Raw genomic sequence first — 57,671 nt, 5'->3', positions numbered from 1 at the left:
TATTATTCCCCATATAACTTTATCCCTTGCAAAAAAATGCACGCATGGCTTTTGACGGTAAAGGAAAGTATTTACAGGAGGACACACATGAAAAAATTATTTATTTTTGCGTTTATTGGCTTTTTAGCCCAATTAATTGATGGTTCTTTGGGAATGGCTTATGGTGTCACCTCGTCATCTCTCTTATTAACCTTTGGAATGGCTCCTGCAATAGCTTCAGCTTCTATACACATATCAGAAGTAGTTACCACCGCAGCTTCAGGAATTTCCCATATGAAATTTGGAAACGTGGATCGCCAAGCCGTTTTTAAATTAATAATTCCAGGTTCTATAGGGGCCTTTATAGGAGCTTGTTTTTTAAGTAATATGCCAGGAGATGTAGTTAAGCCATATATTTCTTTATTTTTATTAATGCTAGGTTTTTATGTTGTCATCCGTTTTTTATTTAAGCATAAAAAACGTAGTGAACAGAAAAACCTTAATTTATCTATAAAACAAGCTATACCGTTAGGATTAATAGCAGGCTTTGCTGATGCCACTGGTGGAGGTGGATGGGGACCTCTCACAACTCCTATATTATTGTCGAAGGATGGTAATTCAGCTAGAAAAGTAGTAGGTACAGTTGATACAAGTGAATTTGCTATTGCTATCTCTGCTACTCTAGGCTTTTTAGTTTCATTAGGATGGCAAGACGTTAATTGGTTTTGGGTAATAGCTCTTATGTTAGGAGGAATTATAGCAGCTCCCATCGCGGCATGGTTAGTAAGAGTAATGCCTTCGCACTTTTTAGGTGTTTTAGTAGGTGGTTTTATTATTTTGACTAATATTTGGACATTACTCAAAGTCTGGTCTATAAATAATATGGCGGAATTATTTATTTACGTAACTATTGTTATATTTTGGATATCATCTATTGTTTTTACGATGCGGAAGAACCAAAAAAATAATTAAAAAATAATTTTTTAATTATTTTAAGTTGTATTTAGACTAGTACAGGTAAATTTCTTAATAACAAAGCCAATTAAGAAATTTACCTGTACTATATTTCAATATAAAAAGGAAAGGTTTTGTTTATTTTTATTTGAGATATAAATTGATTTGTTATGTTTTATCTTTCAAAAATAAAATTTAATATCCGTACATATAGAACTTAGTTACCAAAAATCTTACTCCAAAAACTTTTTGGTTTTGACTCTAGATTTTCCTGGGCGGCCGCTATCAGCTTTTTTGTATCACTGATTTCTCGTATAGCACTCGTTAATTTCTCGTCTCTTTTCTCTAAATTGTTTTCAATGTATTGATCCTGATAATCCAGTTTCTCTGTAAGGTGCTTTATTAGCTTGCCTTGTTCATCTAAACGTTGGATAAGTGCAAATTGAAATTGCTCATCTTTTTCAGATCGATCAAGTAATTCTTGGACTTTATTTTCAAGAGAGTCTACTTTTTTTTCAAGGTTTGATTGTACGTCTACAGCTTCCGTTATAACTTCTCCCTGTAGCCATTGGTTGACCATCTTATAACTCCAGTTTTGTTCTTGAATTCGTTTTTTTATTTCAATTAATAAATCGATGTTTCTTTTGTTATATCTGCGATGGCCCCCTTCCGTTCGTTGAATCTGGAGGTTAAATTCCTTTTCATATAAGCGAATTAAATCAATGCTTAAACCAGTTAGTTTCACGGTATCTTTTAGAGTATAAACAATTTCTTCATCTGGGTTTTTAGACATTTTTCTAGAGTGCTCCTTTCTTTATAAAAAAATCTAGAGTGATTAAACCCTTATTGTAAAAGGTTTTTGAGGATTCTAGAATGCACTTTCACTAGGTTTTTTTCGAGAGTTGTATAGTTGATTAATTTCTAGAAAATTTCAAGATACTCCTCTTTTTTTTAGAAGACCATTAATTATTTTAAATCATCTTAACAATCCTTGCTTGGTTTTTATTCTAGAGAAAATTGCTGAGTTTTCAAGGGGAATTTTTTATCTAAGGTACATTTCACTTTGATAAACATGTAGATTCGTAACGATAAGTTGTTTTCGGTTCAGTAGAAGAGCCAAATTAGCAACTGATTAGTTCACTTTAATAAAGAAGTTTCAATTCTAGATGTTTGTTGCTGTGAACTAAATTCTAGTATGCTTAAACGCTTTGATATAAGAGGGTTAGAAGTGATTCTAGAAAGTAGTTATACCAGTTTTAGTTTAAGATTTAAATTTGTTTCCAATTCTCGAATTTATTCTTGTTTTAGAAAATTAACTTTTACTTAGGCTCCTTTTTCCTCTTATTTTCAATACTTATTATACTTTAAAAGTATTGCAAACCTAAACAATAAAACTTAAGGATTTTTCGAGAAAGCAATAGGGTTGTTTCTTTGCAATAAAATTAATTTGGTGAGGTGGGGTAGCTGAAAAACTGATTTAGATTACGATAAGTAAATTACTGGATTTCAAACTCCTATTATTTTTTAATATTGTTCTAGCCTGTCTTTCTTTTTTATGAAAAATTAGAATGGATAAAAGTATTGACACTAAAGGGATTTAACTAATTCTAGAACGTACTTTCACAAGAATTTATTCAAGATTACGATATTCGTTTTATTTCTAGAATAAGTATGAATTTCTCTTGAGTTGTGTTCTAGTTTTCATACTTAAAAAAGCCTTTATATCAACTAGCTACATTAAAATAATTCTATAACCATCTATTGTTTATAGAATAGTATGGCCAGTAGATTTAAACGGCGACCATTTTCTTTATACTTTAGTCTAACTCAAGTTTAACTAAAATATAAGTTCTAGAAAATGCATAATTACACGAGGTTATTAAGTTCAACTTACCGTCAAAAAAATCCTTCATAATGCAATTTATAAATCCTAATAAGTTGAACTTGTTGTTTGAAATTGCAGATGATTTTTAGATTGGAGCGCAAAGAATTTTAACCTTATAGAATTTTTTATTTGCAAATCAATTTAATGGATTCAAGTATTTATAGTAAGGGTTACTCCAATAGATTAGTAGAGAAACCTTAATTAGTAAGAAGTCATTTAAAAAACAACAGTATTGCTGCTTTTTAAATGATAAAGGAAAAAATATACGCTTTATATTGATTTTAAATATCTTTTGTATCGATACAAAGCATGGCGGCTGGATAAACCAAAGTAATAAATAGTCTGCTCATTAGAATAGCCTTCAAGAAGCTTTTTTAGTATACAGCTGTTTCGAAATTGCGTAGATCTTACTTTAGCTTGTATACCTGAGCGTTGAACTTCTTTTTCAATCATACGCTTTACACCAATTAGACTTATCCTTCTAGGTTTATTTAAGTTGTAATCGTACCAATAAACCATCTTTTGAGGGTGAAAAGAAAGAAATAAAGGATCGTCTGTATAATCTTTCGGCTTAAATAGTGAGGGGATAGCTGAAAAATAATTGTATATTATTTTTTTATCATCTCTAGAAATATCCAAGACACGTTTTCCTTTGTTAGTTGTAATAGTTAATGCATTTTGACTAAAGTTAATATCCTTTATATTTAAAGATACTATTTCATTGATTGTAAGACCGTAATGAAGCATTAGAATCAATATTGATTGATTACGAGGGGCTATATGCTCATGTATTTTTAATTGTGTATCTGTTAGATTTTTATGACGTATTACAGAATCTAAAAGTAGACGTGTATCGTTTTCACTTATAAAATCATTGTCAGTTAGCTCTCTCTGTTTTTTTGTTGTAGCTTTGAGCGATCCAATTTGGTCTATTAGGTCGTAAAACCTTAATAAGCCATTTAGGTGTGAAGCTACACGCCTTAAATTGGCTTCTGACAAGTTTTTTTCTTTTAAGTAGGTAAAGTATTCTTCGTAGCGTTCCATTCCTTCTGGCAAAGTTTCTGGCGTCATATGGGGATGCTGTTGATTTAACCAACGAAAAAATGCATTTAAATCATGTTTGTACATAGAGATTGTAGAATGTTTTTTTCCTGATTCGTGCAAATGAACGAGAAAACGTTGAACAATCAGAGGAATATCCATACAAAACACCTCCTATTTAGGTAAATTTAATATACTATTAGTGTAAGTAAAAATAAAACACAGCCGTTAAGATAAATCCTACACAGATTATTGTATATTAAATTTACCTTCTTTTCAAAAAAAATATCTTACGCTTAAAAATATAAAAACACGCCATTGAAGACGTGTTTTTATATTTAACTCTCATTTGAAACTTGATTGCTCAAGAAGGTTTGGTAAATCTCTCTTAATTGTTTATTTTTGAAGTCATTTATTAATCTTGGCTTAAGTCCTGCTTCTTCACGCTTTTCTAAGTCTTCTTGCATATTTCGGAGTACTTCTTGTACTGCCGCTTCTTCTGCTTTTTTGAATTCTTCCTGGTTTGGTTCCTTAGAATTTAAAACTAACATTTTTCTTAATTCTTGAAATTGTAAAAGCCTTGCTTCAAATTCTAGTTGAGTTCCATTTTCCTTAAAAAATAATTTCTGCCTTTCCTTTAATGTTGGATTTTCTAAAACTCGATCTTTATCTTCAGTTTCTCTTATGAAATCTGGAACCAATTCTTTTCTGATAGGCTTTTTAGGCTTTGCTACCTTCGATTCTTGTGATGCTTTCGCATAGTCTTTTTGAATGGACTTTATTACGTAAGAATGCGGATGAGTGATATCTCCCATAATCAAACGATCTTGCGTGTATTTGATATTTCGTTCTACCTGCTCTTTCGTAAATTCAGATAAAACCCACTCAATTTTTTCAGGCTTAACTCCTAAGCTCACCAAGTCATACTGTAACCTATTTTCTTTTTCGTTGTCTGTTAACTCTAATGGTGGCTGATTTAATTCGGGCTCTTTCTCTTTAACAGAGCTAACACCATTCAATGCAGGCGAACTAGTAATAATAAATTCTATGGATGTTACTTTTCTACCTGTTTTTATTTCGACGAATTCAAAGTGAATATCTGTTTTATTATTAATTTCCTTTTGAGCCACTGCTAATACTTTGCTCTTAAAATGGCCATACTGTTTATACTTAGTAGGTTCAATAGCTAAAAAATGACGTAATTCTTCAAGAGTTAGCTCCCTTTTTCGTAGACGCTCATATTGCTTAAGCAGCTCATAAATACGAATAGAATAAACCGAATTTAGTCTCACTACATTCTCCAATTGATACGAAGTGAATTTTTCTTTAAGTTCTAAAAATAAATACTTTAAGCTAGGGTGAAATTGTAATGTTATGTATCCCTCATTTTCTTCGTAAATAGACGTAATAACCCAGTTATAATTTCTTTGTCTACCTTTTTCCTTTATGGTAAGAATTTTTGTTTGAAGGCCATTCACAATTTCCTTTAAGTATGAATAAAACCCTGTACCTTTCTTATTTCCTACAATTTCAATAAAATCTTTAGCTCGAAATCTATATGTCTTTAAAGTTTCATCATTAGGTTGTACTTTAGATGCCATGATTAAAAGGATTCTTTGTTCCTGTAAGGACAGTTTATACGTACTCTCAATAAGGATGTTTGATTTTGTTACCCAATTTTTTATATTTATACTTTCCAGATCATATGGTTGAACTACATTTGATTTCTTCATAAAATCCCCCATATTTTTCTAAACTATCACTAAAATATCATAAAAGTGATACTGTGTAAATTTCCATCTCAAGCACAGTCTGTCCTTTTAATTTAAATATCACGCAAAATTGGTGATACTTTATGAGGCCTTTTACTCCTAGAAAGATTAATTAATATTGATTTATTGCCTTAAATCATAAAATTCACGCGCAAAATTAGTGATACTTAAAGCCTGTCTACATCCCTCACGCAAAATTGGTGATACTTAAGGCCTGTCTACATCCCTCACGCAAAATTAGTGATACTTACAACCATATACAGGGGAATACGCAAAATTAGTGATAGTTCGCGCAAAATTAGTGATAGTTCGCGCAAAATTAGTGATAGTTTCACGCAAAATTAGTGATAGTTCGCGCAAAATTAGTGATAGTTCGCGCAAAATTAGTGATAGTTTAGGCTGATAAAAGCTGTAACATCAATGCCTACAGAGTCTCTAAAACAATAAAACAATAAAACAAATATATAAAACAATATATAAAACAGAAAAACAACTGTAGTGGTTGTGCTATAATTTATAGATTTTGAAATTATTTAAGGAAGAAATATAGGGATGTAAATTCTTATGTTAGCAGTATATCCACTGGTAGTGATTTTTAATACTAAATGAGATGAGATTATGGTTTTATAGGAGAGAGGATGAATTCTTATTGAATTATAAGATTAATAGACGTTATAATAGAGTCAACAAAACAGTGCGGAATATAAAAAGACTCCAACGTGTGCAAGTGGTGCGCCAACACCCTTACACCGTCAACCCTAAAAGGACTAGGGAAAACATCTGTCGAAGTCTTGATACATAAATTTAATTACGCCTCTATTTTATAGGATAATTAGATTTATTTCAAGGGAGTAGTCTGTCAAAAAATCCGACATCGTTTTCCTATTTTCTGGGATGCGATGTCTTTTTTTGTTCCTAAAAAGGAGAGGATAGACTAATGTCTACTACGCGTATGCTTACGACAGAAGAATTTGATTATATGAAAAATTATCAGAGTTTCATAGAAAACCGTTCTCAACATCAATCAATGAAACGAAAATTACTTAAAGAAATTATCAATCTTTACGGAGAGAAATTTTATCGACTTCATGCAGGAACTAGAAATGCTTTGGACCGACTTTGTTGGTTTGCTGCAGAAAAAGGTTTTTGCTTTCCTGGTAGTACATATTTGGGCCAAACATATGAAAAGTCAAAAGGAACAATCGATCGTCATTTAAGAGAGCTACGAAAACAAGGACAAATTGTTACTGTTTATCGTCGCTGTCCACGCAACAATGGAAAGGGAAATCCGGTACACTTATTTGTCAACCATCCTTATTTTGATCACTGGGTTAACTATTTACAGCTTAATTTAGAGTCTGATGTTGAAACAGATGTTGAAACAGAAAATGAGCAAAGTGCTTGGGGGAGTAAGGGTAAAGAGGAAAAAAATTCTTCTACCTATAATTTATCTTTAAAAGATTTTAATAAATACATACGTAATAATGTAAATATTAAACTCTCATCTGATTATGTACCATCTTTTATTCCAACATCTTTTAAAGATGCTGTAAGGCCTTTTTTTACTTATGCAGATGATATTTATGAATTATGGGGGAAAGTACGTTTAGCTCATAAAATAAGTGGTCTTGAGAAACCCTTAGAGGATCTAGTACTCATTGCAGTTCAAGCTTTTAGAGAAACTGTTTTTGCATATAAGAGAAAGCGAATAAAAAATACTTTTGGAGCCTACTTTTTTGGAACATTAAGAGGTTTATTTGGTGCTGAACGGAGAAGAGAAGTCCAGCGAAGTTCTGATAATCCGTTATTTTATAACTTTCTAGAAGTATAGTTCTTGTTTTCAATATTTTTAATAGTATATATACGTATGTAGTTACAATGATTTCATAACGGCTTGGCCGCCAAGAAATGAATTAAAGTTTAAACTTTCTAGAAAAAATACTGAAAAAATCTATTTATTTGGAGATAATATAATCAAAGTGGCCATTTCGTTTCTAGATATTAGAGAAGCAATTAAAACTTAGAAATAATTTGATACATCTGGCCGCTCATCCTTACTTAATGCATTATTTTAATCTTTTTTGTTAAACCTGAAGAAGGTAGTTAGTAAATTTATTACTGATAAATAATTTTATAGGAGAGAGAGAAGACCAATTAATAGATAAAGAAGCTTTTACAAGTACTGTCTCTCCAACTTAGAGCCTTCCTTATATACAAAGAAATTCATTCTGTTTATAAACCTTCTTTAGAAAATAGATATTTACGACTCTTCTTATAGGCTGTAGCATTGATGCCAATATGATTATGGATGTGTGCTTTGTCAGTATGGATTTATACAGCTGCTTCATGCTCTTTGGCTATTTCTCTGACTAAGTGCCATCCAATTTGATTGGCTACTTTTGTATTGATCCAAGAGAAAAAATAATAAGTTACCACCATTATCTAAGTGTAAAACATATCTTGCACTGATTGGTCGAATCATAAAATATAAGGAATGGTGGCAGATATCGCTATTCACCGTGATGATGCAAACAATCCACATGCTCATGTCATGTTAACCATGAGAACATTAGATCAAGATGGATTCGGCAAAAAGAATCGTGACTGGACTGCAGACTTCGTAAACTCCAATATTCTAGAAAATAGGCACACCTAGATAAAATAATTAATAATACATAGTGGATCTAATTCACATGCCGAAGGTAGCTTCACAACGGCAAGTGGGTCTAATTCACATGCCGAAGGTGACAATACAACGGCAAGTGGGGATTCTTCCCATGCGGAAGGTTCTAATAATACAATGGCAAATGGATTTGCTTCTCATGCTGAGGGTATAGCAACAAGTACAGGTATAAATGCAAATGGTGCCCATGCCGAAGGGGTTTCCACTAACGCTTCAGCTCAGGGAAGTCATGCCGAAGGAAATAATACAACGGCAAATGGATTTGCAGCCCATTCCGAAGGTAACTTCACAACCGCAGGTGGGGATATTTCCCATGCAGAAGGTAACGGTACAACCGCAAGTGGAACTTCCTCCCACGCAGAAGGAACAAATACAACCGCAAGTGGAACTTCTTCCCACGCAGAAGGAACAGGTACAACCGCAAGTGGATTTGTGGCCCATTCCGAAGGAACAGGTACAATTGCCAGTGGGGATTCTTCCCACGCGGAAGGGTCAGGTACAAGGGCAAATGGATTTGCTTCTCATGCCGAAGGATCAGGTACAATTGCTAGTGGGGATTTATCTCATACTGAAGGATTGAGTACAACAGCAAATGGTTTCGAAGGAGCCCATATTATGGGACGGAATGGAGCGGTTAACAACCTCAATGGAGATCCAACCTATTCATGGAATGTAGCCTTTGGAGCTATTGCGTATGACCTTACCGGTCTCATCGGAAAGCTTCTGAATAATGGTAATATGTTTGTCGACGGGGCGTATTTAAGTCCAGCAGCCGATTATGCGGAAATGTTTGAAATAATAGATAAAAACCCGATCGATGTTGGTTACTTTGTTACAGCAGTAGAAAAGGGGAAAATTCGAAAAGCCACCGCAAGTGATCAATTTATTTTAGGTATCACCAGTGCAACGCCAAGTCTCATTGGAAATAGTGCAGGATTACGATGGCAAGGAAAATATTTGACCGATGAGTGGGGACGAAAAAAATATCATGAAGTGACGATTCCGGCTGAAAAAGACAATGAAGGAAATATTCTTATTCCTGAAAGAAAAGAAATGCAGCCAATGCTCAATCCTGAATGGAATCCAAGTGAAGAATATATCCCTCGTACAGAGCGACCGGAATGGGTGGCTGTTGGGTTAATGGGTCAAATACTCATTCGAGATGATGGAACTTGTGAAGAACAAGGATATTGCTGGACGAATGATGAGGGAATTGCAACGAAAGCAAGTCAAGGATATCGTGTGCTGAAGCGTACAGGAGCAAATCAAGTATTGGTGTTGGTTAATTCTCTACCTTCAAGAAATGAGCTTGATCCTGTTGTAAAGCTAGAAAACTAGCAAAACTAAAAGAACAAGGCTATCTCATTGAAGAAGAATTTCAAATTGAAAAACAAAAACTATTGAACTCATAACTCTATTTCATTCTAGGCAAGTTCATCTTTTGATAAACTTGCCTTTTTATATTATGTATATCGTATACAGTTGTAGTTAACATAATGGGTGTTATCGATACCGAAAAAGGATCTTCTATTTCGAAGATCCTTTTTGCTGCTAATTCAACTCAAGCACCCATGGGATTTGAACCTATCAACTAAATCGTTAGCCCCCTACTTGTAAAAACATGATTTGAAACGTCGGCACTTCCCCACAAGAGCGTGTTACCTGAAAAATATATTACTTTATAGATAACAGCCTTCACTTTCTTTAGATTTCTTCATTAATTAATAAAAAGGAGAAAAGGAGGATGGGTAGGTTGAATAAAGGACTTCAGATGATTTTGGCCAACGTTTCATACTTCGAGGATTTTAAGAAACTTAAATACCCAATGATACCAGATGAAAAGTATCGGGAAAAAATCGTTCATGAGATAAGAGAGATCTTGGAGGCAGAAATCCTTGATCAAGAAGCTAAAGAACGAGTAAAACAATGGTTACTTGAAATTCAAGAAACCTAGAAAAACAGCTTTAGATTCTAACAGGAGAGGTGAATAAAATGGGCTGTTTGTTTGACCAAGGCCCCGACTTTGGGACAGCATTATCTTTATCAGATGATGACTTTGAACTGGTGGGGTTTACTGGAGGTTTTACTTTTACATTTTACGGAATAAACTATGGCAGTGTTTTTGTAAACTCTAATGGAAATTTAACGTTTAACTCAGGAGATCCAGACTTCACCGAATCTTTTCCTGAATTTATCAATGGTAATAACCCGAGGATTGCACCAATTTGGGATGATTTTAATCCCTCAACAGGAGGTGCAGTATTTGTAAAACAATTACCGGACCGATTTATTGTTACATGGAATAACGTACCTGAATTCCCTAATACAGGCACCAATACTTTTCAAGTTGTTTTATTTGACACGGGATTAATTGGCTTTGCCTATTGCAATTTAGATAGTGTGGATGGCTTGGTTGGAGTTGCGAGTGGGAATGGCGGACCTTCGAGTGTATTTCGCTATGCTCCCCCGACTAATTTTGATCCTCAGCAAACAGTGGTAGGGCCAACAGGGTTTCTTGATACAAATAACCAATTTTTAATTTGGGAGTTCGATGGAGTTAACTATGATTTATTATTAGATACATGCTTTCAATGTCCAGACGACATAACGGTCTCAAATACTCCTGGTCAATGTGGAGCGATCGTCAATTATTCGGATCCTACGATAAACATCTGTAATGTTGTAACGACTGAGTGTACACCGCCATCAGGTTCTTTCTTTCCTGTGGGCACGACAACTGTTACCTGTACGGCTACAGATGCAGCTGGAAATACTTCTACGTGTTCCTTTACCGTCACAGTAAACGATACTGAACCACCTACTATTACTTGTCCGGCTAATGTTATTCAAGCAAATGATCCAGGACAATGCGGAGCCGTTGTCAATTACCCACCACCTACGGCTTCTGATAACTGTCCAGGGGTAACAGCTATATGCACACCAGCTTCAGGTTCTTTCTTTCCTGTGGGCACGACAACTGTTACCTGTACGGCTACAGATGCAGCTGGAAATACTTCTACGTGTTCCTTTACCGTCACAGTAAACGATACTGAACCACCTACTATTACTTGTCCAGCTAATGTTATTCAAGCAAATGATCCAGGACAATGCGGAGCCATTGTCAATTACCCACCACCTACGGCTTCTGATAACTGTCCAGGGGTAACAGCTATATGCACACCAGCTTCAGGTTCTTTCTTTCCTGTCGGCACGACGACTGTTACCTGTACAGCTACAGATGCAGCTGGAAATACTTCTACGTGTTCCTTTAACGTTACAGTAAACGATACTGAACCACCTATTATTTGCTGTTGCGATTGTGATTGCTGTTGCGATTGTGATTGTTGTTGCGATTGTGATTGTTGTTGCGATTGTGATTGTTGTTGCGATTGTGATTGTTGTTGCGATTGTGATTGTTGTTGCGATTGTGATTGTTGTTGCGATTGTGATTGTTGTTGCGATTGTGATTGTTGTTGCGATCGTGATTGTTGTTGCGATCGTGATTGTTGTTGCGATCGTGATTGTTGTTGCGATCGTGATTGCTGTAATTCTCGCCGAGATTCCCTATTACGATTTCTTTTACGATTGCTATTTATTAATTTTAAAAAGTAATAATTTTCTAAGCCAAGTTTTCTTGGCTTTTTTTATCCTAATAATTTATTTTATATATATTATGAAAAAACTACTGACCATAGGACAGACCCCCGAGAGTTTTTTCTGTTTTTAGGCTGTATACGCTATTCATTCTTTGTTGGAAAAGTTAAAGTTTATTATTTTGAATATTGACTAAGGTTTTTCTTTCTTTTCTAAAAACTCATTTATCATATTTAATTTCCTTACTGTTTAAATCGTATACTGTCTTAAATATAAAATCATGTTCATACATCTAAATGCCTCCCATCATCTCCAAGCGAAAAATCCTTTGAAAATATATGATAAGAAGTTTGGACATATGTAATAAATAGTTTTTAGCCATGAATAAAGAGCATTGATTAGAACAAACTACTCCAGATGAATTGAATAATCAAAAAAATATGATTGCGTTACAGGAAAACTACCTTAATCTCATGGGGTGGTATTTCTGTTTTTAAGCTGTATATCGTATACATATGTAGTTAACATAATGGATTTTCTCAGTATTCATAAGATTTTCAACCCATCTGTTCTTGTACTGAGAAAATATTCTCTGACAGTACGTCTCTATAAAGAAAATTGGCTATATTCCATGGAGATAGCTGGCTTTAAAAATATTTTTTAAAAAATAGTTGTAATACCCGGTACTCAGTAATACAATATACATATAATAAGTATTACTTAATAGCATGATTTTCAAAAAGTTATTAAGTGAAAATTCGCTTCGGTACTAAGTTATACTGAATATAAGTCAGACAAAATAGAGGAGGTTCTGAACATCGAAAATTTAACTGAAATGCTGAAGGGTTCGCTGGAAGGCTGTGTGTTAGAAATTATCAGCCGCCATGAAACCTATGGCTACGAGATTACACGCCGCCTGAACGAGCTTGGGTTTACCGAGGTCGTAGAAGGAACGGTCTACACTATTCTCGTACGATTAGAAAAGAAAAAACTGGTGAACATAGAAAAAAAACCATCAGATATGGGCCCACCCCGCAAGTTTTACTCACTTAATGAGGCTGGGCGTAAGGAACTTGAGTTGTTTTGGAAAAGGTGGGATTTTGTATCATCAAAAATCAACGTCTTGAAGTCAAACTAGCTTCATAAGATAGTACATCGGATATTTTTAGAGGATCTTATTAAGCTTTATAAAAAAGGAGGAAAAATGACATGATAGAAATATTCAAAAAAATGATTGGTGATAAAAAAGAGTATAAAATGATGATGGCACGGGTTGAAGACCTGCCAAAGGACTACCAGTTTGTATTTAAGAAAATTCAAAACTACATGTGGAATTTCTCATCTGGAAACGGGATGGATATGTTACACATGCAGTATGAATTAATTGAGTTATTTGAAGCAGGTGCTGCAGAAGGTAGACAAGTGCTAGAAATCACTGGGGACGACGTGGCTTCCTTTGCTGATGAACTAGTGGCAAATGCTAGGACCTATATGGCCAAGTATCGTGAAGATTTGAATCAGAGTATCATGGAACGATTAGGGAAAAATAAATTCAATCAGTAATACCGACTGAATAGCTAGTTACAAATGTGGATTGTCACTTTCGCTATTCAGTTATTTTTTTAACTCAGTACTAAGTTATACAGATTATAAGTCAGACTAAATAGTAGAGTATAGGGAATCTAGCTCCGCAAGGCGCTCAGCTGGATAATTACAGCTCTGGTAAGCAGACTTGTGGAGCTTTTTATAAGGAGGAAAAACGTATGAAGAATGAAGCTATTTCTGTAAAAGGGTTAAAAAAATCTTTTAAAGACAAAGAAGTTTTAAAAGGAGTAGATTTTGAGGTGCATCGTGGTGAAATTTTCGCACTGCTGGGTTCAAATGGAGCAGGCAAGACGACGACAGTCAACATTCTCTCAACACTGATGAAGGCCGATAACGGCGAAGTAAGTATTTACGGCTTTGACGTCCAGCGTCAATCGGCTGACGTTCGCCAGAGCATCAGCCTAACGGGGCAGTTCGCAGCTTTAGACGGCATGCTCACTGGGAAAGAAAACCTGATAATGATCGCCAAGTTGCGAGGGGTATCTAATCCCTATCAAGTAGCTGACAATCTACTTGCAAGATTCAGCCTGACCGACGCAGCCAACCGCCGGGCGGATCAATATTCTGGCGGGATGAAGCGCCGTCTTGACATAGCTATGAGTCTGATTGGGGCGCCAGCAGTCATTTTTCTCGACGAACCCACGACAGGACTTGATCCGGAAGCCCGGATTGAAGTCTGGAACACCGTCAAAGAGCTTGCTGGCGGCGGTACGACCATCTTGCTCACAACTCAATATTTGGAGGAAGCTGAACAATTGGCAGACCGTATAGCCATCCTACATGGCGGAAAAATCATCAAGACCGGTACTCTTACCGAACTCAAAGAGATGTTCCCCCCAGCAAAAGTGGAATACATTGAGAAGCAGCCAACATTGGAGGAAATCTTCCTCTCAATCATCGGCAAAAAGGAGGAGAGCTAAATGAAAAACAAAACAGGTGTATTACTAGAGCGTTTGATGCGCAACATCATGCGCAGTCCGGATACGATTATTACGGTGGCAATTACGCCGATTATGATGATGTTACTGTTTGTCTACGTATTTGGTGGCGCCATAAATACAGGAACAGACAATTACGTCAATTATTTATTACCGGGAATCTTGCTGATGGCTATCGCATCCGGCGTCGCTTATACTTCCGTGCGACTGTTTACGGATGTAAAAAGTGGACTGATGGCGCGTTTCATTACAATGCCTATTAAACGTTCTTCCGTATTATGGGCTCACGTGTTGACATCCCTTGTTTCTAATGCGCTTACTATCGTGGTAGTTATCCTCGTTGCGCTCCTGATGGGTTTTCGTTCTAGCGCTGATATCCTGGATTGGCTGGCGGTAGCCGGGATACTCGGGCTGTTTACGCTAGCCCTAACATGGCTGGCTGTTATTCCAGGGTTGACAGCGAGATCTATGGAAGGGGCCACAGGCTACTCGTACCCACTGATTTTCCTACCTTTTATCAGTTCCGCCTTTGTTCCCACTGAAACGATGCCTAAAATTGTTCGTGCATTTGCTGAGAACCAGCCCGTGACTTCAATCGTGAATACGATTCGTGCACTCTTGTATAATGGGTCTGTTGGCAACGATATCTGGATCGCACTTGCCTGGTGCGTCGGTATCATGGTCATCGCTTACTTCTTCGCCAGTAAAGAATTTAAACGCAAATTAGGGTAAATTTTTATAACTTGAGCAAACTACTCAAGACGCCGGGAGGCATCGACTACTTTCGAACCCTTATTCGTTTCTCTAAACAGAAAAAACCTACTGATCTCTGTCCAGTAGGTTTTTTCCTTTTTTAAGCTGTATATGGTATACATTATTAGTTAACATAATCAAAATTCTAGGAAACAAGAAGCTTGTTGAATTGAACAAGCTTCTTAACATATTCATTTATCTATTCACTTATCACAGATAAAACATTTCATTAACTTCCCATGATTCGACAATTTGACGTGCTGTTCTTGGATCATATCCTTTACCCATCAGATAAGTAATAGCTGCTACTTCCATCATAGCATGAGGAATCGATGTTTTTTGAGCTTCATTTAACCCATATTGTACCCATGGGTTAACCCTCGATAACGTTTCTTGTTTGAGATAGTATGACGTAGCGTAAGGAGGATACATAATAATTACATCCTTTCAAATATAGTTGAATATCACAATCTCATTTTATGCACGTTAACTACTCCTGTGAAATACGTAATTCATTGTCATATAACAACTAATGAATAACATTCTATAATTTGAGCACACTATTCAAGATGTCACAAACATCGTCCTAACAACAAATGTATGTAGGTGGATGAAAAAACTACTGATAATGTCCAGTAGTTTTTTCTCTTTTTATGCTGTATATCGTATACATGTTTAGTTAACATAATGTTTTTTATCGGAAAAGCTCTTAGAATAATTTATTCTAAGAGCTTTTTGAATTTATAGATCAGGGAGGCGTAAAAAGAAGGCCAAAAAGATACGGATTCAGAGCTGAAAGCATTCTAACTACACTATATGTTTTCATTCTCTGTTAGGTAACTTGCCTAAATTGAATACTTTTTTATCATTTGAGCAAGCTACTCAACTGTATGCATTCTTAGCTAACATACTGTAAGTGGCTTTTTCTCTTTTTAAAGTGTATAAAATATACTGAAAAAATTTTAAAATAGACAAACATACAAAAAGACCTTATTTTTTCACCATTTAAATAGGACAAGCATATGCTATATTGTAAGGCGAAATCTTTATAAAGAGGTGAATCTAATGGGCTATTGGAAAAATGATTATGATTCTGACTCCTCAAAAAATAAGAAGAAATATTATAAAAAATGCTGCTATTACTATTATTACGACGATCCTTGTTATAAAAAAGACAATAAAAATAAAGATAAAGATAAAAAACATGATTGCTGCTGTAAAAATAAAAAGCACTATTAATTAAAAAGCTCCTCAACATGGATTAATTAATTCTGTGTTGGGGAGTTATATATATTTCTACATAAAAAAACATTGACTTAAGCTTAGCCAATGTTTTTTAGTGATTAAAATTTTGAAAGAAGGTCTATTTTTAGAAAGACGGATGACTCTAAAAATGCTAACTACGCTATATTCATTGACATATTTTTAGGTGAATTGTCCATAACGAGTAAAATTCTATATTTTAAGCAAACTACATAAGACGCCGCAAGGTATCAACTTGGTGTAATTCGTTTTATGTTAGAAAAAACTACTGATAAGGTCCAGTAGTTTTTTTCTGTTTTTAGACTGTATATCCTATACAAAGTTAGTTGACATAATACCTCTTTCCGGAACACACATAAAAAAGAGAACCCCTATTGGGAAAAGGGTTCTCGATGGAGCCTTGTTTCTCCTTTATGCAGCTTTTTATACATCGTTGATATGACTACGTTCTTCGGACAGCTGAAGGAAACGAGAATGTATAAAAAGCGCACATTTTATACATATGCAATATCCCCGTAGAGATAGCTTTTTTTAGAAAAAAATGTTAATATGTAATTCCATAATGATGATGTTCAAAAGGCAACCTCTACCGACGACCGGAGGTTGCTTTTTATTTTGCTAACGAAATTAAGCACCTTAAAAGTATTGAAAATGATTTTTTAGACTTTAGTAGTAAAAATCGACTGAGAAGATACATCTCTTGATGGATAATAAAGATTAAATATTTATATAAAATATAAGGTAAATATAAAACGTTTATTGATTAGAACAGTTTAATATACTGACTTAAGAAAGGATCAAAAAATGAAAATTAATCACCTCAATCTAACTGTTACAGACGTACCGGCTACTCAGATTTTTTTGGAAACCTATTTTGGTTTAACATGTAAGTCAAGCAAAGGAAAAGGCTTTGCAGTAATGTTGGATAATGATGATTTTGTGCTTACTTTAATGAAGGGTAATGAAGTCCATTATCCAAAAAGTTTCCATATTGGATTCTCTCAGAAAAATGAAGAGGAGGTAAACAAAATCAATCAAAGATTGAAAGAAGGAGGATTTAACGTAGAACCGCCAAAACAATTACATCGTTATACCTTTTATGTAGAGTCACCTGAAGGATTCCTAATTGAAGTATTCTATTAAACATTATCACTTTTAAGTTAATGAGAATCCCTTCCAATTGAAAGGATATACAAGAAAGATTCTATTAGTCCTCATAAATTTGGGGGCTTTTCTTATATCTATCTTTATGCTACCTAGAATGATGTAATATCAGGTTTTATAACGAAGTAACAATTTTCATGGAAGGATAAAAGAATGAAAGTGGAAAAACAATAAATAATTTTAATTAATATTTTTACTCTGAATTCATTCGATTCTCAATACTTCCTTCTCTAGGACAAACTTTACTATGACCTATATCCTTGCTGTACCAGTTAATTTTATGGTCAATCATTGCTTGATAAGACATCAATTGATTTATTTTTGAATTTATGTTTTCATTTTGTTTTTTAAGCATTGATATTCGTTGATCAATTGTTTCATCACCCCGCATTACAAGAGCTACAAATTCTTTTAAATCAGCAATGGTCATACCCGTTGCTCGGAAACAGCAAATATATTTAAGCCATTCAATATCTTTAGCTTCATAAATACGTCTGCCACTTTCATTTCGCTTAATAATCGGAGTAATACCTTCTTTTTCATAATATCGCAAAGTATGAATTGATAAGCCTGTTTGATCTGATACCTGACTAATTGTATAGCTCATAGTTAATACCTCCTGTCTCTTTATTATTTATTACATATAACTATGGAATAAAGGCCCACTTACAAAAAAGTGAGCCACAAATATCAATATCTTTCTTTATTATATTTCCTGTTTAGTTGGTCTTACAATTATTTCATTGACAGCTATATTATCTGGTTGAGAAATTGCATATAAAATCGAATTAGCAATTGCTTCCGCAGGAAGTCCAAATTCCCTAATCTGTTCTTCAATACCTTTTTTAATTTCTTGATTAGAAATGCAATTTACCAATTCTGTATCCACTGCCCCAGGTGAAATAATTGTTGTACGAACATTATTTTCTACTTCTTCCTGTCGCAGCCCTTCAGTAATAGCCCTTACAGCAAATTTCGTACCTGAATAGACAGCACTTGACGGAAAAGCTATGTGCCCTGCAACAGAAGAAACATTAATAATATGCCCTTGTTTTTTTCTTCTCATATAGGGGAGAACCGCAGCAATACCATAAAGGACACCTTTTACATTTACATCAATCATTTGTTCCCATTCTGTCACTCTTTTTTCATGCAAATAAGAAAGGGGCATAAAACCAGCATTGTTAATCAGGACATCAATTTGTCCAAAGTTATCTAGGGTAAAACTTGCAAGATCTTCTAACTGTTGTTGAGAAGTAACGTCTGTTACTTTATATTCGACTGTACCACCTCGATTTTCAATTTCTGACTTGAGTTTTCGTAATCGGTCCTCACGTCTTGCAGATAGTACAACCTTAGCTCCTTTATTAGCAAGTACTTTAGCAGTTGCTTCACCGATTCCACTTGAAGCTCCAGTTAAAATAACTACCTTCTCTTCAACATTTAACATTACTGATCAATCCTTTCTAATCTTAAGATGTTTCTCAGTATAATACCTAGAGTGCGCTCTAGCTCAAGAGCTTTATAAAAAATTCATTTCTGCTTAAAAGCAAAATAGTCCGCCTTTAGGCGGCTTAACTAGCCTTCAGGCTTTTTGTTTTTTTAACGAGACAAAATATAAAAAGACCCTTGCAATTCTAAGAACGAATTGTTATTGAATCTAACTATGTATGGTTCGTCTATGGTAAGGACTGTCCATTATAAACATTCCAAAAAGGTACACCTTTTGAGATAACAAGAAATTAATAATAAAGTGTCTATTTAAATCTATAAATAAACCTTTTTAAACGACCGAAAAAACAATAGATGTTATTGTACATTTTTTTCAGGAATTGAATAATTTAAAATCGACTTAACTTCTGAGTATAAAAAAGTACGTTCGTAATTTATTTTCAAACTTAAACGAACGATAAAAATGATAGATTTCTTATCAAAAATAAAAGTCCGTAAAGGTATACTTTTACGGACAAGATATTTAAATCTATTATAAAGTGTTAAAGTACTTATTATCGTTAACAAAAAAGAAAGCTACCCCATCGTTGCAGGACGGATAGCTTTTAGGGAATTTATATGTTGAAATTAACGGAAAAGTCTGAATAATAGTATAACAAATTTATAAATAAGGTAATATAGGACAACCTTAAGCATACGTATAAAAGGTGTACTTTTTATCCCTCCTCCTACTTGGGTATCGGGTAAATGTAGTCATATCAAGGATGGATAAAAAGCTGCATAATTCATAATAGAGACCCTTTTGAAATCCCTTGTCGCACAAGGGATTTTTTTTCTGTTTGGTTCTTTTAAGAGGTATTATGTAAACTAAATTTGTATATGGTATACAGCCTAAAAAGAGAAAAAAACTACTGGACCTATCAGTAGTTTTTTCTCTTTTAGTAGTCGTAACCATCAGTGTAGAAGCCATCTCGTGGGTAGCAACGACGAACCCATCTACATTCTTGAACCCAACGACAGCGAGGAGGACGAGGATGATAAGGAGGATGATAAGGCTGTTGATGGTATTGAGGCTGTTGTTGTCTGTAAAAAGAATCATATTGGTGAAAATGTTGTAAATCGTTAGGATTTACTTCAGGTTGATAATGGTTATACAAAGTAATCTCTCCTTTGACTTTTCTCCAACATACTATATGTTCATTTAAGGATTTGATATGGACTTATAACTAGGAAAACGAGCCTGTTTTTAGGTATTTAAACTAAATTTAACTTTTAATCTGTATTTTTTATTAGGTTAATGCCGATAACACTCATTATGTTAACTAAACATGTATACGATATACAGCTTAAAAACAGAAAAAAACTACCTTAGACTTAGGAGAGATAAGGTAGTTTTTTCTGGAATAGCTAAAGAAAATAGGTTGTGGACGCCTCACGACGTCTTGTGTAGTTTGCTCAAAATACTTATAGTTATTCATATTCATGGGTTTACGCATGTCTAATGGTAAATCCGAATAATATGACAATGGATTTAATTTTCAGTAGTAGGGGGAGTAATAATGATTGATGGATTTGTAGAGAGATCCTTAGATGAAATTCGTTTTTGGTCAAGGATTATGAAAGAACATTCTTTATTTCTTAGATTGGGTTTTAGATGTGAAGATACTCAATTAATTCAGGAAGCAAATCAATTTTATCATTTGTTTGAACAGATAGAACACAGGGCTCACTCATTTACTAACCAAACAGATCCTGAACAAATGAAAAGGTTTAATTCAGAGGTTCAACAAGCTGCTACTGGCATATTTGCTTTTAAAAGAAAGATTTTAGGTTTAATTTTAGATGGCCGAATGCAAGGGGCAAATAACTTTCCTCTGTTGGTTGACCATATTAGTAGAGAAGCTAACTATTTTAGAAAGAGACTGATTGAATTAAACGAGGGAAAATTAAAACCACTCGCTGATGCTATTATCAAGGAAAATGTATTCTTTTTAAGAATTATGGCTGATCATGCCAAATTTATAGGTCATCTCCTTGATCCATCAGAAAGAAAACTAGTAGATATGGCTAGAAACTTTAGCAATGATTTTGATCAATTAGTTTTTCAAGCAAGAGACTTGGAATCTATGAAACCTCAATCTCAGACTGTCCCCCTTCTAGATCAATTTCTTGATGAAAACCGTGTTTCAGTTGCATCACTTCGGGATTTTAAGAAAACGGCCAGAGAATTAATTGAAGAATGCAGAATTAAGAGTATTATCCATCCACTTCTAGCAGATCATACTTTTCGTGAAGCCGAAAGATTTCTTCATATCATTGATATGTTTGAAGCTAGCTTAAGAAACCAAGATCAATCCTAATTTCTGAAAGAAATGAGATGAAATATATGTTAGTGGTTTGTAAGAAACATGTTAAGGAAGGTATTACGTGCTTTGATGTTCCTCATGTAAAGAAAATTAGCAATTCTAAACTCAGTTGTTTGTTTTGTAAGGAAGAAGCCAAAATAGAGGTCTTTTTGAGAATCTCTGATAAACCTACATTCTTTAAGCTTAACTAAACAATTTTTTCAAAGGCCTTTGTAAATTATAAAGGCCTTTTTATTTCCGATAAACAACATTATGGTAACTAGCTCTGTATACCATATACATCCTAAAAAAGCGAAAAACCTACTGGACAGAGATCAGTAAGTTTTTCTGTAACGTATCATGGTTTTTGGAGTGACACTTAAAGTGTCTTGAGTAATTTGCTCTGGTTACGATGTATTAATTCATATAAAAAGTAAATAACCCATGAATCAATACATTCAAGGGTTATCTACTAGTTCAATTTACAAGCACGTGAGGACTTTATAAATCATATGCCTGTTTTAAAATGTTAGGACTCCTTGTCCATAAAAAACAAACTACCCCTAAGTCGTTTGGAAAGGTCGGGAGGTAGTTTATTAGGTGGAACGAGGAAAATATAAATCTTGCTACGAAGGACGCTATCCATCTTGAGTAGTTTGCTCGTAGTATGAGAAAATATACGATGTTAAAATCCCTTAGAATTATAATTTTAAGGGATTTTTCTCTTATAATAGAATTTAAAAACCGTCGTGACTTGTAAATGGAATATTTAATCTGCTTTCTACCGCACGTAGTCTTTGATTTAACCTATTCAGACGGAATGTATGGCGTTCAACAATTTGATTTAGCCGGGTAATTTCTCTTGCCTGTTGCTGGTTTTGTCTTTCAAGATTTCTAATTCTTCTTTCAAACCCTCCTAGACTTTGAGGTTGTTGTCTATCAAACTCCTCTTGTTCTTGCTGTGGTGTATATAGATCGTAATCATAAGGGATATAGTTATAGTATTCAGTCTGTTGCGGAATATATCCAGGATAATAATTATATGGGTTCATCTGGTCATCTCTCCTCTAAATTTTCCAAATTGGGGTAAATACCCTATAACTTATGTATTTATAGGAGAAGTGATAAGGGCAAAAGTCTAGGGATAACCTTGATAGTAAAGCTTTGGGCTATTTTATGCTTTTTACTGATTAATTTACCTACCGACCCATCAAAAGACCCTTAAATCATTTAAGGGTCTTTTGATGCCGATAATGATGATTATGTTAACTAAACATGTATGGCGTATACAGTATAAAAAGAGAAAAAAACTCCTGGGCTCAATCAGAAGTTTTTTTCAAAGGTTATTATACATGAGATGATATCCATCATCTTGGGTAGTTTGCTCAAATTGTTAAATGTTATTCGTATAAACAATTCACCTGAAAACAGGTCGATGAATAGAATGTAATCTGGATTCTTAGAATCATCCGTTTTTTTTTGAGAAAATGCTTTCCTCAGAGTATTTATCTAAATATAAAAAACATTGGCTAAGGATTAGCCAATGTTTTTTATATTTGTTGCATCATTTGTTTTATTCATTATAGGTAAGTTACTTAAAGTAAAGAGACTGAATATGCTGGAATTGATGAATTTATAAAGCTTTGATTTTTCAGATCTAGTAAGTTATTCTAAAAAGCCTTAGGATCATTGATTTTAAGGCTTTTGGATATAGTTCATTATTATATAAGAGTGGTCAATTACAAAAAAATAACACAGATCTCCCTGATGAATAATTTATATAAACATGAGCGTTTAATTGGAGGTATAAAAGTGACTAATTTTCAATCATTCAGTGGAGTAATAACTATGATTAGCGATTTTATGACAGGAATAAATGAAGAAACAGGATGTAATAAATTAGTATCAGTAGATAACGGTTACGGAACTTTAGTGAATTTTGTTATGACACCAGACACTTATGTTGTTGATTATGCAATGTTATCTATAGGAGATAGAATAACAGCGTTTTATGATATGGATGTAGCAGTTCCCTTGATATTTCCACCACAATATCGCGCAGTTATTATGGTTAAAGATACACCTTATCAAAATGTAAAAGTAGACTATTTTAATAGTCAATTGGAGAGCAGTGATGGCAAATTAAAATTAAATATTGCTCCTTCTACTCAGATTGTATTAAAAAATGGGCAAGCATTTACAAGGTACCCTTCAAATCGAAACTTAATAGTTGTTTATGGACCTACAACAAAGAGTATTCCTGCCCAAACAACACCGTATAAAATAATTGTTGTTTGTTAGTAACACCAGTATGACTTGTACTAGTTTAAATTATATATTTAGACTGATGGTTTTATTTCATCAGTCTAGTCAATTCAATTTGTTTCGGATCTATGCTAAATCACATGGGGAAAACAAAGAGCCTGCTAATAAACTATCAATTAATATAAAAAGGGACTACCAAAACCAGGGGCCACCGAAACCAGCTCTCCCCATAAACCGTACGTCTCCATGGTTTAACTGATTTTCTTGAAAATATAAATTAGGTAACAAGTGCATTTCTGAATTCATGATCAAAACCTCCGTTTTTTCTTATCAAAGCAAGAATATGCATTTACCTAGCTTCCTTTTTGGGTGAATGTCCATATTTTGAAAAAAATAAGTAAGAAGTAATAGTAGAGAAAAGCCTATTTTTAAAATAGAAAATAACGAAAAGGCATTATACAAGCTATAAAGAAATATCTTAATTTCTGGAGGTGAAATTATGGCGGTTGTTAAAGCTACCACTTCAGACATAGCTCTTTTAGCGAGACTCCTTAGAGCAGAAGGTGAAGGTGAAGGCGAAAAGGGGATGCTTCTTATAGGAAATGTGGGAGTTAATCGAATCAGGGCGAATTGCTCTGATTTTAAAGGACTGAGAACTATTCCACAAATGATTTATCAACCCCATGCATTTGAAGCTACTCAAAAAGGCTATTTCTATCAAAGAGCAAGAGAAAGTGAAAAACGTTTGGCACGTCGAACTGTCAGAGGAGAACGTAGTTGGCCTGCAAAATTTAGTTTATGGTATTTCAGACCTCCTCAACAGTGCCCTCAAACATGGTACAATCAACCCCTTGTTGCTCGATATAAGCTTCATTGCTTTTATCAACCAAAAGCTGAAACATGCGAAAATATTTATAATACTTATTAGGAATTCTCTATAATTTTATAAGATGATGTATTAATCTATATCATTAAAAGCAAAAAAACTAACTTCTTTCTGACTCAAAGTTAGTTTTTTTGCTTTTTAAGTTGTATATTTTCAAAGGATTTTCTCAACGTTCAAGTCCACTATGAAGTATATTTGATGTTAAAAAGGCGCCAACAGGAGGCAAATCGATGTTGCTAACGGCAGGTCCTGTGAGACTTGTATCTGTCGTAGCAACCCAAGTTCCATTCCTACCTGCTAGTAAAGAAGGTGGGTTCATAATAACCCGCCCACTTAAAACAAGATGTCGAATTTTAGTAGTGGAATCATCAAACATAGTTAAGTTACCAGAATATGTGGCATAGGGTGAATCAAAGCCGATTTGTTTGGCACTCTCATTCCAATATCCATTAATGGGAATGAGAGTGCTACGAAAATTAACTGTACCCATTACTCTATTACCTGTAATAGAGTTAATGATAAGCACACCCCAAACCATAGGTCTACCTGCAATCTCAGCATGGATACCCCATCGTGATGGAAATGGCATACTAACCCTGACCTTCTCTGTAGGTTGCAAAGCTGATTCCTCCCCTTTTCTGGTGCCATAAATTATGAATACTTAGAAACATGTAAATGAAACAATTCGTCTTGTATCTATACCAAAAATAGTCCAGAATCGTCCATTCCATCTGAAACCAGCAACTGATCTCGGTCCCACAAAAATAGGGAAATACCAAAAACTTGACCCATTTCTAAGCCATATATATGTGTTACGGAATAAACACAACGAAATGGCGCCTGGATCGACTGCAAATGGTGTTGCTGTTTGCTGTTGTGGGATGAATGCTGGTGGTGGGGCAGTTGGAGCTTGCTGTCCACCAGGTGATCCGGGGAAACCACCAGGTGATCCGGGGAAACCACCAGGTGATCCAGGGAAACCACCAGGTGATCCGGGGAAACCACCAGGTGATCCGGGGAAACCACCAGGCGATCCAGGGAAACCACCAGGGAGACTAGGGGATGGGAACTGTGGGCCCAAAAGTCTTGGATAAAAATAAGAATCTATATAACTTACATCCATATTTTTTCACCTCAATATATTATTAATACCTAATACAATATGAGAAATAGGCCCAAAATGTTCGGACCCTTATGAATATAGCAAAAAACCTTAAACAAAATATGTTAAAGAGTCTTTAAGTTCAGTCGTAATGGGATCTTATCTAATAAGATCCCATTATTTATTTCCGATAATAACGATTATGTTAACTAAAGATGTATACGATATACAGCGTAAAAGAAGAAACAACTACTGAGGCTTAAACAGTAATTGTTTCTTAAATCTTATAAAAGACAAAGTAGTTAATGAGAATGGAACGCTCAACTTATAATATGCACGTCAATGATAAGGGTGAGGACAAGTGCTGATTCTATATAAAAATTTTATTATTTTTATATCTACTTCCTAGAAATCACATTATGGTGCGACAAGATGTCGCTTTTATATAGTGTGGCTTATGCCACTGGTTTAGACGCAAAAGCTATCCCCGTCCAAAACTGCGTTTCTGGTAACGGATTCGTGGGTTGCATGCGGAAATGCGGAAACAGAGAGTCAGTGCACGACTCGGAACACTGCTAGGGGAAGATGAGCATGGTGAACATTAGTGAAGGTTTGTAAGCTTCGTCAATGTTAGCTCAGGATAGTGCACAGATTTGCCTGGGTATTGGCAAGAGGAAAAGCAGATTCATAATGCTGCTGTGACGCGTCCCGTATCTTGCCCGGAGTAAAGAACCCACCTAACCTCGTTGTATCTATAAGATGCGGAACTTGGTAAGCCCTTTGTCATCTGTGTAAACAGTAGGATGACTGCAAAGTCAAACGATGTGGCAGAGGGTAAAGGATACGAGAGAAAGCAAATGCCATTATCTCGAAAGAGAACAGGAAAGCAGGAAACTGTATAACTGGATGGATACTATCGTCCTTACGGACAAACCCATGATAGGCCCGAAAAGGAGCTGACTTCTCGTTGGTCTCTCGTAGGAACATAAGGTTGTGGCTATCTTCTGACGAAAGAAACGTACTGTTATGTATACCTCCATTTGGAGCGTCGGCGTACGTTTTACTTACCGATATGGTATGTGATGAGGATACGACAGCAAATGGATCTGCAATGGGAGGCTTGAGCCGATGTGTCTTGAAAGGGACTCGCACGGTTCTTAGGGGAGGCAGGGGCAGCGATGCCCCTAACTTACCCGACTTAACTAGATATGAATACGGTATACAAGCTATTTTGATAGATGTCCAAGCAATTCACTCACTCTTGTATATATTAAATATGTACAAGCATTATAAAACTATTAATATAGGAGTGAAGGAATAAATGGCTTTAAATGGTGGTAATACTGTAGTTGAATCAGCTGCTATTGCCTTGATTAACCAAGAAAGACAAAGAAATGGATTAAGACCCTTACAAGTAGATGCTACTTTAAATAGATTAACTGCGATTAAAGCGCAAGATATGGCTGTAAATCAATCTTGCGAACATTATAGTCCTACAATTGGCGGGGATGAGGGCGTTTTATTAAATAGAGAAGGAATTACAAATGTGTATGCTGTTTTTAACATTGCTTGTGGACCTGGATCAACACTAGATACAGCCCAAAAGGTTGTAAACGCGTGGATAAATAGTCCACCTCATTATGCTAACATATTAGACCCAAATATCACTCGAATTGGTATTGGACAAGTATATTCACCACAAAATAATACCAATTATTGGTCAATGATCGCTACAAGTGATTTTCAAGCCCGAAATGGATGGGTTCAACAAGGTGGAAAATGGTACTTTTATGTTAATGGCATACCGCAGACAGGATGGGTGCAAGTTGGAGAATTATGGTATCTTCTCGATAATACTGGAGCTTGGACACAGTGGTTATATAAAGCCCCCTTTTATCACTACTACAATGGCACTAACTGGTCAACATACTATTACGATGCCCAGAATAAACAATGGTGGTTCTGGAATGGTACTGCATGGGTAAGATCGCAGTAATGTTAATCAAAGTGAAAAAATGAAAACTGTCTAGATCACATTCGAAGGAAAATGCTACTACTTTGTTCTTATTACCATTTTTAACGATTAAAGAAAGATCTTTATCTTGAAAAAGCATAAAAAGATACTAGTTCAAAGTCAATTCGTTTTCGATTAACTGATAGAATTACGCGCAATATCAAATAATTATGTCAATTAACAATTAATAAGTTAAAAAAGACGCTAACTTATAAAAAGGAGATGTTAAACATTGAGACCAAAAAAGGAGAAAAGGGAGAAAAAAAGAAATAAAATAATGAAGAATCGAACCTCTTATACTGCTAATCAACCACCTCCTACTGATTCACTGTTAAATATGCTATCATCAAATCCTCCATTAAATCCACCGTTAAATATGTTACCATCAAATTCCTCATCAAATCCACCGTCAAATATGCCCCCATTTATTTAATAACTATTTAGAAACAATAAAAAGAATTTGACTATTCTTCTGATAGAATAGAAGGCATTGGAATTATTTCCTCCAATGCTTTTTTATTTTCAATAGTACTTATTATGTAAAATAGAAATGAATACTTTATACATTGAAGAAATAGAAAATGAATAAAACCTATACATAAGGTGTTTTGCCATCAGTTTAAATTTGCATTATATTATAGAATTTTGAGTATATTACAAAACTTTTCATAAATGTGATTATGGTAGCTAACTTTGTATAGGGTATATAAAAATTCCGTAAGCGCCGTGACCAAAGGTGGACAAGCTGCATCTATTGTTAATAGGTGTGATTTGTATACAAGCTATTTCAATACAAATCGTACAAGCTATTCCATAAATGGAGAGGGGATATGTGAAAAATGGATAAATATTATTATTTTGGACCAGATTATCAGAAAAGAAATCAAAATATTCCTTTGGTTAATGTAAATGTAAATTGTTATTGTGGTCAGAAAAAAGGCAGAAAGAAAAAGGCACCGAATACCCCAATGCCGCCTAATACCCCAATGCCACCGAATACCCCAATGCCGCCTAATACCCCAATGCCGCCTAATACCCCAATGCCACCGAATACCCCAATGCCGCCTAATACCCCAATGCCACCGAATACCCCAATGTCACCGAATACCCCAATGCCGCCTAATACCCCAATGCCACCGAATACCCCAATGTCACCGAATACCCCAATGCCGCCTAATACCCCAATGCCACCGAATACCCCAATGTCACCGAATACCCCAATGTCACCTGGTACTTTGCCTTATATTTTTTAAAACAAAAATGCATGTATAGCAGTGAGTAAGAGAACAACCATCCCTAATTTATAATAAAAAGGAATGACGTAATAATTGCCTCATGAATATAACCGTACTTCCTTTAATACAACAGAAACAGTTAGCGTTACTAACCTTTACCATTCAGTCGGCGCAGATCTCCTTGTTGGAAATAATGGTAGGATTCTATTTGAGGGCAGGAGCACCCTTGCTTTTGCCTGAAATTTATCATTGCTTCTTACTCTCTTTTTTTAACTTTCCTTCGCCATTTTAGGTCTCGAAAACGCACTAAATTAACATTTTAAAAGCTGAAGAAAGAAAAAACACTGGTTTGAACAAGTTTTTTTTCTTTCATTTATGTGTACTAAGTTTGTATATTATATACAGCCTAAAAACAGAAAAAGCTACTGGCCAACAAGTACCAGTAGCTTTTTTTATTCTTGTAGATAGGATGGATTATAATTTATGATATTCAAATTAATTACAGGTGCTTGGACGGGCGTTGATATTATAAAAAAATTAGTTAACTTTAATTGATATAGTGGGAGTATACAGGTAGAAGTGAAAGGTTTCCTTTATGATTACCTATAATTTTCATTATGTTAACTAAGATTGAATACGATATACAGCCTAAAAACAGAAAAAACTACCTTAATCCCATGAGGTAGTTTTTTCTGGAATAACTAAAGAAAAATAGGTTGTGGATGCCTCACGGCGTCTTGAGTAGTTTGCTTAAATGATAAGAAATTATTCATAATAGACAAGTTACGATTTCAAGGTTAATGAGCTTTACTTAATCCCTTTTTAATTAACTCTAAAATAGCCTCATTTCTAGAAGGTATCGCTTTAGTTTCCTTATACTCATCAATCTTCTTTACAATTTCAACAGGCAGCCGTACAAATTGAGCATGCTTTTTCTGTTTCTCATGCATATATAGGTCCTCCACCTTCATGATAAAAATATTTTATATAAAACGATCATTTGAATTCATAATAATCAGATAAATAAAAAATAACTATCATCAAAACATTACAGTTATGGTTTAATATGTAAAAAGATATCTTGTTACTATATTGATAGGTCCTATAAAGTTCATTATGTTAACTAAAGCTGTATATCATATACAGGTTGAAACAGAAAAAACTACTGACTCATCAAATATCAGTAGTTTTTTCTGCTATATACATTTATCACATCAGGCTGATGCCTCACAGCATCTTGAGTAGTTTGCTCATAATATAAAAAATTATTTATCATAGGCAAGTTACCTAAAAACATAAGAAAGAATATGATGTAATTAATTAAGAAAAGGATAAGAAATAGAAACATGTACTGCATACCATCCTTTAAATATACAAAGCTAAAAGCAATTAGAGTTTTAATTCTAATTGCTTTATTGCTGATAATGACTGTTATGCCCACTAGATATGAATACAATATAGATCAAAAAACAGTCCATATCAGGAGATGGACTGTTTTTTCTTATCAAGTGAAAACTCTTTCTTTGAAAGTGATAAAAATCTATTAGAGAAGGGAGTCTTTATATGTCTAATCGTCGCGAATTTGGATCTGCTTTATTAATTGTATTATTTATTCTTTTGATCATTACTGGATGTATTTGTTTTGGAGGAGGCTTTGGTAGCTGCTCATAGTAATAACTAAATAAGGACTCTTCTCATTTTCGAGAATATTGATTATGTTAACTACATATGTATACGATATACAGCGTAAAAGCAGAAAAAACTACCGCGGTTCAAACAGCAGTTTTTTCTTAGATCTTATAGAAGACAAAGTAGCTAATGAAAATGGGACGTTCAACTTATAATATGCACATCAATCATAAGGGTGAGGACAAGTGCTGATTCTATATAAAACTTTTATTATTTTTATATCTATTTCCTAGAAAACTCATTATGTAAACTGAAAATGTATATAATATACATCTTAAAACAAAAAAATGACATTTGTCCAAGACAAGTTAAATATCCATTGCCTATACTGTTTCATACCTTCTATTTCATTGAGAGATATTCCTTTTGTTTTAAAGGGATATCTTTTTTATGTAGATTTAATTAAAAACAGAAAAACTACCTGCTGTGTAGTCATTCAGCAAAGTACCGGGATATGTATTCAAAAAGACACTCCTGATGTTTATACATCAGTGACTACCTCTTTCAGAAACCAAAAAGGAGTGAGATTATTTCACTCCACTTTGTCTTCTATTTTTGCTTTTTAGAAGAACGATTATAATAGTTGTTTTTAATGGAATCGGGAAGAACATGCTCTTTAGCAGCGATCATTACTTTTTCCTTAAATTCAGGTCGAATGAGGTGAATCAACGGTTGTTCGACATCATTAAAATGTTTTAAAGCCTCAGTTACCTGTTGATCCCATTCTTTGTAAAAATATAAAAGATCATCAGGGTTGACCCTCTTCCGTTCAGTTCCTTCCTCTGAAATAGGTTTAAAAGATGTACCAATGTTTAATGTTCCATAATCATTTGTTAATTGCTCACCTGGAAGAATGTCCCGAATAGCAATTTCGAAATTATATGCTGTTCCTATGCAATTTGCATGAAAACTATGGTTTAGGTACATGCCAAGATCCCAGCAAAGAATATATTGACCGTTTTGATTACGAAAAGAATATTTATTGAGAAATTTACGTCTTGGTTTATCCAATTTAGCAACAAATTCTGGTTCTAATATATGGTCCAGGTCATCCAAAGCCCATGTTATTGTCCCCTTAGGAATAAATTTAGTTGCAAAAACTCCAAAACCCATCTGTTCATTAATATATCGCAGTTTCGTATGTGGAAACATCATCTGTAATATTCCCCTTTTTATAATTACTTTTGTCTTTATACTATGCAGTTGGGACATGCTTGTTGACGATGCTAGAAATATTCAAAGAATTAGAAATTAGTAATATTAGCAGGCTTCCTCTTCTGAATTTTGGACAAGTATTTTTTTATGAAAACAATGAAAATAACTTAAATAATTAAAGCCTATTTAAGGTTATTTGTTTCCTAGAACGTGTTTTATGTTAACTAAGGTTGTATATCATAGTCATCCTAAAAAACAGAAAAACCTATCTCTTCCCAGTCAAAAGAGGTAGGTTTTTTCTGATACAGTCCATTAATATATGAGGTTGTCTAATTTCAAAATGAACCCTTTTATTCCATGTACATATTTTAAAGGTATAAACATATGCTCTTTCGTCGATGGTGGCGCTGGCAATGGTTACGGTGGGGGAGAAGGGGGGTGAGTTCCTGTGCCTGCACTTACGCCGGAAGTTGTTTGTGAATTTGGAGGGGCCAAACTTGGCCTATGTCTTCAAAAATAATAGTTCCTTTTGAAATTGTACTAATCGTAAGTGAATTAATAGTAGCCGGCATAAACTTTCAACCTTTCATCTGTGAAAAAATATGGCGTGTATTATCATACGTGCAGCTTGTCAGTTTTGTATAGACGGGTTAGAAAAATAAACGGATTTATTGCTTACTGTATGTACTTTATTCTCAATGATAAAAAGAGAAAAACTAATGGGACTAGTCAGTAGTTTTTTTCTGCTTTTATAACAAAGGTTTCAAGATTAACACTTTACGTATCGCGAGTAGTTTGCTCAAGATATTAGTTTTATGCGCTTTATTTATTTTGTTTCTAATTAATGGAAAATGCTAAATTAGTAGCCGTAATCATCGGTGTAAAAATCATTTCTTAGGTAACAATGGCGACCCCATTCACATTCCCAGACCCAACGTCAGCGGGGAGGGCGGGGGTGATGATAAGGTTGGTGGTAGGACTGGGGCTTTTGTTGACTGTTAAGAGTATCAAAATGATAAAGTTGTTATAGGTCGTTAAGATTTATTCCAGGTTGGTAATGATAATACAAGATAATCCCTCCTTTTATTAATTAATAAAAGTTTTATTTTAATTTAGTTTTACTTAAACACACCATATGTTTAAAGAAAGAATCGATATGGACTTATATCCAAAAAACGAGCATGACCTTAGGTATTTAAACTAAATAAATTTCATACATTACCAATTATGTTTGTCCACACGCTTTTCCTCCTTTTTGCATTCTATAGTATTAAAGGAGGTGAAAGGAATGAATATAGAAGATATTATTTCGATTGGGGCAAATTGTATAGTAAGAATTGGAAACAGATTCTTTCTTCTAGTAGAAATTGAAGTAGAATTTGAAAATGTAGCAATAGAGGAATTTGTTTTTATTCGAATATCTGAGCAAGAGGCTAGAACATTGTTAGCAGGAGGTATTCAACGTTGTCCTATTGCTAATTCCCTTCCTAGGTCTTGTAGTGATTTAGAAGTAGAATTCATTTGTGTTTTAATCGCGGGTGGGGAAGCATTTGCGGTTTTTGATGTAGAAAACGATGTTGATAAAGCTTTACTTGTCCCAATTTCATTGAGAGAAGCTGAGCGTTTAATCCGTAGAGGTGCAAGACGATGTACAGTTATTAATAGATAAGAGTAAGCCTCTTGGGAGCTAAAGGGGTTTCATTTTGTGTGAATTCTTGTAAAAATGCTTATTTAAATACGAATATCCTCCAGAGTACTTAACTGGAGGATATTTTTGTAGAGTTCTAGATGTGTTAACTAGCTATAACTGTGATTATGTTAATTGGTTTTGTATAGCATATACAATCTAAAGAGGTAGGTTTTTCCTGATCTTATTGCAGCAGGGGTTTTGAGTAGATGCCTTACAGGAGCTTGTGTAGTTTGCTCAATATATAGATTAGTTTTTTTATTTTCTGACAATATTAAAAGTTTGTCTAAGCTAATTGCATAGTAAGTAATTACATAAAAAAGGGATGCTATCTTTTTATATAACTTATCCTTCTTTTTAGCAATTACTTTTTCGTTTATGATTTTTTATTTAGATCCATTGGTTGTATTGTTTTTGAATGAATCGCCTGTTGATATATTAGAGATATATCACCATATGGACCATAAGTTGATGAAGGATCGAGATCTGAACCACGAGTTGATGAAGGATCGAGATCTGAACCACGAGTTGATGAAGGATCGAGATCTGAACCACGAGTTGATGAAGGATCGAGATCTGAACCACGAGTTGATGAAGGATCGAGATCTGAACCACGAGTTGATGAAGGATCGAGATCTGAACCACGAGTTGATGAAGGATCGAGATCTGAACCATGAGTTGATGAAGGATCAAGATCTGAACCATGAGTTGATGAAGGATCAAGATCTGAACCATGAGTTGATGAAGGATTAAGATCTGAGCCACGAGTTGATGAAGGATCGAGATCTGAACCATGAGTTGATGAAGGATCAAGATCTGAACCATGAGTTGATGAAGGATCAAGATCTGAACCATGAGTTGATGAAGGATCAAGATCTGAGCCACGAGTTGATGAAGGATCGAGATCTGAACCACGAGTTAATGAAGGATCGAGATCTGAACCATGAGTTGATGAAGGATCAAGATCTGAACCATGAGTTGATGAAGGATCGAGATCTGAACCACGAGTTAATGAAGGATCGAGATCTGAACCATGAGTTGATGAAGGATCAAGATCTGAACCATGAGTTGATGAAATATCAGGATCTAGGTTAATTTTTTCTTTTCCAACTATCCTTTTGTCAATTTGACATTCTGTTTCATGATAAGTTGGAACAGAATAGAAACGATAATCGAAATAATTAGGATGAGTATAATACATGGCTACAGGATCTGAATTTCTGTATTTATGATCAAGTGATTGATATTGATATATCAGTGGACAATATGGAACATAAACATAATAGTTCATTTATTCACAACCTTTCATTTTTCACTCATCAGCATATGACCGGATTGCTTGGTCTGTGTTACTAAAAAATTCATATAAACAAATTATAAGAAGGAGAATTCTTTCAGGTTATATTATTTACTTCTACAACTAGCATTCTGGTTTAAAATTACTTGGTGTCTTGAAATAAAAAAGTCCCCTTGATATGATGCAGAAGGTCATGGCCATGACTTCAGTTCATCATTCAGGGAGGACTCTTATGAATTGTACTCAAAACGAAAAGTGAAATCAAGTTACTCTCCACAAACCGATTGTAGGAGTGGATATTGCTAAATTTAAGCATGTTGCTCGTGTGCAAGATGATAGAGGAAAGGTTTTAGAGAAATCTCTTAGAACCAGTTTCTTATAAAAAGAAAATATAAGGTTTGAAATGAATACGAAAATTTTTTTATATTTATTTATCCCCTATAAACCCTTGACATTACTCAATTTATAGGGGGGAGATTGTATATCGTATACAACTTAAAAACAAAAAAAGACTATCTTTTCTCAGTAAAAAGAGATAGTCTTTTTCTGCTCTATTGCAAGGATTTTCGTAGATGCTTCACGGCATCTTGAATAGTTTGCCTAAAATATTGAACATTATTACTTTTAATCTAAACTTTTAGAATTCGAATTAGAGCCTAAGTTTAATAAGCTCAATATAATAGTAATTATACCGAGTATTATACTCGACCAAACTTCTTCGTTTGTTAATGAATAAATAAACGGAAAAATTACAAACCAGGCGCCAGTAATCAATGAAACCCAGTTCTGCCATGAAGTCCAACCAGGTTTGTTACAGACCCACAATGATACTATAATCTGAATGATTCCAAGGATTATACTTGACCACAAAGCTCCTGATTGATCTGAAAAACCAACAACCCAAGGTGCGAGAATAAACCAGGCACCAATTAATGCAATTAAAATACTCCTTGTTTCCACCATTATACCTCCTTAACGTTAATGAAGTACTTAAAGATTTCTTCATTGAATTATATGCTTAGAGATTATTAAGGTTAATTAAATCAATTAAAATGAGATTATATGATTGTTTATAAAAAAAGAGAAAAAACAATCCAAGTAGGAAGGGAATTTTTTCTTTGAAAATGAGAAGATTTATATCTGTTGATTAAACTATATAGTTCTTGCTTTGTTTTATGACTACCTATAAAGTTCATTATGATAACTAAAAGAGAATATCGTATACAACTAAAAAACATAAAAACCTACCTTTGGGTTACCTCTATATATTGTATTCAATTGTTAACAGAGTGTTTGAATGCTTGACCTTTGATTGAAAAATCATATTATATAGAAAAAGCCTTTGGAATTAGCAAATCCAAAGGCCTTTTTCTGATAAGTTACATTATGGTAACTAAACCCGCATAACGTATACATGCTAATACGGTGAGTTTATATAAAAAAGAGAAGTCATATTCAACTAAGGAAAATGACCTCTCTTTTTTAAATCCTTAATTTTCCTAGAATGGACCTTTAATTTCTGTTGCAGTAAAGGTAATTGGACCAACGAGGAAGAGGCCTGTACCGGTACGTTGTTCCGCAACTAAAGTATAGGTTACATTTTCTTGAGTAGTTTTAACACCATCATCAACGTATTGAACTACAACTTCAGTAAAATCATCATCCACGTTTTCAGCGTTATCAACCTCAATTACTTTCCGATAGATAAGGTTACCTGGCGCTTCAACACCTCTATAAATACTGGCTACTAAATCCTGTACTGCAGGACTATCATTGTTTATATGGAAGAGTCCATTTAATGATACAACGTTACCTGTCTTTACTTCATTTAGTCTAACGGCTGCGACAGTTCGAGGAAGTGGTAGACCACCTGGTCCAGGAAGAGGATTAGAAATAGGTGATGCATTTTGATAAGCAAATTCAACTAATTTTCCTTTATCTTTATTTTTATCTTCATTATGGTCATGGTCACAGCACCAGTCATGTGACCCTTTTTTCTTTTTCTGAGGATAAGAATTGTCTACATAATATTTACCATCTTTATCGTTATAACGACAATTATATTTTTTTATCTTAATCACCCCTTCTTTATATTTCTATATATGTTATTCAATTGTTAATGGAGTGTTTGGATGCTCGTCCTAATTGGTTAAAATTTTTATCAATAAAGCCCTTAGAATTGTTTCTAAGGGCTTTATTCCTATCAACTTCATACGCTTCGTATAAAAGCCATATTGCTCTTCTGCATACTTTTACATTGTTTGATCAATTTGAGGGATCTCACCGACCTTTTTAAGCGTTAGTATCAAGTTATAGGACTTAGAACGTTTCTGACGAATTAAACACAGTAAACACAGCAAAACCAACAAATCATACGTATAAAAGCTAACTAATCCCTTAAAAGCCTTTTCAGCATCCTCCAAGACCACAAATTCCTTTAGTTTTAGTCTTTCTGTACCTAAACTAGCTCTACAAAAAGAGCAACTTTCCTCTGTTCCTTCTGTTCCACAATAACTACATAATCAACCTATATTCAACTCATTTACTAAAAGGGATGGTAGGCTTAAGCCTATCAATATAGCCTTAAAGACTATTTAGTCTCTAGGATATTCTCTATCTAGTCGTCGCTGACGTTGATTCGCAATACGTTCTTCTACGACTTCTTTTGCAATTCTAGTTGCATCTACTTCTTGCAGGTTTGTTGTCATAAATCCATCATAGTTATGATAAAAATACAAACCGTTCATAAATTCGATAAGAATTTGTGTATTTTTGTCCGTGCTATTTGTACCTAAACGAATTTTTTTTAGTTCATCTCCTAAGACGTCATGTAGATTCTCGCTAACTGCTTCCGTAATATAATCTAATGACCATTCTTTCTTTTTTTCTTCTCGATACTTTTGACAAATATCCATAATCGCTTCTCCAGGAAAACGAAGTTTATGTTCAATCATATAGTCTTGAATGTATTGATCTGTTTCTTCATCAAGTGTAATCATGCGTCATTTTGTTTCCATTAATCCTCCACATCTCCTATCATTTCACATAAAATATCGTTCATCTTTTCCATTTTTGTCGCACATTGATTCATCAACTGAAGGTCTTGTTCGATGATACTTTCTAGCCTTTTTTCTCGTGCTATTTGCTCATCGAAAAAAGCTAACAATTCGAATTGTTCTTGCAAAAATCTTTGACGAGACATCTTTTGTTCTTTAGCTAACTCGTCAATTTTTTGCATAGCAACCGGATCAATATTTCGTAAAAAGATATCCATTCAATCATTCCTTTTCTATCGAATCGCAAAATTTCCAGTACGAATAAAGAAGAGCATAAGGGGTTTTTGCCCCCACAGGCTGTGTGGGGTTAGGCGGAGCCTAACAAAACCTTGGGTACAAAGAAATGTTTGCAAGAACCCCCTCAGCGCATCTTCAAATTAAGGGGCGGTCCCTTCACGGCACCTTCAGTGATTGCAACATTTGTGCCAGGAACCCCTTCACCGACCCTTCAGAGTTGATAAATGTCCCCTCAAGGGTCACTTCATTTTGAAGTGTTTTTTGAAAAGATAAGACAGAAGCAAGCGATCTTTTTTTATTTTTGTTCGCACGTTCATGGTCAAAACGTCCATTTGTTTTTGCTTACAATACAAGTGATTTACGCGTGCTTTTTTATCATTTATGAATAGATTTTTATTCTATAAACGATGACTCCTCTAAAAAAATGCAGGTTCACAGGACATTGATATTTATTTTTTTATGTTCACATGAGTTAGAAAAAGATTTTGTGAAAAAAGAAAATAGAAAACTATGGGAAAGCCGATACAGAATCAAAAATCGCGATAAAAAAAGATGTGATTCAATCCAGTGATATAAGCGTTCGACTCTATGAAGATAAACAAAAAAATTTGCAAGAAAAGCTGAAAAAGTTGAACGAAAAAGAACAGAATTTAGTCATGAAGTGAAAAAAAGAAAGGGAACGCAAAAGGGACTAAGGGTAAAATTATGGGATTAGAAAGGGAAAATGAGATATGAAAAACGGTGTTAAAGGCTGAAAAAGGGACGTAAAAGGGACATGGAGAGCTTTTCTTTGATATCACGCTTTCGCTAGGCTTTGCCTAGCCTATCACCCTATGTGATAGCAGAAATCCCTTATGCTCTTCTCTCTTTTTACAGAGAGCACTATTCTTTTAAGGACAGTCATAAAAAATAGTACATAAATTTAAAAAACGAATTGTATTAGGTTGCAAAAAATTAACAACTATTAGTTAGTGTTATTCCGTTTAATACATACCTCCAAGTCGAAGCATCAAGAAGGTTAAAGGAGACGTTAACTGAACAAATTCTACTTAATCCTCAATCCAGTTTACTGACATTTTGTAACCTATACATTGGACGTAGGCCAAGATGGATTTGGTAAAGAGAATCGTGATTGTAAGGCGGATTTTACAAATGTCAAAGAAAACAATCGAGGGTAAGTCATAAATAGCGAAGGTTGCTGATCTACTCTTGAACAATGGTCCAACTATGCGAATAAAGCTTTAGAACAAGCTCAAATCAATGAACGTATCACATACCTTTTTCATAAAAAGCGTGTATTCGAAACACTTCCAATGATTCATTTAGGATATTTTGTAAACGGTATCGGGGAGAAAGGCAATATTAACCGTGATCGTCACGATCAAATTGAATGACACTTCTACGCATAACAGCAATTCCTAAATGTCAGCAATTGCTATGACCGTGTAAGAGATTTGGAATGTGAAATTCAGCAGAATGAAGAAAAAGTAGACGAACTCGAGAAATCTCTTAATCCGTTTAAACTAAAAGAAAATAACATGATGAAACGACTTCATCTTGATAAAATGTCTGATTTAGAAAGTAACAAAAAAAGCTATGAAAGCAGCATTCAAAACCATAAATAATCTCTTCGTTTTTCAACTGAAGAAGAGTTCTATCAGCTTACCAAGAATTCTCCCAAAAGAAAGGGAATCGACTTCATCAGATTACGTATGAGAAAAAAATAAATTCAAGTTGAGACTAAAGTATTATTCCAAGCAGAAGAAGCCATTAAGATGGCTAAAATTCGTGAAGTAAGCTCTCGTTATCCTGACTTGAAAACAGCCGGAAGATATCTAAGCTATGAAAATGCGTTGAAACTGGAGAAACATGTAGATATGGCAAAGAAGACCCCAATAACGTTATCTGTGATTGAAAAAGCCATCAAAAATCAAGAAGATGAAAGACCAAGTTACTAAACTTGAAAAAACAAGAACAAGAGCTTGATAAATTACCAACAGCTTAATCAATAGCCCTGGCGAAGCAGCCAAGCGTTTGGTTTCTAAAAAAGCACGTCAGCATTATGAAGAATTGCAACATGAAGCCAATCATTATAGAGATAACCTTAAAGAAAAGCGATATAAAGGAGCAGAGGATTTAAGCAAACGACAAGGCGAAATCAGAGGACTTGAAGAAAAGATAGTTCCACGTATAGAAAAAGAAATAAAGGTCAAAGAACACACGATAGAAACCATATCAGGCATATTTGATGCTCTTCAACAAGCTACTCATAGTGAGACATTTACACAACAAAGACAGCAATTAAGAAAAATGAGAAGTACAAATATAAATAGAGCAAAGGATCAAGGACCAGATTTTAGCCGTTAAACATAAAAAAATTGCCTTAAGGCAATTAGAAACAACTTTAAGTTGTTTTGCTTATATGTCACTATTAAAAAAAGCTCTCTTAGGCTGTAGAGAGCTTTTTTAATATAAGGTTAAAAGCCCGTCCAAAAGAATTAATAACGGCTACTCAATCTACGAATGCTAATACCTTCTAAACTAGTAGTATTTCTATTACCTGAGTTATCTTCCCAAACTAAAAAACCATCTTCTACACGAATAAAAGTGCCGTTTCCATCAAGTTGTCTTCCAGCAGAAAATACTTGAATTCGATCTCCTCTTCGAAAATTATCTAAGCGAGCACGAGAAGTAGAAGTACGACGTTCACCGGTACGATGCTCACCAGTACGATGTCCTGGCATAAAATCACCTCCAAACACGGATAAATAGTACATGCTATGAAAAAAATTAAATATGGTATAAGTAAAAAGCTTAGAAAACAAAATTTTTTTAAAAAACCATAATACCTGTCCATACTCTTCTTGATTTTTCACATACTATGGATTATGCATATCAAAGCCTCCAAATCTTTTGATACGTAAGTTGAATTTTTATTGAACGAAAAAACTCCTGAATTCAGGAGTTTTTTCTATTTTAAACTACTTCATACATTCCCACATAATGTACCTTATCGACAATTGTTATGTATAAACAGGGAAAATAAATAAAAAAGCTAGCATAAAGCTAGCTTTTTAAAATAGGAAATAAAGCTAAATAATAATTAAAATAAAAATGACCTTTAATTATTAGCAACCGCCACCAAAGCCTCCGCCAAAACAAGAAGCACCAATAATGATTAATAAAATGAATAGTACAATGATTAAGGCAAAGCCACCACCACAGCCGCCTCCGCCATAGCCGTAACCGCCGCCATAACCACAGCCGCCGTAACCTCCAAAAAAGCCCATATTTCCACCCCCTATATGCTTAATACTTTTAGGATATGTATAAAAAGTGAAAATGCTCGCCCATACTCTGCACTGATAGAAATAACAGGATTTTTGTAGATATATATAAACCCTTTAGATTACTTTACATAGAATGAAGGAACCATCCCATTGAATCCCAGTAGATCAGTTACCCTTCCTAACGGATTTGCAGTTGTTAAAAAACAGAGAAACTCCCTGCCGCCTGGGAGTTTCTCTGTTTTTTTAGATGTATATCATATATATGTTTAGTTAACATGATGGATTTTATTGGAATTCATTATCTGAAAAGGTTTTGAATATTATTAGAGAAGGCTCTAGGAATGCCACTTCGATAAAGCCATCTCTCTTTTAAAAGAAAAAACAATCTGTCTTCCAATACAGATTGTTTTTTCTTTTTTTGACTTTGTAAATTATGAAGGTGAAAAATGAAGTTAAAAGGATTCTAAGTGTGAGACGAAAATTATTCGAACTACATCATATTCCTTTATTTTCTTTTAGGTAACTTGCCTATTGGGAATAAAATTTTATTTTTTGAGCAAACTACACAAGATGTCGCCAAACACTGACACATACAACTAAATTTTTCTGTTTTTAAGCTGTATATCGTATACAGGTTTAGTTAACATAATCAGAATTATGAGAACCAAAAACCCTTGGAATCATTGATTCTAAGGGTTTTTGGTATTTATTTGAAATATAAGGACATAAAAATAAAAAGTTATATTTTTATTTTTTATACAGATTAATACTATGTATTTTTCATTTATAAGATCACCTATATCCAACTTGAAGCATAAACAAGAAAAACATTCATACTGTATTTTTACTGATTTTAGGAGTCGCATATGCGACTCCTTTTAATTACTATGAATGAGATTCTTTTCAATAGCCTCCCCCATATCCGTACCAAGGGTAATGTGGATATGGATAATAATATGGTGGATAATATGGGTAATATGGCCGTGGACGTGGATAGTAATATGGCGGGTAATAGTATGGATAATATGGTCTTGGTCTGGGTCTTGGTCTTGGATATGGGTAGTGGCTATATGGTTGTCTTTCATCTCCAAGAAAAAGTTGTTCTTCAGAATTAAAGTCTTGATGCTCCAAAATATAACCTCCTAGACATATTTTCTACCTTCTACTTTATTCAACTGTTTAAGTTTTGGAGTAAGTACAAGAAAGGTGATTAAAAATATAAACAGAAATACCAGTTACTGGATTTATTGTCCGTTCAAAAAAAACAGAAAAAACAACCTACCACAATAAGGACCCAACAAATACAAAAAACATTGGCTAAGGCTTAGCCAATGTTTTTTGTATTTAGATAGACACTCTGAAGAAGGTGTTTTCTCAGAAAAACGGATAATTCTAAGAATACAAATTACATTCTATTCATTGATATGTTTTTAGATGAATTATCTATGCGAATAACATTTAACAATTTGAGCAAACTACACAAGACGCCGTGAGGCATCTACGAAAATCCTTTAGCAATAGCAATAAATCAGAAAAAACTACTCCTTCTCTCCGTCGGCGTAGTTTTTTCTGATTTTATGGCTGCATATGATATGCAATTTTAGTCAACATAATGGATTTTATGTATTCAAAGCATGAAAAACTACCTCTTATGACTAGTCCGACTAGAAAGAGGTAATTTTTATTATCTTTTATTACCAGCCACCATAGCCGCCATACCAACTACATCCAACGATAATTAAAAGAATAAACAATACAACTAGTAAAGCAAAACCAGATCCAAATCCAGCACTATTAGACATATAAATCCCCCCTTTTGTTATAGTTAAGTTTTGAACAAATAAGGAATGAAATAGTTTTTTCACGGATTATATTATGTTATGTTATGTTTAAAGGCGCTAAATGGATTGTACTTACACATGTTTGTTTGAAATAAGGCTTATCCTACTTTCCTATTTTTAATACTTTTAAGGGTTAATAAGACACATTCTTTATGTATTTAATTATGATAATGTATTTTATCGGAAAAGACCCCTGGAATAATTTATTCTAAGGGCATTTTGACTTTATAGATAAGGGAGGCTAGAAAGATACGGATTCAGGGCTGAAATCATCTTAACTACACTATATGTTTTCATTCTCTATTAGGTAACTTGCCTAAATTGAATATTTTTTTATCATTTGAGCAAACTACTCCAGAGTAGATATGCTCATCAGCCACTACCTTTTATGTATTCAAAAGTAGAAAACACTACCTTACTCTCATGAGGTAGTGTTTTCTTTTTTTAGCAAGCCATATATAACCTTTAGTTAACCTAATAGAAATTCTAGGAAGTAAGACAATAAAAAGAGCAACTGTCTAAAACGAAAGAAACATATTCCACTATGTAGTCTTTCAACAGTTACTTAAAATTAATTTTCAGAATAACTTAACTATAAAAGAAATCACTTATATAATTCAATCCTTAAAAATTATAATAATTAATAATAATTTGAGCAAACTACCCAAGAAGAAACGGAGCATCATCTCATAAAAACCAATTACTTAACAGCGAAAACACTACTGGTTCCCTCCGTTCCAGTAGTGTTTTCTGTTTTTAAGCTATATATCGTATACAACATTTTTAGTTTAGTCGGGTAGGAAGGTACTCTCACGAGTGCCTATTCCCCTAAAAATCATATGTAACAGCTTTCCTGTCATACAGCTCAAGCCTTCTCTTTATCCAAACAACTGTTTTATTTAATACAAGGTACATGTACCAATTTAACAATTTCCCCTGTAAGAACTTCTAGGTTCCGCACTGTAACTTCTTCTCCATTTTATACAGTGTATTTACAAATTGCATAACAATATCCTTGCTTTCTTGCAAGTTTCATACTGTCTAGCGTATTTTCATGATTAAAGACCTTTCAGCCTCGCTTTTTCCAATACTTTGTTATAGACGGATCATCTGGGCTATTTTAATTCTAATTTCATAGGACAAGCACACAAGCACCTTTTCAATTAATGAGTATATTAAATAGAGAAAAAATAAAAAGGTGAGTGATTACAATGAAAAAGTATCATTGGGACTATAACCCTGAAGATGATAGCTATTATGTAGATGAATCATATCCTCAATACAGAAATAACAATGATCATAAAAAGAATACAGAACATGAGAAGATTTGTTTTAACATTAACATTCACAATAATCTAGCAAATCAAGGTGGAAATGCTGGAGTTAAAGAAAATGCAGAAACAGGCGGACAAATTAGTGGAAATGCTGGACAAAACGCAAATCAAGGCGGGCAAATTGCTAAAAAGGGTGGACAAAACGCAAATCAGGAAGGCCAGGTCGCCAGCAAAGGTGGAAAAAACAAACTAAAAGAATTTAATTTAGAAGAAGAAATGGAAGACGAGTAATTCAAGGGCTCCAATAAGTACCCTTTTTTATAATTGGCATGGACTTATTGATAATTGGTATAGGTAGTTAGAAAGTTTATAAGCTTAGCAGATAACTTTTTACTTTTTTTTGAATGTATTTTCTATACAAAGTTATTTAAAAATTAGTACAGGCAACCCCTTTTATTTTCATCTAATACAGAGAAGAAAGGAGGTGATTAACATGAGTGATTTTAGTAAAAGTAATTATATCGGTACTGGCGATGTATCTATCCCTCAACCTTTTGATGTTGTAACTATTCTTTGGCAGCGAAATCCTTTAGATATACAAGCTCCACGTACAATTGTAGAAGCAACTATTATTGGAAACGCTAGACCATGTGGACGTTTATTACAAACAGGTGACATTTATAGAATTGCAGTAAAGTGCTTACTTGATAACGAATTTGAACAAGTATTTAGTGAAAGACTAGGTGTATTTGGAGTTTCTGTGTTTGTTCGTGAATGTTAATAAATCATCTTGAATGTTTTTTTATAACTGAAGCAAACTACTCAAGAAGAAACGGGGCAGCGTCTTATACAACCTAATTACGAAAAAGAAAAAACTACTGATTGCACACACCAGTAGTTTTTTTGATTTTAAAGATGTATATGATATAAACCTTTAGTTAACATAATGGATTTTACCGGGACCTATAAACTAAAAGAGAAGATCATATTTATGACCTTCTCTCTTTCAGTCTTAGATATATTCAATATATAACATTTCATCTAAAAATGATATCCAATATGTTGCGTCATGTACTTTCTAGAAATTCATCAGTCTTTTCCTTGAAAGGGTAATTAATATACTATCGATTTTTGCATTACTTTTGAGTATTTTCTGATTAAAAATAGTATAAAAACAAAAGACCACCCAAAATCAAAATTGGGTGGTCCTTCCACATATTCTACAACTGATCACTTAAAATTAAAAATAAAATAAATACTAGAAAGTCGAGAAGAGTGATATCAGTATTAGCAGCTGCAACATTCATAAGAGAAGTAAAGTCTACATTAGAGTGTTTATGATCTTTCTTACAACAACACTTTTTCTTGCAACAACACCCTTTGTTAGTCATGCTCGTCCACCTCATTTCAATTATAAATTAAGCAGGAAGCATGAATACTCACTTATAGAATATGCATAGATGGACAAGCTGGTATATACTAAAGTCCTTTATTTTAATAAAAGGGCGCACACATTTTCTTTTAAAATTGTAACATTTATAATATCTCATTTTTAAAAACAGTGGCTCTTAGTTAAGTCGAATAAGTTAGGGGCATCACTGCCCCTGCCTCCCCTAAGAACCGTGCGAGTCCCTTTGAAGACGCATCGGCTCAAGCCTCCCATTGCAGGTCCATTTGCTGTTGTATCTTTATCACACACCATAACGGTAAGTAAAACGTACGCCGACGCTCCAAGTGGAGGTATACATAACAGTACGTTTCTTTCGTCAAAAGATAGCCACAACCTTATGTGCCTACGAGAGACCAACGAGAAGTCAGCTCCCTTTCGGGCCTATCATGGGTTTGTTCGTAAGGACGATAGTATCCGTCCAGTTATACAGTTTCCTGCTTTCCTGTTCCCTTTCGAGACAACGGCATTTGCTTTCTCTCGTATCCTTTACCCTCTGTCACATCGTTTGATCTTACGATCTCCCTACTGTATATACAGATGACAAAGGGCTTACCAAGTTCCGCATCTTATAGATACGACGAGGTTAAGTGGGTTCTTTACTCCGGGCAAGATACGGGACGCGTCACAGCAGCATTATGAATCTGCTTTTCCTCTTACCAATACCCAGGCAAATCTGTGCACTATCCTGAGCTAAAATTTATGAAGCTTACAAACCTTCACTAATGTTCACCATACTCATCTTCCCCTAGCAGTGTTCCGAGTCGTGCACTGACTCTCTGTTTCCGCATTTCGGCATGCAACCCACGGGCCCGTTACCAGGCCCACAGTTTTGGACGGGGATAGTTTTTTGCGTCTAAACCAGTGGCGTAAGCCACACTATATAAAAGCGACTTCTTGTCGCACCATAATCACCGTTATCGGAAATAAAAAAGTCATGTTCTTTAAACAAGGACATGACTTTGAAGGAAAAATCTTTCAGCAGGTATGCTATATATAATATGTACTTTAAGAGTAGCTTGTACTAAACAATACCCCTATTTTTTAGTTTCATAGCCTGAAAGAGACAAGCATACAATCAAATCTTTTTATTTTTCATATTAATATATTATATCTAAAAAAGGGGGTGGAGTTTTGAACTTTAATAGCAATGCACTTATTGAAACTGAAACAACACAAAAAATCTTAAGCAAACAAATTTCTGATTCAGTAATTGTGGTTAAAGATTCTTGTAATGTTAATATTTCTATCACAGATATACAAACAGCAATAATTTTACAATCGTTATTGCAAGTTTTAACCGTTATTTTAACATTAATAGGTTTGGACGCTAATTCAATAAGATTAATTACAGCCGAAGTTTTACTAATTGCAAAAGTTATACAATCTAGCAATCATAAAATTATTATCAAAAATTCTAAAAACGTTCATGCTACTACAACAAATATTGATACAGTTATTTTTATACAAAGCCTTATATTAGTTTTGATTATTCTAGTAACTATCTAGGACAGTATATAACTAAATAAAAGTTCACCATATAAAAATTCAAATATTGTCGGACAAGCATTTAGCTTGTCCCGTTTACTAAAAAACCACCCTACAACCATGGGGTAGTTTCTTCTGTTTTTAGACTGTATATGATATACAACCTTAGTTACCATAAAACATGTTATAGGAAATCATAAAAGAAGCCTTTCACTTCTACTTGTATACTCCCACTAAATTAATTAAAGTTAATTAATTTTTTTATAATATCAACGCTTGTCTATGCATTTGTTATTAATTTGAATATTATGAATTATATTTCATCCTATCTATAGAAGTACAAAAAGCTACTGGCTCGTTTGGCAGTAGCTTTTTCCTTTTTTAGGTTGTATATGATATAAAACTTTAGTTAACACAATGATAATTATCAAAATAAGTGTATTAGGTGTATGCCAATTTTACTCAACATATAGTATTTAACTTGCCCATCATAAAACAACAAAACTAACAGTTTAAGTTGTTTTATGATGGATAAAGACCCGTCCAAAAAATTAGTAAACGTCCTACCCACTTATTCTACGAATGCTAATACCATCTAAGCTAGTCTTATTCCTATCATCTGAACTATCTCTTCAAATTAAAAAGCCATCCTCTACTCGAATAAAAGTCCCATTTCCATCAAGTTGTCTTCCTGCAGAAAAAACTTGAATCCGATCTCCTCTTCTAAAATCATCGAAACGACTACGAGATGTACGGCGATCTCCTGTACGATGTCCTGGCATAAAATCACCTCCAAACCTTCTGGTACGAAATTTAAATTTCTATCTAAGACAAAAAACTCCTGAACTCAGCAGCCAGGAGTTTTTGCTGTTTTTAAGCTGTATTAGGAAACAAATAACCTTAAATAGGCTTTAATTATTTAAGTTATTTTCATTGTTTTCATAAAAAAATACTTGTCCAAAATTCAGAAGAGGAAGCCTGCTAATATTACTAATTTCTAATTCTTTGAATATTTCTAGCATCGTCAACAAGCATGTCCCAACTGCATAGTATAAAGACAAAAGTAATTATAAAAAGAGGAATATTACAGATGATGTTTCCACATACGAAACTGCGATATATTAATGAACAGATGGGTTTTGGAGTTTTTGCAACTAAATTTATTCCTAAGGGGACAATAACATGGGCTTTGGATGACCTGGACCATATATTAGAACCAGAATTTGTTGCTAAATTGGATAAACCAAGACGTAAATTTCTCAATAAATATTCTTTTCGTAATCAAAACGGTCAATATATTCTTTGCTGGGATCTTGGCATGTACCTAAACCATAGTTTTCATGCAAATTGCATAGGAACAGCATATAATTTCGAAATTGCTATTCGGGACATTCTTCCAGGTGAGCAATTAACAAATGATTATGGAACATTAAACATTGGTACATCTTTTAAACCTATTTCAGAGGAAGGAACTGAACGGAAGAGGGTCAACCCTGATGATCTTTTATATTTTTACAAAGAATGGGATCAACAGGTAACTGAGGCTTTAAAACATTTTAATGATGTCGAACAACCGTTGATTCACCTCATTCGACCTGAATTTAAGGAAAAAGTAATGATCGCTGCTAAAGAGCATGTTCTTCCCGATTCCATTAAAAACAACTATTATAATCGTTCTTCTAAAAAGCAAAAATAGAAGACAAAGTGGAGTGAAATAATCTCACTCCTTTTTGGTTTCTGAAAGAGGTAGTCACTGATGTATAAACATCAGGAGTGTCTTTTTGAATACATATCCCGGTACTTTGCTGAATGACTACACAGCAGGTAGTTTTTCTGTTTTTAATTAAATCTACATAAAAAAGATATCCCTTTAAAACAAAAGGAATATCTCTCAATGAAATAGAAGGTATGAAACAGTATAGGCAATGGATATTTAACTTGTCTTGGACAAATGTCATTTTTTTGTTTTAAGATGTATATTATATACATTTTCAGTTTATATAATGTACTTTATCGGCAATTACTATGTATAAACAGTAAAGATAAATAAAAAGCTAGCATGAAGCTAACTTTTTAAAATAGGAAATAAAGCTAAATAATAATTAAAATAAAAATGATCCTTAATTATTAGCAACCTCCGGCAAAGCCGCCAAAACAAGAAGCGCCGATAATGATTAATAAAATAAACAATACAATGATTAAAGCGAAACCACTGCCAAAACCACAGCCGCCTCCACCGTAACCATATCCGCCATAGCCGCAACCGCCACCATAACCTCCAAAGAACATACTTTCACCCCCATATGCTTAATACTCTTAAGATATGTATAGAAAATTAAAATGCGCGCCCATACTCTGTACTGGTAGAAATAAAATAATTTTTGTAGATATATATAAACCCTTTAGATTAGTTTACATAGAATGAATGAACCATACCATGTAATCCCAGTAGATCAGTTACCCTCCCTAACGGATTTGCAGTTGTTAAAAAAACAGAAAAACTCTCAACCGCCTGGGAGTTTTTCTGTTTTTTTAGGTATATATCATACATATGTTTAGTTAACATAATGTAACTTACGGGAAAAGCTCTTAGAATAAATCATTCTAAGAGCTCTTTGACTTTATAGATTAGGATAGTGTAAAAAGGGGGCCCCTAGACTCGGATTCAGGGCCTAAATCAATCTAATTGCATTATATGTTTTCATTCTCTATTAGGTAACTTGCCTAGTCTGAATAATTTTCAATCCTATGAGCAAACTACTCAAGACACTGTAAGGTGTCAAATACGTCTATTTAGAGCATTCACCAGAAGAACTATCTTATTCCCATCAGATAGTTTTTTCTGTTTTCATCCTGTATATCGTATACATGTTTAGTTAACATAATGAAAATTACAGGAACCATACGTTAAAAGATACATTCACTTTAATATATAAAACAGTCAAATACTGTGATCATTTTCGTAGCCATGATCTCCACCAACGTAACCATTGCCAACGCCACCATCGACGAAAGAGCATATATTTTCACTCCTATATATTTATACTTTTAAAATATGTACAAGGAGTAAAAGGGTTCATTTTGAAATTAGACACCTTCATATATTAATGAACTATATCAAAAAAAGCCTTGGGATCAATGATCCAAAGGTTTTTGAAATAGCTTATGAGATTTAAAAAACCAATGTTGTATGATTTTATCAGTTTCAGTATATTCACTTTCTTTGTTTTAGGTAACTTGTCTATTACGAATAAAGGTTTTATATGATGAGCAAACTACTCAAGATACTTGAGGTATCACTCTTAATACCTTGATACGTTACAGAAAAAACTCCTGGCCAACGACAGGAGTTTTTTCTCTTTTTATGCTGTATATGGTATACATAATTAGTTAACATAATCAATGTTATCGGAAATCATAAAAGAAACCTTTCACTTCTACTTATATACTTCCACTATATTAATTGAAGTTAATTAATTTTTTTATAATATCAACGCTTGTCTATGCACCTGTAATTAATTTGAATATCATGAATTATAACCCATCCTATCTATAAGAGTAAAAAAAAGCTACTGGCTCGTTTGGCAGTAGTTTTTTCCGTTTTTAGGTTGGATACGATATGCAAAGTTAGTTAACATGCTGATAACTTAATCTTCTAGAAATATAATAAGTCTTTATATTAGCCCAACCAAATTACGTAATAATTAATTAATAAATATTAATTTTTCACGTTCTCATAAGCCAATTACCAGAAAAAAACTACGAACATTTTGGTTCATATAAATAAATGATTCTAGTGCAAAAAAAGTCCGAAAACAAAAAAAGTAGTATTTTCGCTTTCCTAAAATGTTTCATTCTCCTTGTTTTTAAAAGCTTCCTTCTTTATATACAAGTATAGGAAATTACATATTTCTATTATGTTTACACATGTAGAGATAAGTACCCAATCCAAAGTATTTTCCTTGCATAGGTTGTTATTATAAATACGAAGGGATTGTTAAATAAAAATGATATCTCAAAGAAAGAAACAATTTTTAATAAATTTGCTTCAACAGTTAGATACCCAGACAGCACAAAATTTGCCCCTTTTAAGGCAAGATGAAAAAGTTATGGAAGAAAATTTTTCACCTTGGGACAGGAAAAAAATTAAACATGAATCTGAGCATCATGATGACTGTTGTGAATCTGAAAAAGATCGTTGCAAGAAAGGAAACACAAGAGAATCAGCGTTTAGAGCAATTAACCTCATAAATCAGACTGTACCTGCCGATACTTTTGTAAAAGTATTATATCAATCTGAACAATTTGATATAGCAAATGAGTATGATCCAGCTAATTCTATTTTTATTCCGAAAACTAATGGTGTATATTCTATCATTGCAACTATTGCTTTTAGTCCTAATAGCACTACTTCAGATTATAGAGCTGGGATACAAATTCGTGTGAATGGAAATTCTGTCGCTGCTGATAACGATTTCTTTGGTGCAAATGCACCCTTCACTAATGAAGTAACTGTTTCTACTATTCTTGAGTTGGAAGCTGGAGATCTAGTTGAAATTTTCGCCGTAAGTAGTGTAGCCGGTGTTATTGTACAAGACGGTGTTAATCAAAATAGTACACATTTCGAAGCAGCTCGATTCCCATCTCCAGCAAGATAAACAAGAAATTTTGAACTTTGATTCTAATAAATTATTTAGTTAACATAATCACAGTTAGAGGAACGATTTCAATATTGTTCCTCTTTTTTATATAAACTAATGTCTTTTATACCTTTTGAAGTTAAATACATATTATTTCGTTCATTGAGCAAACTACTCAAGACGCCGTGAGGCATCTACCACTTTTCTTATTTGAATTCTCAACAGAAAAAAACTCCTGATCGCCTGTGGAGTTTTTTCTGTTTTTAAGCTGTATATGCTATACAATCTTAGTTAACATAATACCTCTTCCTGAACACACCACAAAAAAGAACCCTTGCAGGACAAGGGTCTCAACTAAGCATTGGTTTATTAAATATGCAGCGTTTTATATTTCCTTGGTGTCACAAGGTTTCTCTTAGCGATGGAAGTCAGAAAAATGAATAAAAAGCGCACCTTTTATTCATATGCTTGTACGGAAAAATATAGTATTTCAAGCAAAAATGTGCTATTGTTTATTTGCAGTTATTTTCTCATAGTAATACCCAATACCCACCAAAAAGCTATCTCTCATGCTGCACACTTAAGAGGCAGCTTTTTATTTTGCTATTTTTTAACCTGGACAAAGTATGGATCCATAAGGTATTTTATATTTGCACATGTTTCATCTTTTATCAAATATATCTAAAAACCACACACATAAGAAAAGCTCTCAATATTGAGAGCTTTTCTTATACCCTTGAAAAAGGTATGTGGCCGTCCATGCTATGGCTTATTAATATAGTAGCGTCTAAACGCGTTTACTCATTTTGTTAGAGGTATTATTAATTACAAAACATGTTCTTCAAACTATCTCAAAATTAATAAGTTAATTGTCATATTAAAGGTATTCTAATCAAAATGATAGAATAACACCTAAATGGGGGTGAACGCATTTTCAAACGCATCGCAAACGCCTAGCGTTTATCGGGAAGAAACGCGTCTAACAAAACAATTTTTCGAGGAACTTTTAGATGAAAAAATAAATAAAGCAATACAACAAGCATTTGAAGAAGGCCGCCAACAAGGCCGAGAAGAAATTAAAGAGATTATAAATAAAATGGAACAAAGAGCTAAAGAACGAGATGATAATCTTATGTCCGTAATTAGATCAATACAAGAAGAAAAAAAGAAGTTAAACAATTAATTGCAGCTTCTCAAGAACAAGAAAAGAAGACTTTCTGGCAACGGCTTTTCGGTAGGATCTAAGAACAAATTGATATATTTTAGGCGGCCATATCAAGCTTAAAACCTTTTAAAATTTCGGTGATTTTAGACTGAACACATGAATTTATTTAAGTCTTATAAATTAGAATACGATTTCTCATTTTTGAACATTCCTGTTGATTTATCTTCAAATTACCAGGAATGCAATTCAACTATACAAGAAAAGCTCAGCATATAAAAATTCAAATATTATAAAATAAGAATTTAGCTTGTCCGGTTTAATAAAAGGCTACCTAATTTTATTATCAAGTAATTTTTTCTGTTTTTATATTATGTATAGCATTCTTTTTTAATTTACATAATGCGCTTTCTCATAGATCATAAAAAAGGGAGTCCTATATTAATAAGGATTCTCCTTTTTAAAAATTTGTAGTAAATTCTCTTATAATGTCCACGCTTGTCCAAACACTTATTGGTATCTTACATATTATGTAAGATACCACTCAAAGTCTTTGGCAAGATATAAATGATATGGAACCAAAGGAGGGAAAGAAGTATGTATTATGTGGAACATAACGCTATTGATGATAAGTACTACTTTAAAAAACAACCTTATTATTATAAGAAAAAGTATAAGAAAAAGTGCAAACATAAAAAAGCAGTCATTGTCAAATGTTGTTGTGATTGTTGTGAAAAAAAAGACGATTCTAAAGAAAAGCCAAAACCCCCTAAACCAAAGCCTCCTAAACGAAAAACAAAAAAACCTTGTTAATTACTCGAAATTTAAGCAAACATCAACTCCTACAACTTAATATTTGAAATAGAATAAAAGGTATTAATGTTAAACAAAAGAAATTTGTTGAAAAAAGAGGATGGAAGTTAAACTCCTAATCAAACGATTTGGATAAGATATTTTTAGATAAATTTTTAAATGTGGTACAGGCACCCTTTCAAATTTCTTATTTTTCCATATTATAGTTAATGTTAGGAGTAGAAGAGAGGTGAATTTAATATGAGCAATGATCGTCTTTGTAAGAAGAAAAAGCACTCCAAAAAGGAATGTAGTTACAAAAAAAATCGTTGTAAGGAAATAAGAATTATTAATCTTTGGAAACTTAATCAAGACTAATAAAAATATTTTTAGGAAATTAGATATCCACTTTGCAACTAGTATATGAAAAAAGCTAATTTCATAAAAGGTAGTTTGCATTTTTAGGAATATAATATTTAAATTATAGATTAAAAGTCCATTTATTTGGATATTAAACGAATAAATAGTGTAGCGAGTTTTATTAAAAAGAAAGATTTTTTCTTTTTATTTGCTGAATTCTTTTAAGGGGTATCGTAGGTAATTATAAAAGCTATATATTTAAAAATAAAAGTAAACTACCTTTGCCGAACCTACCCAAAAAGCTAGATCTTTGCTTAGGAGACTGATGAGGATTGAATTCTGTATTATACAGGACTCAATCCTTTTAATTTTGTCTTTATTAATTTGTGATTGTAAAAAAGAATGTACGTCTCTAATTTCTGTTGAAAATGTTCTCTACTCTTAAGTTCTTGGAGATGGAGTAACTCTAATTTTAATAAGCAAAAGAACTTATCAAAGAATATGTTATCTAAATAAATTCCCTTCTGGATGAACTTCCTTGGTTTTTATATGGTCGATTTTGTAAATAACTCCAACTTTCCTGAAGCGTTTGAACAAAATGGGCTTTACCTTTAGTCAAAATAATCCTCTGCTTTTCTTCTTTTACAGTCCTTAATGTTTCAAGCCGTTCTTTTAAAAATAATTGTCTAGAAAGACCTTCTCCTTTGACAAGAATGACTGTTTTTTTTCATCAATAGGATCTACATTTCTTATTTTGATTGCCATGTTCCATCTCAACTCATTAAAACAGAGGTGCCCTATAAAAAATAGAGAGAAGAAGAGCATAAGGGGTTTATGCCCCCACCATAGGTGTGGGGCTAGGCAAAGCCTAGCAAAACTGGGGGTACAAGAAAACCTGTTGAATGTGAACGTACTGTTGACGCAAACTTTTCCGTGTGAACCCACTGTGAACGTAAAAATTAAACATGTAAGCCTGCTGTGAACCTTAAAAAAACACGTGTTGACCTACTGTTAACATATGTTTTTTCACTTCATAGCTAAATCTTGTTGCTTTTTATTCAATTTTTAAATGGTTTTATAATATACATTTTTAAATTATTGAACCACCTTTTCATTTAAATTAACACTTGCTATCTTTATTAGATTCTTTTTAATTATTTTGAAAAAAATTAGATGAAATAACTTTTTTTATGTAAATAAACTATGCCAAAACATCATTTCAAAGGATTTGATAATTAAGATACCTAAGGTTTTTTAAAAGGTATTTTTGTGCGAATAATATTTTATTATCTATGCTGATAAAGTTAATACCATTGCTTCCAAGGTACATATGTTGATAATGCGTGTTGTATTAAAGGTAACCTGCTTTTTATTTTGTTCCGTAGTTTATATAGAGTGGCTTCTTAAAGATCTTATTCACGCTAACAAGTATAGGCATTGTCTATAGATTATTATTGCTTTTAAGTGCCTCCTTCCATCCTTGAAAAACTCGATTTATTTCAGAGTTGCCCATTTTTTTATTTATAGGCTTGTATACAAGATTTTCATAAATTTTGGCATAAAATATCTTATCCTTGTACAAGGTACCTCTTCCCTATTCAAATCTGTTGCTTATGCCGCCAAAGTGGCAGGTTTTCATAAATAGCAAAGTCCATAGAATCGTGAATTCTGTGGACTTTGCTATTTATCAAGGGAAATATTAAAAGGTATAGCCTGATGTGTATTAAATTAGGAGGAGAAGGATAATTCTAGAGCTTGGTGACATGGATTAAGACATAAATGATAGGGAATACACTGTATTTTTTCATGTATAAAATAAAAAAACATTTTTATTTCAAAAATCATTGACTTTAATATATTTGTGATTTATTATTATAAAGCGTCGTTGAGACATACCAGTAACAACGACGCTGAAAAAAGAATTTTAAAAAGTTGTTGACATCACATTGATAACTTGATAAGATAATAAAGTCGCTTAAGAGCGGCGGTTGAACTTTGAAAACTGGACAAAGCGACAAACGTCAACGTTAACTTTTTTATTTTATATGAGCAAGTCAAACATTTCTTCGGAGAGTTTGATCCTGGCTCAGGATGAACGCTGGCGGCGTGCCTAATACATGCAAGTCGAGCGAACTGATTAGAAGCTTGCTTCTATGACGTTAGCGGCGGACGGGTGAGTAACACGTGGGCAACCTACCTGTAAGACTGGGATAACTTCGGGAAACCGAAGCTAATACCGGATAGAATCTTCTCCTTCATGGGAGATGATTGAAAGATGGTTTCGGCTATCACTTACAGATGGGCCCGCGGTGCATTAGCTAGTTGGTGAGGTAACGGCTCACCAAGGCAACGATGCATAGCCGACCTGAGAGGGTGATCGGCCACACTGGGACTGAGACACGGCCCAGACTCCTACGGGAGGCAGCAGTAGGGAATCTTCCGCAATGGACGAAAGTCTGACGGAGCAACGCCGCGTGAGTGATGAAGGCTTTCGGGTCGTAAAACTCTGTTGTTAGGGAAGAACAAGTACGAGAGTAACTGCTCGTACCTTGACGGTACCTAACCAGAAAGCCACGGCTAACTACGTGCCAGCAGCCGCGGTAATACGTAGGTGGCAAGCGTTATCCGGAATTATTGGGCGTAAAGCGCGCGCAGGCGGTTTCTTAAGTCTGATGTGAAAGCCCACGGCTCAACCGTGGAGGGTCATTGGAAACTGGGGAACTTGAGTGCAGAAGAGAAAAGCGGAATTCCACGTGTAGCGGTGAAATGCGTAGAGATGTGGAGGAACACCAGTGGCGAAGGCGGCTTTTTGGTCTGTAACTGACGCTGAGGCGCGAAAGCGTGGGGAGCAAACAGGATTAGATACCCTGGTAGTCCACGCCGTAAACGATGAGTGCTAAGTGTTAGAGGGTTTCCGCCCTTTAGTGCTGCAGCTAACGCATTAAGCACTCCGCCTGGGGAGTACGGTCGCAAGACTGAAACTCAAAGGAATTGACGGGGCCCGCACAAGCGGTGGAGCATGTGGTTTAATTCGAAGCAACGCGAAGAACCTTACCAGGTCTTGACATCCTCTGACAACTCTAGAGATAGAGCGTTCCTTCGGGGACAGAGTGACAGGTGGTGCATGGTTGTCGTCAGCTCGTGTCGTGAGATGTTGGGTTAAGTCCCGCAACGAGCGCAACCCTTGATCTTAGTTGCCAGCATTAAGTTGGGCACTCTAAGGTGACTGCCGGTGACAAACCGGAGGAAGGTGGGGATGACGTCAAATCATCATGCCCCTTATGACCTGGGCTACACACGTGCTACAATGGATGGTACAAAGGGCT

52 protein-coding genes, 1 rRNA gene and 3 pseudogenes (1 of these 56 only partly in view) are annotated in these 57,671 nt (G+C 34.2%); 33 read left to right on the top strand and 23 right to left on the bottom strand.

Annotated elements, in window-relative coordinates:
• Nucleotides 1–87: 87 nt before the first annotated feature.
• On the top strand, nucleotides 88–951 hold the full coding sequence (locus LIS78_RS30675; protein ID WP_252285724.1) for a sulfite exporter TauE/SafE family protein: 864 nt from the start codon (nucleotides 88–90) through the stop codon (nucleotides 949–951).
• 199 nt (nucleotides 952–1,150) lie between these two features.
• On the opposite strand, the gene LIS78_RS30670 is transcribed toward LIS78_RS30675, so the two are convergent.
• The 3 genes from LIS78_RS30670 to LIS78_RS30660 all read right to left on the bottom strand — a co-directional run bounded on the left by LIS78_RS30670 (nucleotide 1,151) and on the right by LIS78_RS30660 (nucleotide 5,592).
• Nucleotides 1,151–1,726 (bottom strand): DUF3967 domain-containing protein, encoded by a 576-nt coding sequence (locus LIS78_RS30670; RefSeq protein ID WP_252285723.1) that lies wholly within the window; start codon nucleotides 1,724–1,726, stop codon nucleotides 1,151–1,153.
• Between the two features lie 1,362 nt (nucleotides 1,727–3,088).
• Entirely contained in the window at nucleotides 3,089–4,021 is a 933-nt protein-coding gene (locus tag LIS78_RS30665; protein ID WP_252285722.1) for a tyrosine-type recombinase/integrase, read from the bottom strand.
• Between the two features lie 176 nt (nucleotides 4,022–4,197).
• Nucleotides 4,198–5,592, bottom strand: coding sequence for a replication initiation protein (locus LIS78_RS30660; RefSeq protein ID WP_252285721.1), 1,395 nt, complete (start codon nucleotides 5,590–5,592; stop codon nucleotides 4,198–4,200).
• Nucleotides 5,593–6,568: 976 nt separating this feature from the next.
• Between LIS78_RS30660 and LIS78_RS30655 the strand changes: the two genes are divergently transcribed.
• Nucleotides 6,569–7,462, top strand: coding sequence for a helix-turn-helix domain-containing protein (locus tag LIS78_RS30655; RefSeq protein ID WP_252285720.1), 894 nt, complete (start codon nucleotides 6,569–6,571; stop codon nucleotides 7,460–7,462).
• Nucleotides 7,463–7,863: 401 nt separating this feature from the next.
• On the opposite strand, the gene LIS78_RS31765 is transcribed toward LIS78_RS30655, so the two are convergent.
• Nucleotides 7,864–7,962 carry a relaxase/mobilization nuclease domain-containing protein gene (locus LIS78_RS31765; RefSeq protein ID WP_434092407.1) on the bottom strand — a complete coding sequence of 33 codons (99 nt, stop codon included), beginning with the start codon at nucleotides 7,960–7,962 and terminating at the stop codon, nucleotides 7,864–7,866.
• 160 nt (nucleotides 7,963–8,122) lie between these two features.
• On the opposite strand from LIS78_RS31765, the pseudogene LIS78_RS31760 reads away from it, so the two are divergent.
• The 9 genes and pseudogenes from LIS78_RS31760 to LIS78_RS30605 all read left to right on the top strand — a co-directional run.
• Nucleotides 8,123–8,239: pseudogene (locus tag LIS78_RS31760) on the top strand (MobA/MobL family protein); the annotation flags it as partial.
• 192 nt (nucleotides 8,240–8,431) lie between these two features.
• Nucleotides 8,432–9,652, top strand: a complete 1,221-nt coding sequence (locus LIS78_RS30645) for a peptidase G2 autoproteolytic cleavage domain-containing protein (RefSeq protein WP_252285719.1) — start codon at nucleotides 8,432–8,434, stop codon at nucleotides 9,650–9,652.
• A gap of 415 nt (nucleotides 9,653–10,067) precedes the next feature.
• A complete protein-coding gene (locus LIS78_RS30640) occupies nucleotides 10,068–10,268 on the top strand; it encodes a hypothetical protein (RefSeq protein WP_252285718.1) in 201 nt (66 codons plus the stop codon).
• A 38-nt stretch (nucleotides 10,269–10,306) separates the two neighbouring features.
• Nucleotides 10,307–11,584 (top strand): annotated as a pseudogene (locus LIS78_RS31670) (HYR domain-containing protein); the annotation flags it as partial.
• A gap of 49 nt (nucleotides 11,585–11,633) precedes the next feature.
• A complete protein-coding gene (locus LIS78_RS30625; protein ID WP_252285715.1) occupies nucleotides 11,634–12,041 on the top strand; it encodes a hypothetical protein in 408 nt (135 codons plus the stop codon).
• Nucleotides 12,042–12,725: 684 nt separating this feature from the next.
• Nucleotides 12,726–13,046: a PadR family transcriptional regulator gene (locus tag LIS78_RS30620; RefSeq protein WP_252285762.1), complete on the top strand. Its 321-nt coding sequence runs from the start codon at nucleotides 12,726–12,728 to the stop codon at nucleotides 13,044–13,046.
• Nucleotides 13,047–13,117: 71 nt separating this feature from the next.
• Entirely contained in the window at nucleotides 13,118–13,471 is a 354-nt protein-coding gene (locus tag LIS78_RS30615) for a DUF1048 domain-containing protein (protein WP_252285714.1), read from the top strand.
• A gap of 200 nt (nucleotides 13,472–13,671) precedes the next feature.
• Nucleotides 13,672–14,433, top strand: coding sequence for an ABC transporter ATP-binding protein (locus LIS78_RS30610; protein ID WP_252285713.1), 762 nt, complete (start codon nucleotides 13,672–13,674; stop codon nucleotides 14,431–14,433).
• Nucleotides 14,434–15,183 carry an ABC transporter permease gene (locus LIS78_RS30605; RefSeq protein WP_252285712.1) on the top strand — a complete coding sequence of 250 codons (750 nt, stop codon included), beginning with the start codon at nucleotides 14,434–14,436 and terminating at the stop codon, nucleotides 15,181–15,183. It begins immediately after the preceding gene.
• A gap of 231 nt (nucleotides 15,184–15,414) precedes the next feature.
• Here LIS78_RS30605 and LIS78_RS30600 read toward each other — a convergent pair whose 3' ends face one another.
• Entirely contained in the window at nucleotides 15,415–15,636 is a 222-nt protein-coding gene (locus tag LIS78_RS30600; protein WP_252285711.1) for a hypothetical protein, read from the bottom strand.
• A gap of 1,635 nt (nucleotides 15,637–17,271) precedes the next feature.
• Between LIS78_RS30600 and LIS78_RS30595 the strand changes: the two genes are divergently transcribed.
• Nucleotides 17,272–17,610: a VOC family protein gene (locus LIS78_RS30595; protein ID WP_252285710.1), complete on the top strand. Its 339-nt coding sequence runs from the start codon at nucleotides 17,272–17,274 to the stop codon at nucleotides 17,608–17,610.
• A gap of 214 nt (nucleotides 17,611–17,824) precedes the next feature.
• Here LIS78_RS30595 and LIS78_RS30590 read toward each other — a convergent pair whose 3' ends face one another.
• On the bottom strand, nucleotides 17,825–18,238 hold the full coding sequence (locus tag LIS78_RS30590; RefSeq protein WP_252285709.1) for a MerR family transcriptional regulator: 414 nt from the start codon (nucleotides 18,236–18,238) through the stop codon (nucleotides 17,825–17,827).
• A 99-nt stretch (nucleotides 18,239–18,337) separates the two neighbouring features.
• Entirely contained in the window at nucleotides 18,338–19,081 is a 744-nt protein-coding gene (locus LIS78_RS30585) for an SDR family oxidoreductase (protein WP_252285708.1), read from the bottom strand.
• Between the two features lie 975 nt (nucleotides 19,082–20,056).
• On the opposite strand from LIS78_RS30585, the gene LIS78_RS30580 reads away from it, so the two are divergent.
• Entirely contained in the window at nucleotides 20,057–20,209 is a 153-nt protein-coding gene (locus LIS78_RS30580; RefSeq protein ID WP_252285707.1) for a hypothetical protein, read from the top strand.
• 433 nt (nucleotides 20,210–20,642) lie between these two features.
• Nucleotides 20,643–21,443: a DUF2935 domain-containing protein gene (locus LIS78_RS30575; RefSeq protein ID WP_252285706.1), complete on the top strand. Its 801-nt coding sequence runs from the start codon at nucleotides 20,643–20,645 to the stop codon at nucleotides 21,441–21,443.
• A 722-nt stretch (nucleotides 21,444–22,165) separates the two neighbouring features.
• On the opposite strand, the gene LIS78_RS30570 is transcribed toward LIS78_RS30575, so the two are convergent.
• Entirely contained in the window at nucleotides 22,166–22,480 is a 315-nt protein-coding gene (locus LIS78_RS30570; RefSeq protein WP_252285705.1) for a hypothetical protein, read from the bottom strand.
• Between the two features lie 760 nt (nucleotides 22,481–23,240).
• On the opposite strand from LIS78_RS30570, the gene LIS78_RS30565 reads away from it, so the two are divergent.
• Both LIS78_RS30565 and LIS78_RS30560 read left to right on the top strand, forming a co-directional pair.
• The gene (locus LIS78_RS30565; RefSeq protein WP_252285704.1) at nucleotides 23,241–23,729 is read left to right on the top strand and encodes a hypothetical protein; all 489 of its coding nucleotides are present in this window, start codon (nucleotides 23,241–23,243) and stop codon (nucleotides 23,727–23,729) included.
• Between the two features lie 463 nt (nucleotides 23,730–24,192).
• A complete protein-coding gene (locus tag LIS78_RS30560; protein ID WP_171776420.1) occupies nucleotides 24,193–24,621 on the top strand; it encodes a cell wall hydrolase in 429 nt (142 codons plus the stop codon).
• Nucleotides 24,622–24,745: 124 nt separating this feature from the next.
• Here the strand turns inward: LIS78_RS30560 and LIS78_RS30555 are convergent, their stop codons facing one another.
• Together LIS78_RS30555 and LIS78_RS30550 are read right to left on the bottom strand one after the other, a co-directional pair.
• A complete protein-coding gene (locus LIS78_RS30555; protein ID WP_252285703.1) occupies nucleotides 24,746–25,117 on the bottom strand; it encodes a hypothetical protein in 372 nt (123 codons plus the stop codon).
• Between the two features lie 123 nt (nucleotides 25,118–25,240).
• Nucleotides 25,241–25,702, bottom strand: a complete 462-nt coding sequence (locus LIS78_RS30550; RefSeq protein ID WP_252285702.1) for a collagen-like protein — start codon at nucleotides 25,700–25,702, stop codon at nucleotides 25,241–25,243.
• A gap of 1,300 nt (nucleotides 25,703–27,002) precedes the next feature.
• Between LIS78_RS30550 and LIS78_RS30545 the strand changes: the two genes are divergently transcribed.
• On the top strand, nucleotides 27,003–27,677 hold the full coding sequence (locus LIS78_RS30545; protein WP_252285701.1) for a CAP domain-containing protein: 675 nt from the start codon (nucleotides 27,003–27,005) through the stop codon (nucleotides 27,675–27,677).
• A gap of 857 nt (nucleotides 27,678–28,534) precedes the next feature.
• Complete coding sequence (locus LIS78_RS30540) at nucleotides 28,535–28,948, top strand: hypothetical protein (protein ID WP_252285700.1); 414 nt, start codon at nucleotides 28,535–28,537, stop codon at nucleotides 28,946–28,948.
• A gap of 779 nt (nucleotides 28,949–29,727) precedes the next feature.
• Here the strand turns inward: LIS78_RS30540 and LIS78_RS30535 are convergent.
• Nucleotides 29,728–29,880 (bottom strand): ribbon-helix-helix domain-containing protein, encoded by a 153-nt coding sequence (locus LIS78_RS30535; RefSeq protein WP_252285699.1) that lies wholly within the window; start codon nucleotides 29,878–29,880, stop codon nucleotides 29,728–29,730.
• A gap of 613 nt (nucleotides 29,881–30,493) precedes the next feature.
• On the opposite strand from LIS78_RS30535, the gene yjcZ (LIS78_RS30530) reads away from it, so the two are divergent.
• Nucleotides 30,494–30,601, top strand: a complete 108-nt coding sequence (gene yjcZ / locus LIS78_RS30530) for a sporulation protein YjcZ (RefSeq protein ID WP_252285698.1) — start codon at nucleotides 30,494–30,496, stop codon at nucleotides 30,599–30,601.
• A 567-nt stretch (nucleotides 30,602–31,168) separates the two neighbouring features.
• On the opposite strand, the gene LIS78_RS30525 is transcribed toward yjcZ (LIS78_RS30530), so the two are convergent.
• Nucleotides 31,169–31,774: an SET domain-containing protein gene (locus LIS78_RS30525; protein WP_252285697.1), complete on the bottom strand. Its 606-nt coding sequence runs from the start codon at nucleotides 31,772–31,774 to the stop codon at nucleotides 31,169–31,171.
• A gap of 1,288 nt (nucleotides 31,775–33,062) precedes the next feature.
• Here LIS78_RS30525 and LIS78_RS30520 point away from each other — a divergent pair.
• Nucleotides 33,063–33,443 carry a hypothetical protein gene (locus LIS78_RS30520; protein WP_252285696.1) on the top strand — a complete coding sequence of 127 codons (381 nt, stop codon included), beginning with the start codon at nucleotides 33,063–33,065 and terminating at the stop codon, nucleotides 33,441–33,443.
• Between the two features lie 394 nt (nucleotides 33,444–33,837).
• Here the strand turns inward: LIS78_RS30520 and LIS78_RS30515 are convergent, their stop codons facing one another.
• From LIS78_RS30515 to LIS78_RS30490, 5 genes are all read right to left on the bottom strand, one after another.
• Nucleotides 33,838–34,752: a pentapeptide repeat-containing protein gene (locus LIS78_RS30515; RefSeq protein ID WP_252285695.1), complete on the bottom strand. Its 915-nt coding sequence runs from the start codon at nucleotides 34,750–34,752 to the stop codon at nucleotides 33,838–33,840.
• A 630-nt stretch (nucleotides 34,753–35,382) separates the two neighbouring features.
• Nucleotides 35,383–35,721 (bottom strand): SPW repeat protein, encoded by a 339-nt coding sequence (locus tag LIS78_RS30505; protein WP_252285694.1) that lies wholly within the window; start codon nucleotides 35,719–35,721, stop codon nucleotides 35,383–35,385.
• A 536-nt stretch (nucleotides 35,722–36,257) separates the two neighbouring features.
• Complete coding sequence (locus LIS78_RS30500; protein ID WP_252285693.1) at nucleotides 36,258–36,839, bottom strand: tudor domain-containing protein; 582 nt, start codon at nucleotides 36,837–36,839, stop codon at nucleotides 36,258–36,260.
• 513 nt (nucleotides 36,840–37,352) lie between these two features.
• Nucleotides 37,353–37,757 carry a hypothetical protein gene (locus LIS78_RS30495; RefSeq protein WP_252285692.1) on the bottom strand — a complete coding sequence of 135 codons (405 nt, stop codon included), beginning with the start codon at nucleotides 37,755–37,757 and terminating at the stop codon, nucleotides 37,353–37,355.
• Between the two features lie 17 nt (nucleotides 37,758–37,774).
• Nucleotides 37,775–38,032: a hypothetical protein gene (locus LIS78_RS30490; protein WP_252285691.1), complete on the bottom strand. Its 258-nt coding sequence runs from the start codon at nucleotides 38,030–38,032 to the stop codon at nucleotides 37,775–37,777.
• Between the two features lie 1,473 nt (nucleotides 38,033–39,505).
• Here LIS78_RS30490 and LIS78_RS30485 point away from each other — a divergent pair.
• From LIS78_RS30485 to LIS78_RS30475, 3 genes are all read left to right on the top strand, one after another.
• Complete coding sequence (locus LIS78_RS30485; protein ID WP_252285690.1) at nucleotides 39,506–39,676, top strand: hypothetical protein; 171 nt, start codon at nucleotides 39,506–39,508, stop codon at nucleotides 39,674–39,676.
• A gap of 150 nt (nucleotides 39,677–39,826) precedes the next feature.
• Nucleotides 39,827–40,009, top strand: coding sequence for a hypothetical protein (locus LIS78_RS30480; protein ID WP_252285689.1), 183 nt, complete (start codon nucleotides 39,827–39,829; stop codon nucleotides 40,007–40,009).
• Between the two features lie 76 nt (nucleotides 40,010–40,085).
• Nucleotides 40,086–40,418 (top strand): hypothetical protein, encoded by a 333-nt coding sequence (locus LIS78_RS30475; protein ID WP_252285688.1) that lies wholly within the window; start codon nucleotides 40,086–40,088, stop codon nucleotides 40,416–40,418.
• A gap of 131 nt (nucleotides 40,419–40,549) precedes the next feature.
• Here LIS78_RS30475 and LIS78_RS30470 read toward each other — a convergent pair whose 3' ends face one another.
• Both LIS78_RS30470 and yjcZ (LIS78_RS30465) read right to left on the bottom strand, forming a co-directional pair.
• A complete protein-coding gene (locus tag LIS78_RS30470) occupies nucleotides 40,550–40,795 on the bottom strand; it encodes a hypothetical protein (RefSeq protein ID WP_252285687.1) in 246 nt (81 codons plus the stop codon).
• 384 nt (nucleotides 40,796–41,179) lie between these two features.
• Nucleotides 41,180–41,341, bottom strand: coding sequence for a sporulation protein YjcZ (gene yjcZ, locus LIS78_RS30465; RefSeq protein WP_075422466.1), 162 nt, complete (start codon nucleotides 41,339–41,341; stop codon nucleotides 41,180–41,182).
• Nucleotides 41,342–42,285: 944 nt separating this feature from the next.
• On the opposite strand from yjcZ (LIS78_RS30465), the gene LIS78_RS30460 reads away from it, so the two are divergent.
• Nucleotides 42,286–42,456 (top strand): hypothetical protein, encoded by a 171-nt coding sequence (locus LIS78_RS30460; RefSeq protein ID WP_252285761.1) that lies wholly within the window; start codon nucleotides 42,286–42,288, stop codon nucleotides 42,454–42,456.
• Between the two features lie 579 nt (nucleotides 42,457–43,035).
• Here the strand turns inward: LIS78_RS30460 and LIS78_RS30455 are convergent.
• Nucleotides 43,036–43,143, bottom strand: a complete 108-nt coding sequence (locus tag LIS78_RS30455) for a YjcZ family sporulation protein (protein WP_075422479.1) — start codon at nucleotides 43,141–43,143, stop codon at nucleotides 43,036–43,038.
• A 1,250-nt stretch (nucleotides 43,144–44,393) separates the two neighbouring features.
• Here LIS78_RS30455 and LIS78_RS30450 point away from each other — a divergent pair.
• The 3 genes from LIS78_RS30450 (at nucleotide 44,394) to LIS78_RS30440 (ending at nucleotide 47,412) form a co-directional block, all read left to right on the top strand.
• On the top strand, nucleotides 44,394–44,747 hold the full coding sequence (locus tag LIS78_RS30450; protein WP_075422480.1) for a hypothetical protein: 354 nt from the start codon (nucleotides 44,394–44,396) through the stop codon (nucleotides 44,745–44,747).
• Nucleotides 44,748–44,949: 202 nt separating this feature from the next.
• On the top strand, nucleotides 44,950–45,237 hold the full coding sequence (locus LIS78_RS30445; protein ID WP_252285760.1) for a hypothetical protein: 288 nt from the start codon (nucleotides 44,950–44,952) through the stop codon (nucleotides 45,235–45,237).
• A gap of 1,800 nt (nucleotides 45,238–47,037) precedes the next feature.
• Entirely contained in the window at nucleotides 47,038–47,412 is a 375-nt protein-coding gene (locus LIS78_RS30440) for a spore coat protein (protein WP_251448755.1), read from the top strand.
• Between the two features lie 611 nt (nucleotides 47,413–48,023).
• Here LIS78_RS30440 and LIS78_RS30435 read toward each other — a convergent pair.
• A complete protein-coding gene (locus LIS78_RS30435; protein WP_252285765.1) occupies nucleotides 48,024–48,173 on the bottom strand; it encodes a hypothetical protein in 150 nt (49 codons plus the stop codon).
• A gap of 308 nt (nucleotides 48,174–48,481) precedes the next feature.
• Here LIS78_RS30435 and LIS78_RS30430 point away from each other — a divergent pair, with 308 nt between their 5' ends.
• A complete protein-coding gene (locus LIS78_RS30430) occupies nucleotides 48,482–49,087 on the top strand; it encodes an SET domain-containing protein (protein ID WP_252285697.1) in 606 nt (201 codons plus the stop codon).
• Nucleotides 49,088–49,518: 431 nt separating this feature from the next.
• Here the strand turns inward: LIS78_RS30430 and LIS78_RS30425 are convergent, their stop codons facing one another.
• Complete coding sequence (locus LIS78_RS30425) at nucleotides 49,519–49,680, bottom strand: YjcZ family sporulation protein (RefSeq protein ID WP_252285759.1); 162 nt, start codon at nucleotides 49,678–49,680, stop codon at nucleotides 49,519–49,521.
• Between the two features lie 1,820 nt (nucleotides 49,681–51,500).
• Here LIS78_RS30425 and LIS78_RS30420 point away from each other — a divergent pair.
• From LIS78_RS30420 to LIS78_RS30410, 4 genes are all read left to right on the top strand, one after another.
• Nucleotides 51,501–52,049, top strand: coding sequence for a complement C1q domain-containing protein (locus LIS78_RS30420; RefSeq protein ID WP_434092406.1), 549 nt, complete (start codon nucleotides 51,501–51,503; stop codon nucleotides 52,047–52,049).
• Nucleotides 52,050–52,947: 898 nt separating this feature from the next.
• Nucleotides 52,948–53,214 (top strand): DUF3967 domain-containing protein, encoded by a 267-nt coding sequence (locus LIS78_RS30415; RefSeq protein ID WP_252285757.1) that lies wholly within the window; start codon nucleotides 52,948–52,950, stop codon nucleotides 53,212–53,214.
• Nucleotides 53,178–53,276 (top strand): DUF3967 domain-containing protein, encoded by a 99-nt coding sequence (locus LIS78_RS31785; protein ID WP_487250837.1) that lies wholly within the window; start codon nucleotides 53,178–53,180, stop codon nucleotides 53,274–53,276. Before LIS78_RS30415 ends, LIS78_RS31785 begins: the two co-directional genes overlap by 37 nt.
• 514 nt (nucleotides 53,277–53,790) lie before the next feature.
• A complete protein-coding gene (locus tag LIS78_RS30410; protein WP_252285756.1) occupies nucleotides 53,791–54,006 on the top strand; it encodes a hypothetical protein in 216 nt (71 codons plus the stop codon).
• A gap of 683 nt (nucleotides 54,007–54,689) precedes the next feature.
• On the opposite strand, the pseudogene LIS78_RS30405 reads toward LIS78_RS30410, so the two are convergent.
• A pseudogene (locus tag LIS78_RS30405) lies at nucleotides 54,690–54,872 on the bottom strand (IS3 family transposase); the annotation flags it as partial.
• A gap of 1,536 nt (nucleotides 54,873–56,408) precedes the next feature.
• Between LIS78_RS30405 and LIS78_RS30400 the strand changes: the two are divergent.
• A 16S ribosomal RNA gene (locus tag LIS78_RS30400) occupies nucleotides 56,409–57,671 on the top strand; it runs 285 nt beyond the window's last position.

This window comes from Priestia megaterium (assembly GCF_023824195.1).
Classification (GTDB): Bacteria; Bacillota; Bacilli; order Bacillales; family Bacillaceae_H; genus Priestia; species Priestia megaterium_D.
This window is presented reverse-complemented; position numbering and strand designations above follow the sequence as displayed.

Bases quoted from the DNA above. Each gene is read 5' to 3' on its own strand.
- LIS78_RS30675 (WP_252285724.1), top strand. From the start codon at position 88: ATGAAAAAATTATTTATTTTTGCGTTTATTGGCTTTTTAGCCCAATTA.
- LIS78_RS30670 (WP_252285723.1), bottom strand. From the start codon at position 1,726: ATGTCTAAAAACCCAGATGAAGAAATTGTTTATACTCTAAAAGATACC.
- LIS78_RS30665 (WP_252285722.1), bottom strand. From the start codon at position 4,021: ATGGATATTCCTCTGATTGTTCAACGTTTTCTCGTTCATTTGCACGAA.
- LIS78_RS30660 (WP_252285721.1), bottom strand. From the start codon at position 5,592: ATGAAGAAATCAAATGTAGTTCAACCATATGATCTGGAAAGTATAAAT.
- LIS78_RS30655 (WP_252285720.1), top strand. From the start codon at position 6,569: ATGTCTACTACGCGTATGCTTACGACAGAAGAATTTGATTATATGAAA.
- LIS78_RS30645 (WP_252285719.1), top strand. From the start codon at position 8,432: ATGGCAAATGGATTTGCTTCTCATGCTGAGGGTATAGCAACAAGTACA.
- LIS78_RS30615 (WP_252285714.1), top strand. From the start codon at position 13,118: ATGATAGAAATATTCAAAAAAATGATTGGTGATAAAAAAGAGTATAAA.
- LIS78_RS30610 (WP_252285713.1), top strand. From the start codon at position 13,672: ATGAAGAATGAAGCTATTTCTGTAAAAGGGTTAAAAAAATCTTTTAAA.
- LIS78_RS30605 (WP_252285712.1), top strand. From the start codon at position 14,434: ATGAAAAACAAAACAGGTGTATTACTAGAGCGTTTGATGCGCAACATC.
- LIS78_RS30600 (WP_252285711.1), bottom strand. From the start codon at position 15,636: ATGTATCCTCCTTACGCTACGTCATACTATCTCAAACAAGAAACGTTA.
- LIS78_RS30595 (WP_252285710.1), top strand. From the start codon at position 17,272: ATGAAAATTAATCACCTCAATCTAACTGTTACAGACGTACCGGCTACT.
- LIS78_RS30590 (WP_252285709.1), bottom strand. From the start codon at position 18,238: ATGAGCTATACAATTAGTCAGGTATCAGATCAAACAGGCTTATCAATT.
- LIS78_RS30585 (WP_252285708.1), bottom strand. From the start codon at position 19,081: ATGTTAAATGTTGAAGAGAAGGTAGTTATTTTAACTGGAGCTTCAAGT.
- LIS78_RS30575 (WP_252285706.1), top strand. From the start codon at position 20,643: ATGATTGATGGATTTGTAGAGAGATCCTTAGATGAAATTCGTTTTTGG.
- LIS78_RS30570 (WP_252285705.1), bottom strand. From the start codon at position 22,480: ATGAACCCATATAATTATTATCCTGGATATATTCCGCAACAGACTGAA.
- LIS78_RS30560 (WP_171776420.1), top strand. From the start codon at position 24,193: ATGGCGGTTGTTAAAGCTACCACTTCAGACATAGCTCTTTTAGCGAGA.
- LIS78_RS30555 (WP_252285703.1), bottom strand. From the start codon at position 25,117: ATGGTTTGGGGTGTGCTTATCATTAACTCTATTACAGGTAATAGAGTA.
- LIS78_RS30550 (WP_252285702.1), bottom strand. From the start codon at position 25,702: ATGGATGTAAGTTATATAGATTCTTATTTTTATCCAAGACTTTTGGGC.
- LIS78_RS30545 (WP_252285701.1), top strand. From the start codon at position 27,003: ATGGCTTTAAATGGTGGTAATACTGTAGTTGAATCAGCTGCTATTGCC.
- LIS78_RS30540 (WP_252285700.1), top strand. From the start codon at position 28,535: ATGGATAAATATTATTATTTTGGACCAGATTATCAGAAAAGAAATCAA.
- LIS78_RS30535 (WP_252285699.1), bottom strand. From the start codon at position 29,880: ATGCATGAGAAACAGAAAAAGCATGCTCAATTTGTACGGCTGCCTGTT.
- yjcZ (WP_252285698.1), top strand. From the start codon at position 30,494: ATGTCTAATCGTCGCGAATTTGGATCTGCTTTATTAATTGTATTATTT.
- LIS78_RS30525 (WP_252285697.1), bottom strand. From the start codon at position 31,774: ATGATGTTTCCACATACGAAACTGCGATATATTAATGAACAGATGGGT.
- LIS78_RS30520 (WP_252285696.1), top strand. From the start codon at position 33,063: ATGAATATAGAAGATATTATTTCGATTGGGGCAAATTGTATAGTAAGA.
- LIS78_RS30515 (WP_252285695.1), bottom strand. From the start codon at position 34,752: ATGAACTATTATGTTTATGTTCCATATTGTCCACTGATATATCAATAT.
- LIS78_RS30505 (WP_252285694.1), bottom strand. From the start codon at position 35,721: ATGGTGGAAACAAGGAGTATTTTAATTGCATTAATTGGTGCCTGGTTT.
- LIS78_RS30495 (WP_252285692.1), bottom strand. From the start codon at position 37,757: ATGATTACACTTGATGAAGAAACAGATCAATACATTCAAGACTATATG.
- LIS78_RS30490 (WP_252285691.1), bottom strand. From the start codon at position 38,032: ATGGATATCTTTTTACGAAATATTGATCCGGTTGCTATGCAAAAAATT.
- LIS78_RS30480 (WP_252285689.1), top strand. From the start codon at position 39,827: ATGGCTAAAATTCGTGAAGTAAGCTCTCGTTATCCTGACTTGAAAACA.
- LIS78_RS30470 (WP_252285687.1), bottom strand. From the start codon at position 40,795: ATGCCAGGACATCGTACTGGTGAGCATCGTACCGGTGAACGTCGTACT.
- yjcZ (WP_075422466.1), bottom strand. From the start codon at position 41,341: ATGGGCTTTTTTGGAGGTTACGGCGGCTGTGGTTATGGCGGCGGTTAC.
- LIS78_RS30460 (WP_252285761.1), top strand. From the start codon at position 42,286: ATGGATAATAATATGGTGGATAATATGGGTAATATGGCCGTGGACGTG.
- LIS78_RS30455 (WP_075422479.1), bottom strand. From the start codon at position 43,143: ATGTCTAATAGTGCTGGATTTGGATCTGGTTTTGCTTTACTAGTTGTA.
- LIS78_RS30450 (WP_075422480.1), top strand. From the start codon at position 44,394: ATGAAAAAGTATCATTGGGACTATAACCCTGAAGATGATAGCTATTAT.
- LIS78_RS30445 (WP_252285760.1), top strand. From the start codon at position 44,950: ATGAGTGATTTTAGTAAAAGTAATTATATCGGTACTGGCGATGTATCT.
- LIS78_RS30435 (WP_252285765.1), bottom strand. From the start codon at position 48,173: ATGCCAGGACATCGTACAGGAGATCGCCGTACATCTCGTAGTCGTTTC.
- LIS78_RS30430 (WP_252285697.1), top strand. From the start codon at position 48,482: ATGATGTTTCCACATACGAAACTGCGATATATTAATGAACAGATGGGT.
- LIS78_RS30425 (WP_252285759.1), bottom strand. From the start codon at position 49,680: ATGTTCTTTGGAGGTTATGGTGGCGGTTGCGGCTATGGCGGATATGGT.
- LIS78_RS30420 (WP_434092406.1), top strand. From the start codon at position 51,501: ATGGAAGAAAATTTTTCACCTTGGGACAGGAAAAAAATTAAACATGAA.
- LIS78_RS30415 (WP_252285757.1), top strand. From the start codon at position 52,948: ATGGGGGTGAACGCATTTTCAAACGCATCGCAAACGCCTAGCGTTTAT.
- LIS78_RS30410 (WP_252285756.1), top strand. From the start codon at position 53,791: ATGTATTATGTGGAACATAACGCTATTGATGATAAGTACTACTTTAAA.